This window comes from Microcoleus sp. CAWBG27 (assembly GCF_020883145.1).
Lineage (GTDB): Bacteria > Cyanobacteriota > Cyanobacteriia > Cyanobacteriales > Microcoleaceae > Microcoleus.
This window is the reverse complement of record NZ_JAHREU010000055.1, coordinates 1-54966: the sequence shown is the minus strand read 5'-3', so window position 1 is coordinate 54966 and position 54966 is coordinate 1. Positions and strand designations below refer to the sequence as shown.

At 44.1% G+C, this 54966-nt stretch carries 43 protein-coding genes and 4 pseudogenes; 26 read left to right on the top strand and 21 right to left on the bottom strand.

Translation table 11 applies throughout. From position 1 onward, the window contains the following. Nucleotides 1-286 precede the first annotated feature (286 nt). Nucleotides 287-451 carry a hypothetical protein gene (locus QZ938_RS24635; protein ID WP_293157245.1) on the top strand — a complete coding sequence of 55 codons (165 nt, stop codon included), beginning with the start codon at nt 287-289 and terminating at the stop codon, nt 449-451. Between the two features lie 258 nt (nt 452-709). Here the strand turns inward: QZ938_RS24635 and QZ938_RS24630 are convergent, their stop codons facing one another. The 3 genes and pseudogenes from QZ938_RS24630 to QZ938_RS24620 all read right to left on the bottom strand — a co-directional run bounded on the left by QZ938_RS24630 (nt 710) and on the right by QZ938_RS24620 (nt 2830). Continuing rightward, nucleotides 710-934: a hypothetical protein gene (locus QZ938_RS24630; protein ID WP_293365649.1), complete on the bottom strand. Its 225-nt coding sequence runs from the start codon at nt 932-934 to the stop codon at nt 710-712. A 97-nt stretch (nt 935-1031) separates the two neighbouring features. Beyond that, nucleotides 1032-1559 (bottom strand): annotated as a pseudogene (locus tag QZ938_RS24625) (transposase); the annotation flags it as partial. Between the two features lie 2 nt (nt 1560-1561). Continuing rightward, nucleotides 1562-2830: pseudogene (locus QZ938_RS24620) on the bottom strand (IS701 family transposase). Nucleotides 2831-3203: 373 nt separating this feature from the next. Here QZ938_RS24620 and QZ938_RS24615 point away from each other — a divergent pair. Next, a pseudogene (locus QZ938_RS24615) lies at nt 3204-3482 on the top strand (zinc ribbon domain-containing protein); the annotation flags it as partial. Between the two features lie 327 nt (nt 3483-3809). After that, on the top strand, nt 3810-5150 hold the full coding sequence (locus QZ938_RS24610) for a hypothetical protein (protein ID WP_293157242.1): 1341 nt from the start codon (nt 3810-3812) through the stop codon (nt 5148-5150). Between the two features lie 398 nt (nt 5151-5548). Here the strand turns inward: QZ938_RS24610 and QZ938_RS24605 are convergent, their stop codons facing one another. The 6 genes from QZ938_RS24605 to QZ938_RS24580 all read right to left on the bottom strand — a co-directional run bounded on the left by QZ938_RS24605 (nt 5549) and on the right by QZ938_RS24580 (nt 11267). Then, nucleotides 5549-6715, bottom strand: a complete 1167-nt coding sequence (locus tag QZ938_RS24605; RefSeq protein WP_293157239.1) for an LptF/LptG family permease — start codon at nt 6713-6715, stop codon at nt 5549-5551. 137 nt (nt 6716-6852) lie between these two features. Next, the gene (gene lptB, locus QZ938_RS24600) at nt 6853-7581 is read right to left on the bottom strand and encodes an LPS export ABC transporter ATP-binding protein (RefSeq protein ID WP_293157236.1); all 729 of its coding nucleotides are present in this window, start codon (nt 7579-7581) and stop codon (nt 6853-6855) included. A 171-nt stretch (nt 7582-7752) separates the two neighbouring features. Then, entirely contained in the window at nt 7753-8265 is a 513-nt protein-coding gene (locus tag QZ938_RS24595) for an LptA/OstA family protein (protein WP_293157233.1), read from the bottom strand. A 135-nt stretch (nt 8266-8400) separates the two neighbouring features. Beyond that, nucleotides 8401-9585, bottom strand: coding sequence for a transposase (locus QZ938_RS24590; RefSeq protein ID WP_293353876.1), 1185 nt, complete (start codon nt 9583-9585; stop codon nt 8401-8403). Nucleotides 9586-10066: 481 nt separating this feature from the next. Beyond that, nucleotides 10067-10477, bottom strand: coding sequence for a DUF309 domain-containing protein (locus QZ938_RS24585; protein WP_293157227.1), 411 nt, complete (start codon nt 10475-10477; stop codon nt 10067-10069). A 427-nt stretch (nt 10478-10904) separates the two neighbouring features. Then, nucleotides 10905-11267, bottom strand: coding sequence for a ferredoxin-thioredoxin reductase catalytic domain-containing protein (locus tag QZ938_RS24580; protein ID WP_293157224.1), 363 nt, complete (start codon nt 11265-11267; stop codon nt 10905-10907). Nucleotides 11268-11947: 680 nt separating this feature from the next. Here QZ938_RS24580 and cas6 point away from each other — a divergent pair. Continuing rightward, nucleotides 11948-13072, top strand: a complete 1125-nt coding sequence (cas6, locus tag QZ938_RS24575) for a CRISPR-associated endoribonuclease Cas6 (RefSeq protein ID WP_293157219.1) — start codon at nt 11948-11950, stop codon at nt 13070-13072. A 543-nt stretch (nt 13073-13615) separates the two neighbouring features. Beyond that, nucleotides 13616-15364: a HAMP domain-containing sensor histidine kinase gene (locus tag QZ938_RS24570; protein ID WP_293157216.1), complete on the top strand. Its 1749-nt coding sequence runs from the start codon at nt 13616-13618 to the stop codon at nt 15362-15364. A 282-nt stretch (nt 15365-15646) separates the two neighbouring features. Here QZ938_RS24570 and QZ938_RS24565 read toward each other — a convergent pair whose 3' ends face one another. From QZ938_RS24565 to QZ938_RS24555, 3 genes are all read right to left on the bottom strand, one after another. Then, entirely contained in the window at nt 15647-17086 is a 1440-nt protein-coding gene (locus QZ938_RS24565; protein WP_293353874.1) for a DUF2079 domain-containing protein, read from the bottom strand. Nucleotides 17087-17396: 310 nt separating this feature from the next. After that, a complete protein-coding gene (locus QZ938_RS24560) occupies nt 17397-18920 on the bottom strand; it encodes a DUF2079 domain-containing protein (protein WP_293353872.1) in 1524 nt (507 codons plus the stop codon). A 51-nt stretch (nt 18921-18971) separates the two neighbouring features. Further along, the gene (locus tag QZ938_RS24555) at nt 18972-20543 is read right to left on the bottom strand and encodes a DUF2079 domain-containing protein (protein WP_293353878.1); all 1572 of its coding nucleotides are present in this window, start codon (nt 20541-20543) and stop codon (nt 18972-18974) included. 285 nt (nt 20544-20828) lie between these two features. Here QZ938_RS24555 and dxr point away from each other — a divergent pair, with 285 nt between their 5' ends. The 3 genes from dxr (at nt 20829) to QZ938_RS24540 (ending at nt 24022) form a co-directional block, all read left to right on the top strand. After that, nucleotides 20829-22019 carry a 1-deoxy-D-xylulose-5-phosphate reductoisomerase gene (gene dxr / locus QZ938_RS24550; protein WP_293157207.1) on the top strand — a complete coding sequence of 397 codons (1191 nt, stop codon included), beginning with the start codon at nt 20829-20831 and terminating at the stop codon, nt 22017-22019. A gap of 478 nt (nt 22020-22497) precedes the next feature. Beyond that, the gene (locus tag QZ938_RS24545; RefSeq protein ID WP_293157204.1) at nt 22498-23589 is read left to right on the top strand and encodes an RNA-guided endonuclease TnpB family protein; all 1092 of its coding nucleotides are present in this window, start codon (nt 22498-22500) and stop codon (nt 23587-23589) included. 91 nt (nt 23590-23680) lie between these two features. Then, nucleotides 23681-24022 carry a Uma2 family endonuclease gene (locus QZ938_RS24540; protein WP_293353870.1) on the top strand — a complete coding sequence of 114 codons (342 nt, stop codon included), beginning with the start codon at nt 23681-23683 and terminating at the stop codon, nt 24020-24022. Between the two features lie 12 nt (nt 24023-24034). Here QZ938_RS24540 and QZ938_RS24535 read toward each other — a convergent pair whose 3' ends face one another. Further along, nucleotides 24035-24547, bottom strand: a complete 513-nt coding sequence (locus QZ938_RS24535) for a phosphoribosyltransferase (RefSeq protein ID WP_293331715.1) — start codon at nt 24545-24547, stop codon at nt 24035-24037. A 54-nt stretch (nt 24548-24601) separates the two neighbouring features. Between QZ938_RS24535 and QZ938_RS24530 the strand changes: the two genes are divergently transcribed. Continuing rightward, complete coding sequence (locus QZ938_RS24530) at nt 24602-25351, top strand: pentapeptide repeat-containing protein (protein ID WP_293353868.1); 750 nt, start codon at nt 24602-24604, stop codon at nt 25349-25351. Between the two features lie 288 nt (nt 25352-25639). On the opposite strand, the gene QZ938_RS24525 is transcribed toward QZ938_RS24530, so the two are convergent. Further along, nucleotides 25640-25840 (bottom strand): hypothetical protein, encoded by a 201-nt coding sequence (locus tag QZ938_RS24525; protein WP_293122028.1) that lies wholly within the window; start codon nt 25838-25840, stop codon nt 25640-25642. A gap of 755 nt (nt 25841-26595) precedes the next feature. Then, nucleotides 26596-26793, bottom strand: coding sequence for a hypothetical protein (locus QZ938_RS24520; protein WP_293153792.1), 198 nt, complete (start codon nt 26791-26793; stop codon nt 26596-26598). Between the two features lie 1442 nt (nt 26794-28235). On the opposite strand from QZ938_RS24520, the gene QZ938_RS24515 reads away from it, so the two are divergent. From QZ938_RS24515 to QZ938_RS24450, 14 genes are all read left to right on the top strand, one after another. Then, nucleotides 28236-28424, top strand: a complete 189-nt coding sequence (locus QZ938_RS24515) for a hypothetical protein (RefSeq protein WP_293353866.1) — start codon at nt 28236-28238, stop codon at nt 28422-28424. Nucleotides 28425-28957: 533 nt separating this feature from the next. Beyond that, nucleotides 28958-29203: a hypothetical protein gene (locus QZ938_RS24510; RefSeq protein WP_293353864.1), complete on the top strand. Its 246-nt coding sequence runs from the start codon at nt 28958-28960 to the stop codon at nt 29201-29203. A 704-nt stretch (nt 29204-29907) separates the two neighbouring features. Further along, nucleotides 29908-30093, top strand: coding sequence for a hypothetical protein (locus QZ938_RS24505; protein ID WP_293153783.1), 186 nt, complete (start codon nt 29908-29910; stop codon nt 30091-30093). Nucleotides 30094-30185: 92 nt separating this feature from the next. Then, on the top strand, nt 30186-31043 hold the full coding sequence (locus QZ938_RS24500; RefSeq protein WP_293153780.1) for a calcium-binding protein: 858 nt from the start codon (nt 30186-30188) through the stop codon (nt 31041-31043). Nucleotides 31044-31441: 398 nt separating this feature from the next. Further along, on the top strand, nt 31442-34348 hold the full coding sequence (locus QZ938_RS24495; RefSeq protein ID WP_293353862.1) for a tetratricopeptide repeat protein: 2907 nt from the start codon (nt 31442-31444) through the stop codon (nt 34346-34348). 24 nt (nt 34349-34372) lie between these two features. Continuing rightward, entirely contained in the window at nt 34373-38110 is a 3738-nt protein-coding gene (locus tag QZ938_RS24490; protein WP_293353860.1) for a tetratricopeptide repeat protein, read from the top strand. Further along, nucleotides 38103-40004, top strand: a complete 1902-nt coding sequence (locus tag QZ938_RS24485; protein WP_293353858.1) for a tetratricopeptide repeat protein — start codon at nt 38103-38105, stop codon at nt 40002-40004. The genes QZ938_RS24490 and QZ938_RS24485 overlap by 8 nt, the downstream gene beginning before the upstream one ends. Nucleotides 40005-40274: 270 nt before the next feature. Beyond that, nucleotides 40275-40910: a Uma2 family endonuclease gene (locus QZ938_RS24480; RefSeq protein ID WP_293353856.1), complete on the top strand. Its 636-nt coding sequence runs from the start codon at nt 40275-40277 to the stop codon at nt 40908-40910. A 206-nt stretch (nt 40911-41116) separates the two neighbouring features. Then, nucleotides 41117-41851, top strand: coding sequence for a glutathione peroxidase (locus QZ938_RS24475; RefSeq protein ID WP_293153765.1), 735 nt, complete (start codon nt 41117-41119; stop codon nt 41849-41851). Nucleotides 41852-42044: 193 nt separating this feature from the next. Next, nucleotides 42045-43016 (top strand): sodium-dependent bicarbonate transport family permease, encoded by a 972-nt coding sequence (locus tag QZ938_RS24470; RefSeq protein WP_293153762.1) that lies wholly within the window; start codon nt 42045-42047, stop codon nt 43014-43016. A gap of 4 nt (nt 43017-43020) precedes the next feature. Further along, complete coding sequence (locus QZ938_RS24465; RefSeq protein WP_293153759.1) at nt 43021-43329, top strand: P-II family nitrogen regulator; 309 nt, start codon at nt 43021-43023, stop codon at nt 43327-43329. Between the two features lie 638 nt (nt 43330-43967). After that, complete coding sequence (gap, locus tag QZ938_RS24460) at nt 43968-44999, top strand: type I glyceraldehyde-3-phosphate dehydrogenase (protein ID WP_293153809.1); 1032 nt, start codon at nt 43968-43970, stop codon at nt 44997-44999. Between the two features lie 135 nt (nt 45000-45134). Beyond that, nucleotides 45135-45509: a DUF1823 family protein gene (locus QZ938_RS24455; protein WP_293353854.1), complete on the top strand. Its 375-nt coding sequence runs from the start codon at nt 45135-45137 to the stop codon at nt 45507-45509. 486 nt (nt 45510-45995) lie between these two features. Beyond that, a complete protein-coding gene (locus QZ938_RS24450) occupies nt 45996-46691 on the top strand; it encodes a CsgG/HfaB family protein (RefSeq protein ID WP_293153753.1) in 696 nt (231 codons plus the stop codon). A 604-nt stretch (nt 46692-47295) separates the two neighbouring features. Here QZ938_RS24450 and QZ938_RS24445 read toward each other — a convergent pair. Together QZ938_RS24445 and QZ938_RS24440 are read right to left on the bottom strand one after the other, a co-directional pair. Next, the gene (locus QZ938_RS24445) at nt 47296-49746 is read right to left on the bottom strand and encodes a protein phosphatase 2C domain-containing protein (RefSeq protein ID WP_293353852.1); all 2451 of its coding nucleotides are present in this window, start codon (nt 49744-49746) and stop codon (nt 47296-47298) included. 213 nt (nt 49747-49959) lie between these two features. Continuing rightward, entirely contained in the window at nt 49960-50256 is a 297-nt protein-coding gene (locus QZ938_RS24440; protein ID WP_293153747.1) for a hypothetical protein, read from the bottom strand. Nucleotides 50257-50484: 228 nt separating this feature from the next. On the opposite strand from QZ938_RS24440, the gene QZ938_RS24435 reads away from it, so the two are divergent. Then, entirely contained in the window at nt 50485-50790 is a 306-nt protein-coding gene (locus QZ938_RS24435; protein ID WP_293153744.1) for a hypothetical protein, read from the top strand. A 167-nt stretch (nt 50791-50957) separates the two neighbouring features. Here the strand turns inward: QZ938_RS24435 and QZ938_RS24430 are convergent, their stop codons facing one another. Continuing rightward, on the bottom strand, nt 50958-51302 hold the full coding sequence (locus QZ938_RS24430) for an NAD(P)H-quinone oxidoreductase subunit M (protein WP_293153741.1): 345 nt from the start codon (nt 51300-51302) through the stop codon (nt 50958-50960). Between the two features lie 78 nt (nt 51303-51380). Here QZ938_RS24430 and QZ938_RS24425 point away from each other — a divergent pair, with 78 nt between their 5' ends. Further along, on the top strand, nt 51381-51557 hold the full coding sequence (locus QZ938_RS24425; RefSeq protein WP_293353850.1) for a hypothetical protein: 177 nt from the start codon (nt 51381-51383) through the stop codon (nt 51555-51557). 125 nt (nt 51558-51682) lie between these two features. Here QZ938_RS24425 and QZ938_RS24420 read toward each other — a convergent pair whose 3' ends face one another. Next, nucleotides 51683-53398: a pentapeptide repeat-containing protein gene (locus QZ938_RS24420; protein WP_293353848.1), complete on the bottom strand. Its 1716-nt coding sequence runs from the start codon at nt 53396-53398 to the stop codon at nt 51683-51685. Nucleotides 53399-53508: 110 nt separating this feature from the next. Here QZ938_RS24420 and QZ938_RS24415 point away from each other — a divergent pair, with 110 nt between their 5' ends. Beyond that, entirely contained in the window at nt 53509-54285 is a 777-nt protein-coding gene (locus QZ938_RS24415) for an ion transporter (protein ID WP_293353846.1), read from the top strand. A 194-nt stretch (nt 54286-54479) separates the two neighbouring features. Here the strand turns inward: QZ938_RS24415 and QZ938_RS24410 are convergent, their stop codons facing one another. Together QZ938_RS24410 and QZ938_RS24405 are read right to left on the bottom strand one after the other, a co-directional pair. Next, nucleotides 54480-54815: an ATP-binding protein gene (locus QZ938_RS24410; RefSeq protein ID WP_293353844.1), complete on the bottom strand. Its 336-nt coding sequence runs from the start codon at nt 54813-54815 to the stop codon at nt 54480-54482. 57 nt (nt 54816-54872) lie between these two features. After that, nucleotides 54873-54966: pseudogene (locus QZ938_RS24405) on the bottom strand (IS5/IS1182 family transposase); the annotation flags it as partial.

Below are 54966 nucleotides of genomic sequence, written 5' to 3'. Positions count from 1 at the left end.
TTACGAGGATGTTCAAGATAGCCTCCAAGATAAGCAACCGATTCAACAGCCCAAGCAACTGTTAAAACCTACATTCCGCTCCCTAAACTGTCACAATCGGTTTTCACTTACTTTTATCGATAAACTAATCTATAAATTAGACATCTCCAAAAACAATTAAAGCTTTTCTGTAACTAGGCTGTAGGACGTAAATGCAATCGGGAGCATCCCGGTTTTGTAAATATCCGAATAAGTGTAAAATAGTTAAAATCAATAAAAGCGTCAAAAGAAGTCGAGAAAAAGAGCAATGACCCCTGAAGAACTAGAGCGGTTGGAATCCTGTACGGCAGAAATTCCTAAAATTTGGTATAATAATACACCCCCAAGTGGACTGACCAGTCTGGAAAATATTGAAAAACATCTCAGGCAACAATGGCTTGAAACAGTGGGCCCACAAATCGGTTTTTTTTGATCAAAGAAGCAACAGGAACAGAACAAGGACGACCGCGCACAGTAAAAAGCTGTATTTGTGAACTAATAATTACTGAAAAACCTGTCGGGGCGACAAGTCACCTATAACGCTGATAGAATAAGCCTCATAGCTCTTATGCCTTGTTGATAATTAGGTAGGGCTTGCTGAATAAAAGTAGAAAGCTTACCAGATAAGGGGTTTAAGCTTTTTTTGCTTGAATGAGTGCAAGTTATAGGAGTATAGAGCAATACGGTTTACTTAAGGGTTGGGAGGCTTTAAAATATTGAAAACACGAGGATTCATTTTTATTCCAGTACCTCTGTGTTTAACTTTTTTAGATTTAAATTTTGAAACAGGTTTTTTCACAACTCTTGGGTTATTTCTCTCAACTCTTTGTGGCAAAGTCGCATCAAGAATCTCCAAGTTCAACCAAGTTAAAAAAAGGGGATTTCTTGTGCTTCTAACCGCTGAAATTTGGAACACGACGAATAACTCGTAATGTACCGGTCATTACTCACAAGTTAAGCTTAAAACACTGTTGTCAATGAGTAATCTTACTCATTTTTTACCGAGATACCAATTAAAATATGACTCCATTTGTTGCCTTATTATTGCAAAAAAATTGTTCGGGACTTCTTTGAGTTCCAGGGAAAGGAGAAATAATTAGCCTGACATGAGGTTTTCGCAGTCGCGATCGAATCCATAAATCTTGATTTTTCTTGTCAGCAAAATACTTAACTAGGTCAGAAGCTAATCCTTTTTGATAGGCAACAGAAAAATGATACATTCCCCGATAAATCATTTCTAATGAAACACGTTCAATTGGTACTCCTAATTCATCTGCAACGGCATCCCCTAAGTCTACCAAAACCGCATAAAATAGCCAGGTAGCCCAGATTTGGAGCTGGATTCCGTTGACAGAACCAGTCCATAAATAACTTAAATTTAGGAGTCTCTTTACTATACAAAAAGCATCTTCAATTCGCCATCGTCTTTGATATAAATCTGCCACTACATAGGGAGGCAATATTTCGGGTTCTCGGACACTCGTCAGATAAGAACGCCAGCCATTTTTTGAGATAATTTGTACTAACGGGACTTAAACAAATTTTAAGCCCAAACAAAGCCTAAACTGGCTTTATAAGCGGAGAATACGTCCCAATTTTGGTTCAACCATTTTACAAACCTAAAAGATATGGCTGTCCGAAATGCTTCGAGTGCCTGAGTAAAGGTGTTTAAAGGTTTGTTTGCCCATGTACGCCTTAATCCTCCTGTTAACCTATGCCAGAGAATGAAAGTGTAGGCACAAAATACCAGAATGAAATGTCTTTTCAGGCTGGTTTCATCTCGCTCCTTGATATTCATTTAATCCCAACCATCCCTTGGCTTCCCGATAGAAAACTTCAACCCAATTTCTTTCTGAATAAGTTTTTACTATCCACTCCTCTGTCGCTATTGACGAGTCAGCATTACTCATCAAATAATCTATTTCAGTGGCGGTATCGAAAGTTTCTGCATTCATGACGATAGCCATTACTTTCTTACCCGTGCATTTTGATAATTCGACGAATTGAATTGCTACCCATACTGTTCTCGGTCGTTCTAAAGACAGTTGAATTTTTGTGAAAGCCTCTACAGGTAAGGATTTAGCTAAATTATCTACTCGAATCTCTTCTGTTTCCTCTACTGTTTTTTGAATTATTACTTTGCGATTCTTGGCAAGTCCTCCGATATATTTTAATTTGCGGTTTTCTAATTCTTGTAAAAAACTGGTGTTATTACCATACCCTGAATCCATCAAGACTATTCCTGGTTTATAGCCTCTCGAAGCAGGTCTTGTCGATTAAATTTATGGCTATTTCTGGCTTTTTCTTGAAGTCTGGATCATCTTTTCCGGAGGGTAATGAGTCGGCTTTTTTATACAATTCAATATCTAATGGCAGGCTCTTTTTGCCATCATATAGATGACTGGTAACTACTACTACCCCATTGTCGGTTTTTCCGAGTTGTCCGATGTATTGTCTTCCTACACCGTCGGTAAAGTTACCACTTTTTCTGTGTCCTGAATCATCTATTATTAGGCTGAATCCTCGACTAATCTTGGTTTGATTACATTGATTCATTACGTCTAAGCGACGTTGATTGAGTTCATTGAATGACCAAGGCGCTGTTGTTAAAAAATGATGTAATTTGTGGTAGGTTACTCCCCAAGGCGTTTTCTGCCATCTGCGACAGGTTTTTTCGTTCACTTTCTCCCAATAATCCTCCTAAATAGTTCCTAAACTCTCGTTTTTGGGCAAGATGACCAAAAATATCGTCAAATCTTTGACACCATCTATCGAAGCAGGGGGGCATCGCGGCAGGGGTTGTCTCTTTCATGGGTCATTTTTTAACGTTAGATGCTTGCTCTGTAACCATTATAACCTATTTTTACCGTATTTTATGTTTAAGTCCCGTTAATACATGAACACGGGTTCTTGCCACACGGGGGTCTTTGATTTCGGCAAATATTAATGCCATTTTTTCTGTCAGTTCAGTTGCCTGAGCTATACTCAATTTTTTTGACCTTTTAATCCTGTGTTTTTCAGAGGTGAAACCTGATGCCATAAGACCGACCTGCTAAGTAAGATAGAAACTTTGTACTGATCAGTCTACTAGATAACATCAGAGATGCTCAAACGATATCTGTCATTATATAAATGTGCCAAATAATCTGTATATTTAACTACCAAATTAGATGCGCTTACCCTGAGGAAAAACCTACATCGAAGTAGATAGGTTCTATCCCAGTTCTAAGACTTGTAATAACTGTTTAAATCGCGTGGATAGCTTGAGTTTGGATATTCGTAGTTGGCAATGTCCTAAATGTGGAGAAAACCATGATAGAGATATTAATGCTGCTAAGAATATTCTCTATGAAGGTTTACGAATTTTGGCGGTAGGGCATACCGTTACTGCTTCAGGAGGGAGAGTAAGACCGAGTAAAGGCACTGCTTTTACAAGGCATCTCCCTGTGAATGAAGAATCCTAGCCGTTTACGGCGGGGAGTGTCAACATTCTTATGTCTGCTTTATTTTACTGGGCAAAACTTATTTCGGTCGGTACTCAATCGAGCTTCACCTGTTGCATACATCTGTAGCAACAGTTTCCGAGAGTTAGGACGTTCTTAATTGCACTTTTCACAAGATATATGTAATGGAACTTCCTTCATGGTTCTTGCTTCTGCTATTATGTTTTTCGCAACTTGCAATCAAAATCGCGATCGCACTTACCTGGGGATAGCAAAAATCATGAAGATTGATGTGGTAGACTTATGAAAAATAGTTTTAAGTCCCCAGGCTCGGATGGAAGCAAAACTATGTCAAATTTCAAAAAATTCCCTACATCTGTCCGCTATCTAATAGCGCGTTTCCGCCACTGGACGCAACCGTCGGTTTGGGCTCCGCTAGCCGTGCTGTGTGCGGGGGGGGTTTTTATCTGGGAAGTCTCCGTACATCCAGAAAAGTTGAGCATAGATGGCGAAGAAGAAGCAGCAAACTCAAACAATCCAGATGCGCTCCCGGGGCTATCTGCTGAAGATAGTGCCATTGCGGCTGAAATCGACAGCTTGCCAGTGCTAGTCAATCAGTTCAATCGCTCCTATTCTGAACTGAACTTGTTGAATTCATCAGCAGTCAAAGGTAAAGGTTTATTCAACGAAATTCGCAGTCGCGGCTCAGAAAAGCCTAACCGATCTTCAGAGCCAAAGTCGGCGGCAATCAACACATTTGTGTCGCTGTCAAATTTACAAAATCCTGCGATTGGGACAGTCAACAATAACTCACAAGATTCCAGCTTGCCAAGTTCAAACCCGACATCTGATTTGAGTTTGTCGGGCATAAAAACGATCGACTCTGAGCCTGCGGGCGCACCGGAAGCAACTTTACCGGAGGCATCAGGTAGCGGTAATTCCAGCAAACAAAACGACAATCCTCTGCCTTTGAGTCCGCTGCAAGCAGCCATGAAAAAATACGTCGCTGCTGACATTTCAGCAACGGCGGCGGCCGTGAAAAGTGCAAACACCCCGAAATTGCTCGATCGACCGGCTTCCCTTGGATCTGGGACAAATCCGGCAAATTTGTTGCCAACGCTCGCTACAGCTCAAGGGAAAGCAAATCCTGGGAATGTTCCTGCGACAATCTCCCCACTTCCGGCTTCTACAAATACAATTATTAGCGACTCTCAACAATTTTTAAACCCGGCAGCTACGCTTCCTGAATCATTTGCCGGGTTAAATTCCAAAGGATCAGTCATCCCCACAATTACTCCACAGGCTCCAACGGTGGCTTTGCCAAAAAATCCCTACCAAACTAATTTATCCGAGTCGGGCTTGGCACCGGAAGTTCAACCTGTGGCGCTTCCTGTCGCCACACCTTCACCAATACCGCTAATTCCGAATTTCGGGCAATCTCCTAGCACGAGTGCCGGAGCAAACAAGATAATTAATCCTCAATTCTCTCCCAATTCAGCGAATTCTCAATTTCAACAACCTCAACCAAGTCAGATTAATTTGCCAAGCCAGCCTAACTTTGGAGCAGTTCCTCAAAATACCAATCAGGGCGGGCCGCCAATTCAACCGCAACCTTTTTCTACACCTCGTTCTTTGACTCCGGGACGCTATATTGGTGGCGGCGAAATCAATACTTTTGGTAATCCTTAAATCAAGGAAGAAGGAAGAAGGAAGAAGGAAGAAGGAAGAAGTTGAATTGTAGGGTGTGTCGCCCTTAAGAATCCCTGAAGTTGACAGACAATTTCACAGCGACGCACTTGAAAAAATTTTGAGAAATTGTATAAGGTGGGTCGCTATGAGATTGTCGATATTGAGTTAGAGATTTTTCTTGGGCGAGGCACCCTACAATTGTGAATTTTCTGAATTACCAATTATCAATCATATCGTGTACGGTCGATTGACTGCAATAAGTAAGGTTCGTAGTGTGGACTTTAGTCCGCAGTATATTGCGGACTAAAGTCCACACTACGAACGGTTTTTGTGATGGTAATCGACGGGACGTGATATTACCAATTCCAAATTCTAAATTCCACTTTGATTGGTAAAACTTACCTAGAGGCGGCTCTTCCCAACAACAATCCGCCGATTCCTAAGCCAAATGCGATCGGCAACCAAGCCGATAGAATCGGTGTTAAAACAGCTTTCACGCCCATAGAACTGGTGATGAAAGAAAATACATAGTAAGTGAAAATCACCACCACGCTAATACCAAAACTTGTTCCTTTCCCCGATCGCCGCGGTTGAGTTCCCAAAGCGGCTCCCACTAAACCAAATACCAAGCACACGAAGGGAAAAGCATATTTTTCTTGAATTCGCACCCGGAGTTTGCGAATTTGCGGTGCATCGCCGCTGTTTTTAATGATTTCCAAACGCTCTAAAGCTTGAGCAATATTCATTTCCTTGAAATCCCGCACTCTCGCAGCTAAATCTAAGGGCGTGCGGGGGAGTTGCAACTGCTGGTGTTGAAACCTAACTATATTGCGGTAAGAGCCGTCTGGAGCTACTATATAAGCGGTGCCGTTGAAAAAATCCCAGGTGTTTTCTGAGGGATTCCAAGTGGCTGATTCTGAAGAAACGATTTGATTGAGGCCTGGGGCGGAGCGATCGATAATTGTTAAACCTTTCATTTGCTGGCCGTCAAACTGTTCTGCATAAAAAAAGCGGGACAGGATTTCTTCACCGCCTTTTTCGGGTTTGCGAAATTCTGTGTAGATAATATTTCGATCTTGAAATGTCGGTTTTTCTCGCTTCAGAGCTCTGTCTAAAGTTATGGTAGCTCTGTAGCTGGCTGCGGGTACGACTAATTCTTGCAAAGCAAAGGTGAAGCCGGCAACTATTAAACTCATAATGACTGCGGGCATTATCAATCGGTAAACGCTAACTCCGCAACTGCGGAGGGCGATGAGTTCGCTGTCGCTGGAGAGTCGGCTGTAGCTCATTAAGGTTGCTAGCAGCATTGACATGGGGAAAGCTAATACTACAAAGTACGGAATTTGCAGCAGAAAAATTTCCAGGGCGGCGCCGTAGGGGAGGCCTGATTCTGCTACTCTGCGGACTAATTCAAATAAGGCTCCCACGGTGACGGCGACTGATGTAAATAGTCCGACGCCAAACAGAAATGGGCCGATGAGTTCTTTGGTAATGTACCAGTCCATTACTGATATTCTCGGCAGCCAGTTGAGGGGATTGAAAGATTTGGACATTGCTATTTTCATATTTTGGCGTTTTTGCCGATCGCTCCTCAAGTTAAAATTTACTTTCTCAATTCTAAAATTCTGTCTTGTGTTTTTATACTGGGGAGGGCGGGTTCGCCTATAGCCGCCCTTACTCGGTTCGCGGTTGCTATCAAAGACTATCGCACGAAGTTGTCGCCTAAGTAATACTGCCGCACTAAAGGGTTGCTGTAGAGTTCTTCTTCAGCCCCGGAGGCTAAAATTTGACCGTCTCGCATGATGTAGGCTCGATCGGTAATTTCGAGGGTTTCTCGGACGTTGTGATCGGTGATCAGAATGCCGATTTTACGATCGCGCAGTTTGGCAATTATCGTCTGAATTTCGTCAACGGCGATCGGATCGACGCCTGCAAACGGTTCGTCTAAAAATAGAAACATCGGCCCGTCTCGCCCAGCAGCTAAGGCTCTCGCTAGCTCAGTCCGCCGTCTTTCTCCCCCGGAGATTTGAATTCCCAAACTGGATGCTATTTTTTCTAAGCGAAATTCTTGCAACAGGAAATCGACTCGCTGCTTCCATTCCCCACAAGGCACTTGAGTTTGTTCTAGGACTAACAAAATGTTGTCGCGGACGCTCATGTTGCGAAAAATGCTGGCTTCTTGAGCGAGATAGCCTATTCCCAACTCTGCTCGTTTGTGCATCGGCAATTTAGTGATGTCTAAATCGTTGAGCCAAACAGTCCCTTGATTGGGTTTTTCTAATCCGGTAGCTATGTAAAATGTTGTGGTTTTGCCTGCACCGTTGGGGCCGAGGAGTCCGACGATTTCTCCTTGGGCTACTGAAAGGTTGACGCGACTGACTACATTGCGTTTTCCGTAGGATTTGTGAATATTTTCGAGTACAATTTTCATGCTCGCCGAGGCAATTTCTACCAGCTAAATTTCGGACTGTGGGTTTGTGCGATCGCGTTTGAAGTTTACATTCTACCTTTTCAAACTTTTTAGTTTTTAAAAGACGAAATTTCGCATCTATCTCAAGTAGTATCTTTTTGCCGATGCGAAATTTTGCTGCTACCTGGCGTGTTACTTAGGAGCTGTTCGGGGACGGGCGGGCGGTTTAACAGCGGGATTTGGATTAACCGGAGCTGGTTTGGGCCCGATCGCATTTTGGGCTGCTGCATCTTGTTCTGGCGCCACCAGATAGACGGATTCTACTTGTCCTGGGTTGTCTGGGAGCGCAATAAACCGCCCTTCGTCAATCAGGTATGTGATGGTTTCGCCGCGCAGGCTGTTGCCTTGCTGCAATACGTACACGTCGCCGCTGAGTATGATCCGGCGCTCGCGGCTGAAGTATTGAGCTTGAGCTGCGGTTGCTTGTATTTGGCGGGCTGGGTAGTTGATTTGGACGTTGCCGCGGGCTGTCACGATGCCGGTTTTGGAATCGGCTTCTTGAACGTCCGATCGCACGCTGAGTGTGCGGGGCGGTGCGGCTTGCGGGTAGGTGGGAGAGGCGATCGCGCCAGCCAGAGTCAGCGGCAACAGCAGCGACAATCCTTTGAATAGGCGGGAATTGAGTAGTTTAGCGGAGGGCATCATAGCTTGCAAGCCTCAAAATTTTTGAAATTGCTGAAGGGCATTATCTGCTACATAAGATTGACATAAAGCGGACAAGAATGACATCTCGGACGCTTAAAACTTACTTCCTGCTTCTACGTAGGGAGTCGGCTCCTTCTACTCTACAGGCGTGAATTCAGGATTAGCCATCCTTACTCTATCTCGTGAGACCGATGCTAAATTAATCGCGGCATTCAAATCTCGATGACAACTGTTGTCACAAGCCTCACAAACAAATAATCGATCGGAGAGTGACATTGGCTGAACGTTACCGCACTTTGAGCAAGTTTTAGATGAGGGATACCATCGATCTACCACTTCGACAACAGTGCCGTAGATGGGAGATTTATAAGTTAGTTCTCGTCGAAATTCATAAAACCCTGAATCTAAAATTGCCGCCGCCAGTTTGTGATTTGCTGCCAGACCAGAAATATTTAAATCTTCTATGCAGACGCGAGCGTACTTTTGGCTGATTTCTGTGGTTGTTTTCTGCAAAAAATCCCGCCGTCTATTGGCAATATCGGCGTGTTTTTTAGCCAGTTTTCGAGCGAATTTTCGAGCGTTTTTCGATGCTTTGATGCCAAGTTTTCGATTCCCTAATTGCTTATTTCGATTGCGGTACTGTAGTTTCCCTAGCTTGATTTTCCCCTTTTTTAGGGAATCTGGCAGTTGGTATACCGTACCGTCACTCAAGGTAGCAAAGGTGGATACTCCTAAATCTATGCCTGTTGGTTGGGATACTTCATGATACAAAGGGGGGATTTTGTCAGCTTTTATCGTAAAACTGACGTACCATTTGTCCGCAGTACGGCTGATAGTAAATGTTTGAGAGCAACAGTTGTACCCAACAGATTCTTGCAGGCGAAACGTTCCCAATGTAGGAATCTTTATCCGATTGCCAGCCATCTGAAATACTGGTCCCTTGCTGCTGTCTACTGTAAACGAATCCCCGGATTTCTTGCGTTTGAAATTAGGAAACCCGCTTAACCCTTTAAAAAAGCGTTCGAGGGAGTTATTGAAGGCTATGAAAGCGTTTTGATAAACGCGGGATGATAAAGTGTTAGTCCATTGATATTCTGGTTGTTTTTTGATGAAGTTCGTGAAGGTTTTTTTGATTGCGGCAATCTTTCGGGTGCGGCTGATAGGGATGTCCATCACGCCCACGTACAGGGTGCGAGCTAGGTTGTAGCAAAACCTAGCGTAACCAGCGTGTCGCGCCATGAGGGTACGTTCAGCATTGTTGAGTTTTAGTTCTAGCTTCAGGGCGTACATAGCTTCTGAGCAAGTCAGGAGTGCCAACATTGATACTTATTTTACCAGTTGCAGAGAGCGATTGCGACCAGAACACCGTGTTTTTTGGACAAAATGTCTTTAATGTCAGGAAAAGTCTATGAAACTGCCGTTTAGTATCATCTGACTCCTTATTTTTCTCTATGGAGATTGGCTCCACCACACCCGATCGGTTAGATATTTTATCTTAACGGCCGTGAAAAATTCCCGTGAGGTCGATCGACCTGCCCGAGAGCGTCAACCAATTATCCTAGCAAGACAATAGCGAATTTAACGACGTGTTTGGCTGATTTACAGTTTGTAGTGAGGACTTCAGTCCTCTGGCTGCGGTTTGTAGTGAGGACTTCAGTCCTCTGGCTGCGGTTTGTAGTGAGGACTTCAGTCTTGGGTGTGACTTTTAGTCAATAAACTTGTTGCTTAAATCTTTGATTGATAGTCAACCGCAGATGCAAAGCAGATGTACACAGATGTACGCAGATAATTTGAAGAAGTGTCAACCGTGCATCTGATGTTTCAAAATGTATGGTAATTGCAAGCCTGCAACTTCTGTACCTGCGAACAACGGTACAAAATCAGCAACTTTTTCCGGGCCAGCTTGTTGCAATACGCTCAAAAGTTTAGCACTTTGTCCGAGCAAATCTTCAACAGCAATTCCCGCATAACTCGGTTGATAATAATTGAGCCGATTTATGCCTTCTCCCAGCAAGATGACTGCACCGCGCCAGTTTTGATTGCTTAAGTGATAAAGCGCGACAGAAATTTGCAATATTCCCTGATAAAACCTTTTGTCCGGCTCGCCCGCTTCCATCCACAAAGCCTCTAAGGTATCGTGACAAGCGTAAAAATCTTGGCTGTTAAATTCTTCGATACCTTGCAAAAACTCGATCGGCATTTCATCTGTCATTGATTGAAATTGGGAATTTTCGATTGGGTGCGTGTTTCAGTAGGCAGCGATCTTTTTTTCAATAGCTAAGTCTTAAAAACAGGAAAAATAACGACCTATTTTTAGCGATAAAATTGGGTCTGAAGCCTCCCCGTTTAGGGGGAAATCAAACAAAATAATTCATTGCTCCAATCCTCTTCTATCGACGGCTATGGGTAGCTGTCAACTGTCACAGGTCAACTGTCAACTGATGAAAACAGCTACCAATTTTACCAGAAAGAATTGGTTTAAAGCCCGCCCGCCCGATCGGGAGAAATTAAAAGAAGACTATTCATTACTCCAATCCTCTTTCTTTCAGGTAGAGGTAGCTCTCAACTGTCAAGCGGTCAACTGTCAACTGTCAACTGTCAACTGTCAACTGTCAACTGAAGACCGCCTACTTAACCGATTACATAGTCTCTCTGACTGCTTGAATCTGATCCATGCTAATTTCCTGATTAGTTCCAGCAAAATCGTTATCTGGCGTCAGAAATAACATACAGTGACATTCTTTCCGCTCGCGCATGGGAATGCAAGGACAGTTCCAGTAGGCGGCTTTGACTTCGGCTTCTTTGTCTTCGTAATGGCGACAAGGGCATAGGGGAGCACCTAGTTCGTCTTTGTGTTTTGCTAGTCCTTCTATGACGACAGCAGTGACTGAAGGCTCGGAACAAAAGTAAGTGCCGGTGCGCTTGGCATAGGTTTCGGAGAAATTCTTCATCGCCTCCAAAGTTTTTTCGTTGGAGAGTTTGGATTTTTCTGTTGTGTTCATAAAAAACGCTCGGTAAGTGGGAAACTCAGAGTCTTTAGACCTGAGAGGGAAACGACTCGGCGGTTTCAAACGCCTTGAATCCCCTTGCGGGGTAGAGGGGTCGGGGTAGAGGGGTATGGTTGCCCCTCTGTGGAGATATGGTTGTCTCCGAATCCCTTTCGGGTAATGTTCGCTTCGCCAATGTTATAAGAGCTTTTTAGACCTGCAACACTGTTTCAGTGACTTTAAAACTGTTTAATTGCAGGTGACAGAGCGGAAAACTAGCGTCGCATTCTCCGGTGTCGTGACCCAAATAACGTAGTCAGTTAAGACTTAGGCCCGTCAGCACAGCTTGCTCGATTTCTCTTACAAGCTCAGTCCCTTTAGGGCTGAGTTACTGACAGTTCAGGATCGGAGTTGAGGATGCTACGAGCTTTTGACAATTGTACCCCAGAATGTGATTTTAAACACTTGATATTTCTGTTTACTTACAAGGAGGAAAAACTTGACAAAAATTGAGTTTTAGGTTGTCGGTTTTTTAGTGATTTTTCAGCATCCCTCCGGGTTCGGGAAACTGGCGGTTGACCCGGTTTTTGGAGCTGCTAATAGATTTGACAGATCGCCCGCCCAGACAAAAACATCCCCCAACGGGGATAAAAAAAGATAAAATATGAGACCGCTGTCCCTGTTTCCGGCATCTCATGGCAATTTTCCCGCACCCCACCCGCACCAAAAAAGTTCCTTCCTCGGGGCTGATTTGGCCCGCTGACACCGAGTTAGTCGGATTAGTGTTTGAATTGACCCCCCGCGCAGCTAGCTATCTGTACGCGCAGTATGCTATAGGTTTGCACGCTTGGTTTTTGTATCAAATTCAGGAAACTGACCCGGAATTATCGCAACTTTTGCACGACTCGCAGTCAGAAAAAGCCTTTACTATTTCGGGATTGGAGGGTGATTTGCTCCCTGCCGGTAAGGAATTTCAGCTTTTGGGCGATCACATTTACCGCTGGTATGTCACAGGACTTTCCCAACGAGTAGTACAATGGCTGAGTCAGTGGCTGCAAAATTTGCCCCAAGAGATTGATTTGCGAAATGCTCCGCTACTCATTCGCTCTTGGGATATTGCTTTTTCTCCGACAACTTACCAGCAATTGCTAACAGCAGAACCTCCATTATCTAAAAACATAAAACTTAGTTTTGTAACTCCTACAAGCTTTCGCAGCAAAGGGCATCACTTCCCGCTACCAGTTCCAGAAAATGTTTTTCACAGCTATTTGCGCCGCTGGAATAACTTTTCGGGTATGAATTTTGACCAAGCAGAATTTATGACTTGGATTGACGAAAATGTAATTATTAGCCGCCACAAGTTGGAGTCGCAAAAGGTGGCGGCGGGGAAAAAAGGTATGGTAACGGGATTTACTGGGGCTGTAGAATTTGCGATCGGGCGATCGGCCGGATTGCGCCCTGATTTTGTACAATTATTTTATGCCTTGGGGCAATTAGCACCTTACTGCGGCACAGGACACAAAACAACTTTTGGATTGGGACAAACCCGATCGCAATGGTTGACAGAATCCCTACCCGAAGTCTCTATCCAAACCGTATTGGCGGCGCGAATCGACGAATTGACAGAGAAGTTTATAGCGCACAGAAAGCGTACAGGCGGAAGTCGGGCTGGTGAGATTGCGGAAACTTGGGCGACGATTTTAGCGCGCCGGGAATTGGGGGAATCTTTGTTGGATATTGCTGCTGATTTAGAAATGCCTTATGAAACTGTGAAAACTTATGTGAAGTTAGCAAGAAGAGCTTTGAAAGTCGAGGATTGAAGCGAAGCAGACACACAACGAAAAAGCCCAGTACGCTGAGCCTCTCATGGAAAAAAGCTCGACGACAGCCAGCCAGACGATGAAGCGGATGGATGAGAAATTTTGATTGAGTTGTCAAATTCATTCGCTGTCGCTTATATTGGTAGTTAGAGCGATCAATTTTATGTAGGAAAAAAACCGAGAACTGGTTGGCGAGGAATCCGATCTATTATCTATTGGGTGCATCTGGTTTTGGCAAATATATCGCTCCGGGGCGAAGCATGACCTCCGTCAATATGGGATTATAACTAATAACTTATATGCGGTCATGCTTCTTCAGGCTTCAAAAACCAGATGCACCCGATCTATTTACTATTAGGAGACCCGAGAAAAATTCGCGAAGTATTTGATTTATTTTAAGTCCTGGCTTTTGTTTTTTTACAAGTAATTGTGATTATAATATATCCAGTGTCCACCATGAGTTCTATGCCCGAACCTAAAAATAGATTTAAACTTGGTCTCTTATTCGATCGACATGAGAGCCATTTCTTAAAGCATTCATTTATGCGAAAGTTGCGTTTACGTCATCTGAAGCATTGGTTCAGTTGTCTCAAGGTAGGACAAAAGATTAGTGTGGGCTATGGACTGGCGCTGGGGGTGGCAATTCTGGGAACCGCTACAGGAATATCGATCGCTGACCAATATCATCAACAAGCTGTTAGACACGAACAAAATGCGATCGAAGAAACTCAATTGATCAGTGAATTGCAGATCCAGCTCGTTCAAGTTCTCCTCCACCAACAGCAGATCCTGATGCTATTGGAAAATCGAGATTTGCTAGACCAACAGTATTCCTATTTTTTAAACCATGTGGCTCTATTCAAAAAAGAATGGTCTGAGTTTAAATCTTCGGAAGGGGATACAAAAAATCATAAGGTTGACGAGTCACCTGCTGAAATAAATACCGTCAGACGTTTTCTGCAAGCCAATGAAGAGATTCCAGAGGCTTACTTGCAGCAGACAGAGGCGATATTAAAGGCAATTAATACCGCTGAATTATCACCCGCAGAAATTCAGATATTCCGCAGCCAGCTCTTGACTTTTGGCAGCAGTCCTACATCGCTGCAATTGAAGAAATTTTTACAAGATATAGAGCAATTAAAGGTAAGGGCGTATAAAGATTACAAAGAAGCAAAAACTGAGTTTGCAAATGTACAGGTGCTACGAGTGCAGGTTATTGCTGGGAGCATGATTTTGTCGGTGGCGATCGCCATTTTCCTCGCGATTTATACCAGTCGGGCGATCGCTCGTCCCCTCCAACAAGTGACCATTATTGCTCAGGAAGCAACCCAAACCGGCAATTTTGATTTACAAGCTGCTGTTACCACTCAAGATGAAATTGGTATATTAGCAACAGCCCTAAATCAACTGATTCGACGAGTCAAGCAACTGCTACAGGAACAACAAGCCGCATCCACAGAACGCCTAATTCAACATGAAAAAATGGCGACTTTGGGACAGTTGATTGCAGGAGTAACCCATGACATTAACAATCCAATTAATTCCATAGCCGGCAACCTAACCCATACTGACAGATACCTAAAAGACTTACTAGAACATTTGCACATCTATCAGCAGCATTACCCCGAACCTGCGTCAGAAATTGTCGAACACGCTGAAGCCATTGAGCTAGAATTTGTAGAAGAAGATATACCCCTAATGCTTGCATCTCTTCAGGAGAGTGCTGAACGTATCCGCGATATCAGTTATTCCATGCGGTTGTTCGCACGAGCAGATTCTTCCCAAAAGATTGCTTTCGATATCCACGAAGGCATCAACAGCACGCTATTAATTTTAAAACACCGACTCAAAGCTAATAATAATCATTCGGAAATTACTGTCACCAAAAACTACGGTAACTTGCCAAAAGTTAAATGTTTTGCTGGACAACTAAATCAAGTATTTATGAACATTATCGGTAATGGGATTGATGCCCTAGAGGATGCAATGGATCGAAGTAAAAATTCTGATTATTCTGAAGTCGTCCTGATTCCTTTAATTAAAATTCAAACTGAAATTGTCGAAGATAATTGGGTCAGAATTACGATTGCTGATAATGGTTCAGGCATCGATGAAGCGTTTAAATTACGGTTGTTTGAGTCATTCTTTACAACCAAAGATGCTGGGAAAGGCACCGGGCTAGGACTCTCAATGAGTCACCAGATTGTGACCCAAAAGCACGGGGGGAAACTCTACTGCCATTCCCAAATTGGACAGGGAACGGAGTTTGTGATTGAGTTACCTATTGGTTAATTTCAATGAATAATCAAAAGCAGAGTTATACGAATTTTTTATGAGGCTGCATAGAATCCGAATACAAATTAGGTACGTAGTTGCGCTTGAGCGCTCTTTCCTAATATTATCAAGAGCGCTGAAGCGCAACTACATACCTATGATGACAATAAAATCACCCTGCTTATTAAGGGGGACTTAGGGGGATCGGGATATGTGCAACTTCACATTAAATTGGTATTAAGCGTCAATTTGACCAGGTAAAAATATTATGTCGCTCGATATGATATGATATAAAATCATTTATTTATTAGCGTTTTGGACAAATAGATATATGTCATCCCGCTGATATTTGAGTGTAAATTGGGGATGGTTGGCGAGTTGAGTTATGAGGTTTTGCACAAAAGCTCGATCGCTCATCCAGCCAGGATACCTCAGATTCAGCAAGACATACTCAAACTCTGCGAGATTTCCAGGAGGCGTCTGAGCCTGAGTTAAGCGTACTACAGGGCGGTGCGTTAAGTGCGGAGCCATGTGAGAAGTGGTTAAAACACTACCTTTTGTGTTGACGAGAGTGATGGCTTCTCTGCTAGCCGACAAAGTGTCGAGGGAATCTACATAAATAGTCCAAAAATAGCCGTATTTCGCTAAAGCTAAGAAACCAATCAACGACCAAATTACAATCGCTCTCGGCAATTGATAATCTGGAATTGGCAATCTATCAAATATTATCTTTACTTGTTGCTGATTCCTATCTGCCAAAGTCGAAATTACCGCCACTAACAAAAACGGCAATATCGGAATAGAATATTGATGAATCAAGTCTCGCTGAGCGGGAATATCCGAAAGAATATTCATGGCTAACATCGGCGCAGCGCTAATTAAAGGTGTCAGATGCCGTGGCGAAACCCACCAAATTACAGGTAATACTAATAACGCTAAATATTCAAAAGTATCAGCAGAAAACAAACGCCCTAAAATGAGATTTGGTTTCAAGATTAAATTAACAGCTATTTCTAAAACCGAGTTTCCCAAATATTGATATCGCCCGATTCCCGCGTGTTCTCTTCCCTGATTGAAATACGGTATAACTCCCTGAGTAACTACCAGAAACCAACCTACGCCGAAAAATAGAGCTATCAGCCCGCAATTGCGTTTTTTGTCAAAACACAAGAGCCACAATCCCATCGCAGCTACAGTCAAAGATAACACCGCTTTGCAGCTCAAAACTAAGACGATGGCAGCACAAAACCACAGAGTTTTATTGAGTCGCGCGGCGAGGATTGCTGCTAGCAGTGCGGGTAAAGCAATGACTTCGGGGTGGAAGTCGAAGAGGTTGACATTGAAGACTAAGGGGTAGAAAAGGTAGATACAGGCGATCGCCCGAGCTATACTATTCTTTAATCCGGCTTGACTGGCCAAACTCCAAACTGGCCAAGCCCCAGATGCTAGGGCTACTGCTTGCACTAACAACAGCCAATGAACATCGGGATATATTTTGTAAAGCCAAGCGACGGGATACATCACCCCAGCGGCGTGATTTCCCAGGTGGTGAATTTCGAGAAATGAGGAAAACGGCGTTTCTCCTTGACTGATGAGATACGCTACTTGATCGTAAATTCCGAGCTCAAAGGCGTTGGATTCAAGCAGGGCGTGGCGTACACTGCTGCATAGGAAAAATATCAGGGCAAAAAGGGCGATTTGCCAAATTACTGGATGATATTTTAGCTTAAAATTGTTCATATTGTATAGCCTTTTTCAGAAACATGAGGTACTCATGGGCATAGGGCATAGGGCATAGGGCATAGGGCATAGGGCATAGGCCTCAGTGGGCATAGGATAGGGCATACCTTACTTTTTTGATAACCGCTGTATTCATTTCCAAATTCTCTTAAAATTCTCTGCCTTAAATATGCGGTTTGTTTATTAATGAATAATTGCAATATAGCAGTCCTTGCACGAATCGTAAAGTTTTTTACCCCACCCCAACCCTCCCCTTATTAAGGGGAGGGAGTAAGAAATTCACAAATAATTTTGGATTGCAATAAGTATACTAATTGCTTATTTTTTGAAACAAAAATACATCGTCTTGCTGATAGCTAATTTTAAATTCAGGAGATTGTTTCAGTTGATTCACAACCCTCGCAGCAGTATCCGCAGTATCGTGCCAAGGATGGCGCATATTTAATAGTACATACTCAAATTCATTTAAGTTTTGTCCGTTGGCAACTTGATGCAACAATTTAATTGTGGCACGATGAGCGAGATGAGTTGCTAGGGAATTATCTGTCAACACATTGCCTTGAGTTTGCACTCTATTAATTGCCTGCCGCGTCGCTTGCCAAGTATCGAGAGAATCTAAATAAATTGTCCCAAAATACCCATACTTTGCTAAAATCAAAAAGGTTAGTAGCGACCACAAAATCAACAATTTTGACACATTAGCAAACAGCAATTTCCCCCACCTCCAACTGCGGCGAATCCACAGGCGGCGAATCCAGATATGTTTGACAGATTGAAGCGAAATCCTTTTCGAGAGGGGCTTCCAAATTCGCGGCATCAAATTGCGGTGATTCCATAGATAATTTCCGGCATTTTTCCCAAAATTATTGCCTCTTCTCTGTCTGTCTGCTAGTGTAGAAATTACCACGGTTAATACAAAAGGAAATATCGGTACCGAATACTGGTGAATCAAATCTCGTTGAGCTTCAATATCCGAAAGAATATTCATCACTAGCATGGGAAAAGCACCAATTAATGGTGACAGGTGACGCGGGGAAAGCCACCAAATTACAGGCAAAAATAACAAAAACACATAGCCGAAAGTCCCAGCAGAAAACAAACGCCCTAAAATGAGATTTGGTTTCAAGATTAAATTAATCGCAATTTCCAAAACTGAGTTTCCTAAATATTGATATCGCCCGACACCTGCGTGTTGTTTGCCTTGATTAAAATATGGTACGATTTCTTGAGTGGCTATCAAAAACCAGGCTGCACCGAGAAATATAGCGATGAGTCCGCACTTGCGCGTTTTTTCAAAGAAAAATAGCCAAACACCCATCATTAAAACTGTCAAAGATAGCACAGCTTTGCAGCTTAAGATTAAGAGGATGGCGGCACAAAACCACAATGTTTGATTGAGTCTGGCGGCTAGGATTGCTGCTAAAATGGCGGACATTGCTATGACTTCGGGGTGGAAGTCGAACAGATTGACGTTAAATACTGCGGGATATAGCAGATACATGGCTGCAACTGCGATCGCCTTTGGTTCAGTTAATCCCGCTTGACGTGCTAAACTCCAACTAGGCCAAGCACCTAAGGCTAGGGCAAAAGCTTGCACGAATAACAGCCAGTGAACATCGGGATATATTTTGTAGAGTAAGGCTAGGGGATAGAAGATAAAGGCAGCATGATCTCCTAAAATATTGATTTCCATTAATGAGGAAAATGGTGTTTGATTTTGGGAGATTAAGTAAATTGCTTGGTCAAAAATGGCTAAGTCGTAGGCAGTGGAATGAAACAAAGCGTGGCGCGCGCTGCTGGCTACAAATAAAATTATCGTTGTTACGACAATCATTAACAATACTGGATGGGATTTTGGGGATTGTAAGGTTAGCATTTTCTTGGTTTAATCGGCGATGCGTTTAAATAGTAGAACTTGGTTTTTTTGATAAGTTAATTGAAAAGTGCGATCGTTTTTAAGTTGATTTGCTAAGGTGTTACCAATTTTTTCAGTATCTGGCCACGGATGGCGCAGGTTTAATAATATGTATTTAAATTCAGCTAGATTTGTTTGAGGTGAAATTTGTGAAAGTAATTTGACTGTGGGGCGATGGGCAAAGTGAGGAGCCAGTCTATTATCTGTTAAAATACTTTTTTGGGGTTGAACTTGGGCGACTGCTTCGCGCGTGGGTTGCCAGGTATCTAGTCTGTTTGCGTACAGAATAAAGTCTTTAGATTCTCCCAGGAATAGGAAAATTATTAATGACCAAATTACCATGGCTTTGGGTAATTGCATTCCGAGCCACAGTTGCGGAATTGGGATTTTTTTTAAGGGTAAATTAGCTGTTTTTGGTAATTGAATATCTCCTGGATTGAGCGATGTAGCTTGACTTACGTTTTTGATTGCTGCTGCTTTGGCAATAATTGCTAAGATTAAAAATGGAACAATTGGCACTGAATATTGATAAGCTAAACTGCGTTGAAATGGTAAATCCGAAAGAATATTGATAATTAATGTAGGGATGGCTGGAATTAGGGCTGTGAAATATTTGAGGTTAATTTTGCGGGAGAATGGCAGCAACAGCCAAATCACGGGTAAGGTGAGGACAAATAAGTATTTGAATGTGTCGAAGGAAAGAATTTTTCCTAATACTAGCTGTGGTTTTAATATGAGGTTGATGATGATTTCTAGGACTGATTTGCCTAAATAGCTGTAACGCCCGACTCCGGCGACTTCGCTACCGCTAAAGTAGGGGATGATTTTTTGGGAAGCTATCACAAACCATGCTACACCGAGTAAAAGCGCGATCGCCCCAAACCGTTGTTTTTTCTCGCACACAAACAGCCATAAGCCAATGGCAGCAACGGTTATAGACAAAACTGCCTTGCAACTCAACACGAGCAGAATTGCCGCACAAAACCACACCAGTTTATTTAAGCGCGCTGCTAAAATTGCTGCTAACAGTGCGGGTAAAGCGATTACTTCCGGGTGAAAATCAAATAAGTTGATGTTGAATACCACCGGATACAGCAAATAAATTAGGGCGATCGCGCGAGACTGTTCTTGATTTAAACCCGCCAAACGCGCTAAACTCAAGCTAGGCCAAGCTCCCAGCGATAAAGCAACTGCCTGTACCAAAAACAGCCAATGCACATCCGGGTAAATTTTGTACAGCAAAGCCAGCGGATAATAGATTACCGCTGCGTGATCTCCCAAAATATGAATACCCATCAAGGAAGAAAACGGCGTTTGGTTTTGACTCAGCAAGTAAATTGCTTGGTCAAAAATGCCCAAATCGAAGGCTGTGGATTGGAATAAAGCGTGTCGCAAAGTGCTACAGGCAAAGAAAATTGTAGCAGCAATGGCGATCGCCCACACCAAACTCGACGGTAAGCGCGATCGACCTTCTTCTATATTTTCCCCGATTCCAACGCCGATATCCTCATTGGAATCAGCAAAATTTTTCCCATTTTCCATGAAATCTGGCACTAACTGACTGCTCAAAATATGATTCCCTCAAATATGCTTGCCACGCCATAATTCAATACGGTTCACTTAAAACTATTTATGCGCCGGAGATCCCCCTAAATCCCCCTTAAGAAGGGGGACTTTGAGAGCATTCTTGTCCCACCCCCTACTCCCCTTTTTTAAGGGGGGTGCCAGGGTGATCTGTCTTAATTGAACCGTATTGCGCCATAGTTAACCGCTAATTTGAGTCCGGTAATCGTAATATTAGAATAATCCACAAAACCTTAAAAAATTGTGAAAGCAATAACTCTTCTCGGCTCCACAGGCTCCATCGGCACTCAGACTCTGGATATTGTAGCTCAATACCCGGAACAATTTCGGATTGTCGGGTTAACCGCCGGACGAAATGTAACGTTACTGTCACAACAAATTCGCCAGTTTAAACCGGAAATTGTCGCGATTTGCGACGAAGATAAATTAGAGGAATTGCAAAGGGCGATCGCAGATCTCGACCCTCAACCTATTTTACTTGCTGGCGAGTCAGGCGTTGTCGAAGTTGCCAAATATGGCGATGCTGAAGCCGTCGTCACCGGCATAGTTGGCTGTGCCGGTTTGCTGCCAACAATTGCCGCCATCAAAGCAGGCAAAGATATCGCCTTAGCCAATAAAGAAACATTAATCGCCGGCGGCCCCGTTGTCAACCCCCTGATCGAAAAATACGGGGTTAAAGTATTGCCGGCAGACTCAGAACATTCAGCAATTTTTCAATGCCTCCAAGGCATACCGGCGGGAGGTTTGCGCCGAATTATTCTCACAGCTTCGGGCGGTTCTTTTCGAGATTTGCCGATCGACAAATTAGCACAAGTAACAGTCGCCGATGCCTTAAAACATCCCAATTGGTCGATGGGGCAGAAAATCACCATTGATTCTGCTACTTTGATGAATAAAGGATTGGAAGTAATTGAGGCTCATTACCTGTTCGGGATGGATTATGATGACATTGATATTGTCATCCATCCCCAGAGTATCATTCACTCGTTAATTGAGCTACAAGATACATCCGTTTTGGCACAATTGGGCTGGCCGGATATGCGTTTGCCCCTACTTTACGCTTTGTCTTGGCCGGAGCGAATTCAGACAGATTGGCCGCAGCTAGATTTGGTAAAATCCGGTGATTTAACTTTCCGAGAACCCGATCACGAAAAGTATCCCTGTATGCAGTTAGCCTATGCGGCGGGACGTGCGGGCGGTTCGATGCCGGCGGTACTGAATGCGGCAAACGAACAGGCGGTAGCGCTATTTTTGGAGGAAAAGATTACATTTTTGGATATTCCGAAGTTGATTGAGAAGGTGTGCGACAAACATCAAGCGGATAACTGTGAAACTCCGGCTTTGGATGATATTCTGGCGGCGGACAAGTGGGCGCGGCAGGAAGTTTTGGCTGGAAGTGTCGAATTGGGCGATCGCATTCTTTCGGTTCGCTAATTCTTAGGTTCGTAGTGAGGACTTTAGTCCGCATAAAAACCAGAGGACTAAAGTCAACCATGGAGCATCTCAGTTTTGCATTTATAGTGCGAGCTTAAGAGCTCGCGATTTGTAGAATACGCGAGCTCTTAAGCTCGCACTAGAATCAAAAAATGCTTTTAACAAAACTGATGCTCCCGTCGCGGTGTAGAACCAGACGATTGTTTCTACATTCAGCACGAAGCTGCGATCAGAGTCGGACTTAAGTGGCAAATAGTTTGCTAAACTTATCCATAGTTAACTACCGAGAAGGAGTTTCATGTGGAAAGTAGCGGAATTTACAAAATTATCAGGACTAAGCTATTTTGCATTTAAACTGGGATTTTCGAGCCCCAGAACCACAAACCGTACATGGAATGCTCACTCGATTTAAATGCCAAACAGCCTCTCGGGTTCTACCTGATAGCTTGAAAAAAGTTTAATTTGTGTTTTGGAACTTATGTTTGCCGTCAAGCGAGCGCTCAAATTAAATAACAAGGAAGCGACTTGGATGTCAAAACACGCAGGATTCAGGCGCGTGGTATTTAACATGGGCTTGAGCTTACGGACTCAAATGTACGGTGAGGGGAAGTTTTCGGACTCAAAGATAATTAACGAACTCAAGAAAGTCCTAACCAACCACGTGAAGAAACAGCCAGAATTTGCTTGGATGAACCAGTTATCCAGTAGAGTGTACCAAAACGCTTTAATTGACTTAAAAGAGGCGTTTAGTCGGTATCGCTTGGGGAAAGCCCGTCATCCAAGATTTGCCAGTCGTCGGGACGGTCAATCATTTACGGTTGATTCGTCTAATGGAAAAGTTCTCCTAAATGCTGGTAGTACCATTAAGATCCCTACTTTGGGAACATTCCGACTGTATGAACCCTTAGAATGCGGATTCGTCACTCAAACCTTTACCATTTCAAAAGAAGGAAATATCTGGTTTGTTTCCTTCAGTGTTGATGCAGAGCGCTTGCCTATTCAACAGAGAAAAAGTTCTGTAGGAATCGATTTGGGAATTAAGTCTTTTGTCACCCTGTCAAACGCCAGAGTGTTTGATGCACCAAAACCACTGAAGCAAGTGAAAACCAAGCTTGCACAGTTGCAACGCAAAGCTCATCGGCAAGTAAAATGTTCTAAAAACCAACGTAAAACTTACGATAAAATTGGCAAGCTGCACGGACGAATAGCCTGGATTCGTAAAGACTTTCTTCACAAGTTGACGACTTACTTAACTCAGACTTTTGAGCAAATTAAGATTGAAGACTTGAATGTCAGTGGCATGATGGCAAATCATAAGTTAGCTGGTGCAATAGCGGACTTGGGATTTTACGAATTCAGGCGACAGTTAGAGTATAAGTGCCAAATGTATGGAGCCAACTTGGTACTGGTGGATCGATGGTTCCCCAGCTCCAAACTTTGCTCAAATTGCGGGCATAAAAAAGATATGCCATTAAGCGTTCGGACTTACGATTGTCCTGTTTGTGACCTGTCGGTAGACCGCGATTTAAATGCCAGTTTAAATATTTTAAATTGGGAACCCTCGGCTTGAGGGGGATAGCCTACTTACCTTGGGATGGCCGACCACCCAACAGCGTAGGAAGTGAACTCTAAATTGTAGCTAAAGATGGCTTTAGTTAGGTTTGGATAAGTTTTACGAAGCAGGTAAAGATAGAATAGATTTAACACTAGATCCGCCTCCCGATTTGGCGATCGAGATTGACAACTCCTCACAAACCAGTTTAAACAGCTATCAAGCTTTGAAAGTGCCGGAACTTTGGAGATATGACGGGCGAACCCTGAAAATCTATCTGCTTCAAGACGGAAAATATACTGAGTCCGATACTAGCCAAAATTTCCCCGACTTTCCCATTATTGATGTCATTCCCCAATTTGTCGATCGCGCTAACACCCAAAGAAGAAGCCCAACAATCAGAGCATTTCGAGCTTGGGTAAAAGAGCAACTTCAAATCAAAGACTCCTAGCGGCGGGTTTCACTAATTTTTGACTGGCGCCGCCAAATCAGTCGCACTCATCTTTTCGTACATTTCAAAAGGTTGGTGAATCCAAGGATTATCCGGCAAATAATCTACATAATAATCCGGTTTCGCCGCAGAACAAGCCTTGTACCAAAGCACAGCAGTCCGAATTTCCTGAATATCCTCGCCGTAACGACTCTTCAGCCAAACAATAGCTTGCTCTAAACTAATTCCCGAATCCACCAAATCGTCAACTAGCAGAATCTGGCTGCCCAAATTATCGCCCACCATTGTCAAATCCCGCGCAAACTCGATCGCCCGCCGGACTTTTCCCTCCGCCCCACCATAGGACGAGGCCGCTAAAATCGCCAGAGGTTTGTCGAAAATCCGCGACAGAGTATCGCCGACGCGCAGCCCTCCCCTCGCCAAACAGACAATGCGATCGAATTTCCATTGAGATTCATTAATTTTTACTGCCAAATCCTCAATTTTTCGATGGTACTCAGACCAAGAAACGTAAAGGTCACTCATGCCTAATATTATTGAAATATCAAAGATATTATTCAATATTTTGGGGAAAAAGACATGAATGCAGAGGAACTTCTCAGACGGTATGCAGCCGGAGAACGGGTTTTTCGTACAGTTGATCTGGCTGGGATCGATATGTCAAGGACAAATTTGCGCGATATAGACCTGACAGGAGCTAGTTTAACAGGTGTAAGTGCGATCGGCATAACGCTCTACAGAGCCAATCTGTATCAAGCAGATATCAGCAAAGCTGACTTCTCCCAAGCCAACCTCATGTCGGCTAATTTCGGCGAATGCGAGGCGATGGGAGCGAATTTGAGCGGAGCTATCTTGCGGAGTGCCGTGCTCAGCGGGGCAGATTTTACGGGGGCGAGTCTCAGGGGTGCAGACATCAGAGATGCGAACCTTCAACGGGCAATTTTAATTCAAGTTTATGCAGTTAACGCTAACTTGCAAGGTGCCAATTTGACAGAAGTAAAACTTTGCGGAATCAACCTGACTCAAGCAAATTTAACTGACGCCAACTTAACACAAGCCGATCTCAGCCATGCTAACCTCACTCAAGCAAATTTGAGTTGGGCTAATTTGACAGAAGCAAATCTCCAAAAAGCTAATTTGAAGGGAGCAGATTTGAGCGGAGCTAATCTGACTTGTGCAAATCTGCATCTAGCAGATTTGAGTGGAGTTTCTCTTAAGGGAGCAAATTTCAGGGGAGCAAACTTGCATCAAGCTTCTTTGCGCGGGACAAATTGGAAGGAGGCGAATCTGAGAGAGGCTATGATGCCTGACGGCACAATTTCTGAGTAAATAAGCTGGCAACACAGAATTTAAAACCGCAGGGTGCTGGTGTCGCACCCTACATTTAGCTTAATTCCAGATTTTATTGAGGGGATTTAATTAAAGCTTCAGGTTTCCTCGCCCAAAAACGGATACAGCTATCCGAGATTCGCCTAGTGAAGAGTCAAAAATTTTAGATTAAAGTTCAATCTCCAGATTCATCTGTTGATAAAATTTCTTATCTAAAATGTAAATTCTCAAATCTAAAAATGATTGACAGTGCATTGAAAGAAAAGTGACAAAATTTTGGGCAACAGTTTAATCTACAACTTTAAGCCAGCCCCGGCGAACCGCGTGGAGCAAGCGGTTGATGGCTGTTTGATCTTCTTCGGTAAGACAGTCATTTAATAGCGCTGTCTTGAGCTGTTGTCGGTGAGTGGGAGTCAGCAGACCGGAGTGATATACCTGAAACACTAGCTCTGCGATCGTAAATTGAGGTAAAAACGTTTGGGTCATCATTGGTTTTTTTTTGAAATCACTTTTGATAGTATTGACTGATTTTCCCAATATTTATGTGATTCAAATACGCCAGTAAATGTGATCGATTCTGTCTTGATTGGTGATTTGTGTCAATCGGACTTGGGGAGCGGATGTTTCCTCGATCGAGAGAGCATCTCGAAACACAAACCCCGTCCCGATTCCTCCTTTTTAGTAACTCCAAAATCTGTGTTTTTTGTTAAAAGCTGCTGACAAACAAGTTAATATTAATTTAACAAATCACTAAGTATGTCCTTACCAATAAACATAGATGCGTTGAGGGGTGAGAACACTCATTTACTCTTTTGTATATGAGCGATCTTGATGGTGAAGAATACCTACAATATACTATCTTTATTTTTAGGATGACTGCTAAGTAATTACTACTAACTAAATCGACCCATATTAAGCGTAAAACTTTTATGGTGTTGAGAAACCCACTTGGCTTGCATTTACTGGGTATCTTTGTGTAGTTTTTTTTCCGTAGATATACTTAATGAGTCCCCGCTGCTGACTACTGACTACTGTCCGCGTGCAGGGACAGCACTAAGGACTGTTAACCGTTTTGCATCAAAAATCCCGGCATCTTCAAGAAACCGGGTGCGATCGCCACGATCGCAACAAAAAATATTTTTGAGAGGTTAATGGAGAGACCTACTCAGGGAAATCTTACTTGCGGGCAAAGCTTTACACCAGACAGATCGGAACTACCGATCTAAACTTACTGTCTGACGGTACTAATCGGAAATTCTGACCCATCCGCGGCGGATGGCGTGAAGTATACGGTTGACTGCATCTCGATCGTCTTCGTTGAGAGCGCTTTCACAAAGTGCACGCAGTCCGTGACTTTCGGTACGACTCAGATTGCCCGAATGCGTGACTTGATAAAATAGTTCAGCGATCGTGCGATCGGATTTTAAAGTCAGAGTTTGCATGAAATCTCGTTGAACTCTACTATTCTAATATCCAGCATTTGAGAACAGAGTAGGGTGATGGCCGTCGGCTAAGCTCTGTGATCTTTCTGATATGTGCTTGCGATCTAAATCACTAAGTGTACGTGAGTCAAATCACCTAAAAGGAGAGACCTCGATCGCATTGGCTGTGATTGTGGCGGTAGCCTCCAGGTTGGACGAAACCTCAAAAACTCCTGATTGCAAGACTTTGAGTGCGATTGTTGGTGGTTTCGCCGGTGTGCCTCCGACATCCTAGGCTGTGGACTCCCAGACTTGTGAAACTGTTCGTTTTCAACACTCCTCACTCCCGGCCTCCAGTTGCGATCGGCGAGCCGCAGCCTGAGATACAATAAATTATCAATACTTCGACCCAATCTATAGGCAGGCAGGTAAAAGAATGCTCATCATTGGCTACTTTTCGGTTTCCTTAATCGTTTTTGTGGTTTGGTTCATTGTTTTTTGGAACGATACTTCAACATCCAAAAAAGACTTGCTCTCTTGGGTGGCCTTACTACTCGGCCCCCTGGTTTGGCCTATTGTTCTACCCTTATCCCTGTTTCAAATTAGTAGCAGAAAGTCGGTTGAACAAGAAGCTAAATCAGAGCAAAAATTATAGTAAATTGTGGAAGTAACTGACTCAAACATAGTTAGTCAGCTTGCCTGAATCATCATTCCTCGCTCCTCCCATCCAGTAAATCATCTTGTTTTATGACAAAACGTGGCATCTAGAAGGTGGAATCAGATAATAAAAATGCTGAATCCTAAAACAGTATGTTTTTACCCCTATCAAATTCTGCCTTCTGTTTTTTGATGCCTGCTGTTATTTGGTCGGATTGTGATTTAAGGCTGCCACTCAGTCAAAAGTGTGAGACCCCGATTTTGGGACAGCGACCGCAACATTTTTTCAGTCATAAATTATCTGCCACCTCCACCAAGCTCAAACTTAACAGGCAATATAACACGTTCTCTTGCTAGCCAGAGTATAACTTCAGACATATTTTAGCGTTCCGCTTACAACTTAATAATTTTTATTATTTCCGGCTTCTGCTTACCATTAATCGAATTGGCGAAAATTATTGCTGGTTTTTGATAAAAAGCTATATTTTTTACCCTATAAGCTTTTGATGCTAGATATTTGCAGATTGTAGCAGCTTTCCAACAGAAAAATGTAGAGTTCGATATCGCCACAATTCCCAAACTCTTACCACAGTTAGATACACAATTAAAGGCAGAGACTTGAATATGAAATAGCCAACAAAACTATTGCTTGTCTCAAGCAGGACTTGTTTTATGGGAGGAATAACGAGTGAGTTTATAAGGCGAGCGATGGGATTTTGATCTGGTGCTGCATTTTCGGGAACTTCCCCAAAAAAGTGCCGTCACAGTATCAAAATTTACTATTTGCACAAACCCTAGGAGTGAAAATGAACGAAATGTCTGAGAAGCGAATTTATGGAATTCTTAACGCAGTGTCGCTGCTAGTGCTGACCTACTATGCAGCTAGTTCAATCAATTATATTTTCCAAACAGACGCTCACATCTACAGCTACGACAGCCAGAGCTATGTCAATCGGTCACCAGCAGACTTAGAATCACACGGATCGGGTAAATAGTACAGCTTGTCTATGAATGCCAACGATTTTTTCGGGAAATTGCTAATTGTTAATTTATTGCGATCGATCGCGTCCGAATTAGCAATTAGCAATAAATAATTGCTGAAAACTAGAATTTATAAAATTTAATTTTTAAATATAGCTGTATTCAAAGTTACCTAAGACTTAGGCAGCACTGACACTTTTACAAAGGGCTGCTATTGATTTGTTGTGCAAGGCGGTGTTGAGGTGCTTCCCAGGACAAAAAATATCTTATGCACGGGCCATTCCCACAGATAACTTGTGGGGATCGCTGGTTTCTGCGTCTAAAACCTTGCTGCTTAAGGATTTGGAGACCAATCAAGTTTTTTTGTTTTTTGGGCGGAACTAATATTTGAACTCAACAGTCAGGTTGATTGAAGCGTACTAAGAAATGGCACTCTGTTAATTATTACGCAATCCTGACGATCGCAATTTGTGCGATCGAACATTATTTAATTAACCATCGGGCGTGCAAGTTCTATCAAAGAGCCTAGTCCCATTAAAAATGGTACATGACAGCCTATAGCGGCCGGGTCAATCTGGATGGTACAAGCAACGATGTAGTCTATGGTGGCAACGGCAACGACACTCTCTTCGGCGGTAAAGGTTTCGATCTCCTCAACGGCGCTGATTGGGATGATTTCGTCTCCGGAGATAGGGGCAATGACACCGTACTTGGCCGATCGGGTAACGATACTGGTTTGGGCGGTGACGGCAATGATATCGATCGCCAAAATATAAATAATATTAGAGTATAAAAATCTCAAATCATAACTCTGGGGGTTCACCGAAAAACGAGCGGGAAGCCCCTGGCTTTAGACATGGTCCGGAACGTGGCTGCGACTTATTTAGTCGCCTTAAAATGATTGCACAGATTTAATTGAAATGATACACTAATTACAGCGATTAAGAATAACCATCTACGTGTTGAAATAATTTAATAAGGTGAAACTCCTGAGTTGGTTCGTCTCGGCTTGACCGTAGCCTGACCAAACAAGTAACAGTGAATTATTGAGCGTACCTATCTGGCGTTGCGATGGACTCTGAAAGTATAAAAAGCTAAAAGTATACGCAAGGTTTGGACTCGTTCAAGCTGAGTGGGTAGAGGTGCCTTGTTAACGCCTTTGAAAGTCCCTTTGTGGTCTTAATCAAGAATCCCCCCGATTCATCGGTGGGGAGTATCAAGCCGATGGGCTGAATTTCCAGGGAATAACGTGCTGCTCAACAAATTTTATTTTTCGGGAACTCTGGGCGGAACTTAAAAGTCTCGTGATTCAGAGTCTACTGAAAAATCGCAACTCAGTTCAAGCTCGATTGCGGGCGATCGAACTTTCGGGCGATCGGTAGTTGCCAAGGACTGCGGTGCAATTTCTCAATCTTGAGAGCATACTCCCATTAACAAATGGTCTATGTGTATTTCTGGCTACAGTTTAAAAAATAAGTAGCCGCACCCAAGGTACGTATGGTAGACTCACAAACGTTTAAGTGCAATATTTTCGTGCTAGAGGAGGGAGTGATGGAGTCGAGAGTCCAAGGCAGAAAACAACTGATACTTGCTGCTCAACGAATACCAGATTCAACTCGCGGTTCCCGGCTCCCTGCTGACAAATTAAATTACATGACAGCTTATAGCAGCCGGGTCAATTAGGGTCTCAACCGATGTCCGGTTCGATTTATTGAATCCCTTTGGAGGGAAAAGTGTATTGTAGAAAAGTGATTCATCTTTTAGGAGGAGTGTAAATGACACAGGTAACTAATCCAACACAACCAGCAGTTTCTCTACCAGGAGCTGGCGGCTCTAGTGTTGTCGGTCTCGGAACCGCAAACAGATTAAGTGCAGGCAATCTCAACGATATCATCCTGACCTTTGGGGGCGATGATGTCATCGCCGGTAACGGTGGGGACGACATCATTTTTTCCGGTGGCGGCAATGACAGTCTCGGCGGCGGCAGCGGTAACGATGCCCTCGTTTCAGGCAGTGGCAACGATGCTGTCTCTGGTGGTGACGGCGATGATAGAATCTTTGGCGGCAAAGGGAATGACCAGCTCGACGGCGGTGCTGGCAATGACTTGGTTTCTGGAGACCAAGGCAACGATCTCGTACTCGGCGGAACTGGTAACGATACCCTGTTTGGCGGCCAAGGCAGCGATACTGTCAGCGGTGGCGATGGCAACGATACCATCTGGGGCGGTAAAGGCAACGATACTGTCGATGGTGGCGCTGGTAATGACTTCGTATCTGGCGACAGAGGCAGCGATGTCCTGACTGGCGGTGCTGGTAGCGACACGTTCTACTTCGCGAGTGCTGGCGGCGATTTCGGCGTAGACACGATCACTGACTTTACGCCTGCTGAAGATAAGATCAGATTGAAGACGACCGGCGGCGGCGTGTTCGGTGCTTTGGGCAACAGCGTCGATACCAGCGAGTTTGTTGTCGTTTCTGGTTTCAGCGCCAGCAGCCCAGGATCCACCACTAACAAGTTGATCTACGACCCCACAAACGGTGCGTTGTTCTTCAACAGTGGCAACGGAGTGCTACAGGTTGCTCAGTTGCAGACTGGCCTGACTATTACCTCGAACAATTTCGAGGTGTTCTAAAACAACTGGCGGTTGTGGGGCGACACCGGATTTTATCCGGGGCTGTTCTCACAAAAGCCGATCGTTTGAAAGGATTTCAACCTCATTCTGCCAACAGCGGGGTGAGGTTGAAATATTCAAGGGCTCAAGTAAAGCAAGAGTATTTTAAAAAAATCGATCGAGAGCGATCGACCGAATTAATATTTTATTTTGCCTTCTGACATCATGTGCGATCGATTACTATAACAAAAAACTGTTCGTAGTGCGGACTTCAGTCCGCAGCATATTGCGGACTGAAGTCCGCACTACGAACGACCCGATCGCCTAAAATATAGATAGTCTGAAAAGATCAAAGTTTTAAAATCAGAATTTATAAGTTTTCCTGAAGCGGTAAAGCAACCGCAACTGCACCGCAAGCAATGACCACTCAAGAATACATCCGGCAAGCCCAAGTTTATTTGAACCAGGGAAAGTTAAGTGAGGCGATCGATTTTTGCCATCAGGCGATCGAACTACAGCCATTTTCGCCGCTAGCTTACACCACTTTAGGCGAAATCCTCGAAGCGAGCGGAGATCCGACGGCAGCAAGAGATGCTTTTGTGCAAGCTTTGGAGATTTCGCCGACGTTTGTGCTGGCCCATGCTTACTTGGGTCAACTTTACAGCGAGTATTGCTGGCTGGATGAGGCGGCTTTTCACTACGGCAAAGCTCTGGAGTTGAAGCCAGACTGGCCGGAGTTAAATTATAACTTGGGAAATGTTTTTCACAATCAGGGTAATTTGTTGGGGGCGATCGACTGTTACCGCAAGGCGATTGCCCAAAAACCCGATTATTTACTTGCTGTATTCAATCTGGCTGTGGTTTTAAATGAAAATAATCAGCTAGAAGCGGCAATTGATAGCTACCGTCAGGCGATCGCCCTCCAGCCGGATTATGTGGAAGCTTACAGCAATTTGGGCGTGATTTTGCTGAAGGAAGATCGCCCTGCTGAGGCGATCGAGATTTACCAGCGGGCGATCGAGATTAAGCCGGAGTGGGCGACGCCGCACAATAATTTGGGCCAGGTGTTCCACGAAAAAAGTCCCGAAAAGGCGATCGCATATTACCGTCGCGCGATCGAGCTAGAGCCGGAGATGGTTTTGGCTCACTACAATCTAGGGAAAGCTTGGCAATTGCAGGGGGAACATTTGGCGGCGGTTGCTTGTTTCGATCGGGTAATCGAACTCAATCCCCAACATATTTCCGGCTATACAGACGCCGGATTTTCTTTGATGTTTTTGGGCAAAATTGCCGAAGCCATGCCTTATTTCAAGCAGGCGGTAGCTCTCAAGCCAGAATTTGTTGAGGCTTACTGTCGTTTGGGAGAAACGAGGCAAGTTGCTGCTGTAGAGGATGATGAGTTGTCAAGGGCGATCGCTGCGTGCGATCGATTTCTGAAAGCGCTAACTGGAAGTAAGAAGGAAGAAGGAAGAGGGCAGAAGGAAGAAGGAAGAGGGCAGAAGGAAGAAGGAAGAGGGCAGAAGGAAGAAGGAAGAGGGAAGTCGGAAGAAGGAAGATTAATTACCGATGCCCTATTACCAATGCCCGATGCCCAATGCCCAATGCCCAATGCCCTATTACCAATGCCCAATGCCCAATGCCCGATGCCCAATGCCCAATTCCCAATTGCTGAAATTAGCGATTATTTAGCAGAAATTTACCTGCATTTGGGGAATGCTTTAACAGAGTACGGCGGATATGAATCAGCCGCTGCTTATTATCAAAAAGCTTTGCAAATTCAGCGCAAAAATGCAGAGCTTTACTGGCGGCTGGGAAATTGCTTGGCCCAGCAGCACCGATTCGGCGCGGCAATTGTCGTTTACCGCATGGCTTTGAAAATTCAACCAGCTTTACCTCATGTTTATTTTGAGTTAGCGAAACTGCTGGAGAAACAGGGACATTGGGAACGGGCGATCGATTATTACGAACAGGTTTTAGAGTTGCAATCGCACGGGTACGGACAGCCAAAACAGTGGGACAGACAGAGTTTTATAGCGTCCGAAGACAATTTTTCAGAACGTCCGCACGGTATTTATTTATCGAGTTGGGATTGGCTGGTTAATGCTAAATTGGATGCTGGCAATTATGTGGAAATTGTTTGGAAATCTGCAACAGAAGCTAGGGCGGAAAATATTCCGACTTCTAAATTTTCTGTTAATTCGCAGTTGACAAATTCCGATTGTGCCGGTTTAACTTGCGGGCTGTGTTTGCACAGAATTTCTAAGTGGTTCGATCCGGTGCATTTGGGTTGGGGAGTTTGCCGTTTGTCTAACTCGCAACCGATACCTGTGGAAACCCCAAAAACTTTTGTGGCACAGATTCCCAACGGGCGAGTTTGGATTGTGCCGCAGCAAAATTATTGGCTGATTTGCAAAGCGATTGCTGTCATTACTCCTGACAATTATTTGCTGGCTGATGTGTCGAGAGATTATCCGGGTTTGTTACCGGGATGCGAGAAGCACGATATCAGAAAACACAGCGTTTTTAAGTTAGAATCCTTTCCACCTTTAAAGCAGATAGACGGCAGCGTGGCGGTGCTTTCTGGTTTATCAGGAAATGTCTATTTTCACTGGATGGTGGACGTTTTGCCGAGGATAGAATTGCTGCGGCGCAGCGGTAGGGATTTGGCGGAAATTGATTGGTTTTTGGTGAACAGTTGTCAGCATGAATTTCAGCGGGAAAGTCTCCGGATTCTGGGAATTCCCGAGGAAAAGGTCTTGGAGAGCGATCGCATTCCTCACCTGCAAGCAACAGAGTTAATTGTACCTTCTTTTGCGGGATTTTTGGGCTGGCCGTCCGGATGGGCGATCGATTTTTTGAGGCGGGAGTTTCTCAAGGGAATTATACCTGGTTCAAGTTATCCAAAGCGCATTTACATCAGTCGCAGCAAAGCCAGATATCGCAGAGTTTTGAACGAGGAAGATGTGGTTGAGGTTTTGGCACAATCGGGCTTTGTTTCTATTTTACCTGAGTCGATGTCTTTGGGAGAGCAAATTGCTCATTTTTACCATGCTGAGGTGATAGTTGCTGCCCACGGAAGCGGGTTGACAAATACGATTTTTAGTAAATCTGGAACTAAAGTAATTGAGTTGGTGTCGCCTCATTATATCAGTCATTATTACTGGGGAATCAGTCAATATTTGCAGTTGGAACATTACTTTTTAGCTGGTGAGGCTTTTGAATGTTATCCTATTAGACAGTTAATGTATCAAAATTCGCTGACTGAGGATATTTTAGTGAACTTGAGTTCGCTAAAAAGGATGGTTGAAATAGTTGGTTTGGGTTAGCTGGCGTCTGGAGTAAGTTTATTTATGCCCTCGATTGAGAAGATGGAAAAAGCAGCGGTTGATTTGAATCGGCAAGCAGAAGTTTATTTGGTTGAAGGAAGGTTGAATGAGGCAGTTGCTGCTTGCGAGTCAGCGCTGAAAATTGAACCGAATTTGGCGGTGGCTTGTCAGACTCTTGGGAAGGTAATGCAGGTTCAAGGTGAAGTCGAGCAGGCTAAACAGTGGTATGAAGCGGCACTGGATCGCAATCCGAATTTGCCGGAAGTTTATGCTAATCTAGGCAGTTTGTATTCTCAAGGAAAACAGTGGCAAAAGGCGATCGCCAGTTGTGAAAAAGCGATCGCCCTAGCACCGAATTTTGCCGCGGCTTATCGGCTGTTGGCGAAAATTTGGATGCAGTTGGATCGGCGAGCAGATGCGGCAGACTGTTGGTATCAAGCTTTCAAGATCGAGCCAAATTGGGCAACGGCTGAGGAATACGTCACTCTGGGAAATAGTTTAGTTGAATTGGGAAAGCTCGATCGCGCTACTGAGTGTTATTCGCAGGCAATTGAACTAGACCCGCAACTGGCAACAGCTTATCACAATTTGGGCGAAATGCTGGTCGCACAGAAACGGTGGGATGAGGCGATCGCCAATTACCAACAAGCAATTGCCATCAATCCCGATTCTTTTGAATCTTACCACAGCTTGGGTCAAACTTTGGCGGAGCGAGGAGAAGGCGATCGGGCGATCGATTGTTACCGTAAAAGCCTCGAAATCAATCCCAATTACGCTCGCTCTTATATGGGTTTGGGAAATCTTTTCGCACAAAGACGCGAATTTGATGAGGCTATTCAATGTTACCGTCAGGTGCTGGAAATCAATCATGATTCCTATTGGGCGCACAATTATTTAGGGGAATCTTTTGCTCACAAACAAATGTGGCAAGAAGCTATTAGTTGCTACCGCAAAGCCCTCGAACTCAAACCAGATATTCTGGTGTTTTATTCTAATTTAGGATTTGCCTTAATTCGGGAAAACTTATTGGAAGAAGCTGTTGCCACTTACCGCAGCCAAATAGAGATAGATCCGACTAATTCTAAGCCTTACAGCGATTTGGGAAATCTTTTACCGCGATTAGGACAAGTGGAAGAAGCGATGGTTTTCCACCAAAAAGCCGCTGAATTGAGAGGTTGGCCTGAGTGTGCGGCCAAAAATTATCAATTTACCCAAGATTGGTTTACTCACAATATTCACATTTGGAAACTGCATTTGCAGCATTTAGCGGGAATCGCGGATTTTCAAGTGGTAGAAATTGGCAGCTTGCAAGGAATGTCTGCTTGCTGGTTGTTGGATAATATTTTAACTCATCCGACAGCAAATATTACTTGTATTGACTTGTATTTCCAAGAACAATTTCATGGCAATATTCCTAAAACTGGCTCGGGCGACAAAGTAATTCCCTTACAAGGTTATTCTCAGAAAGTTTTAGTAACCTTGGATTCAGAATCTTACGATATTGCTTACATTGACGGTTGTCACAAAGCCACCAGTGCTCTGCAAGATGCGATTTTATCTTGGAGGGTGGTGAAAGTTGGGGGATTGATGATTTTTGACGATTATGAGTTTACCTATCCCGACAACCCGGAGCAAAATACTAAAATCGGCATCGATCTTTTTCTGGAAATGTTTGGGAGTCAGTTAGAAGTAGTCCACAAAGGCTATCAACTGATTGTTAAAAAAATCGGGAATCAAAGTTTGGGCGAAGAGCAAGCAGTTTTGTGTCAAGGTTGGGAAAAGTTGGGGCATATTGCAGCAGATGGCGGTTATCTGGATGAGGCGATCGCCTGCTATCAAACTGCGATCGCAATTAAGTCGGGCAATTATCTAACTTACCACAAGTTGGGTAAATGCCTGCAAGACAAGCAGTTGTGGGAAGAAGCTGCGATCGCTTACCAACAGGCGATCGCGCTAAATCCTAATTTTAGTTGGGCTTACCACTTTTTGGGAGAAACGTTGCAGGAACTCGATCGATATGGCGAAGCCGCTGCTGCTTACCGCAAAGCTATTGAGTTAAATCCCGATTTTTGCTGGAATTACAGCGGTTTAGGCGATATGTTGGTGCAGCTTTCTGAGTGGGAGGAAGCTGCGACGGCCTACCGCAAATTTATTGCACTAAATGCTGATTTTTATTGGTCTTACGAAAGGTTGGGTAAGGCTTTAATTGAACTAGAAAATTGGGAAGATGCGGCAGCAGCTTACCGCAAAGCTGTTGAATTAAATCCCGATGCTTGGCTGTACAATAGTTTGGCGGAAGTCCTGGAAAAACAAGAAAATTGGCCGGAAGCAGCGGTTGCTCTTGGGCGTGCTGTTGAGCTAGAACCCGAGCACAGTTGGCTGTACAAGAAGCTGGGCGATGCGCTGCGGGAGCAAGGGGAACTCGAAAGGGCGATCGCAATTTACGAGCAAGGCATCAATCTAGATCCCAAATCCTGTTGGTGTTACGAAGGATTGGGTTTGAGTTTAATGGCACAACAGCAGTGGGATAGGGCAATATCTAATTTTGTTCAAACCCTGCAAATCAAACCAGATTTGTTTGGAGTTTACTATCATCTAACATATGCTTTAGAACAAAAAGGAGAAGTGAATGAAGCCGACCTCCTCAAACTTGGCTATAATTTTTTGCCGTTAAGTTTTCTCAAAAAATACTGTGGATTTACAGATGATTTGGTGATAGCAGCAGAGTCAGATCCGAGGATTACTTGCACAGACATCTATCCTGCCAGTGAAATCAATTTATCTGACTCCAAAACAATCCACACCAACAGCAAATGCTGGAAAGATGAAAAATTTAATATCAAAAAATCTTTTGTTGCTACCATACCAAAAGGACGAGCTTGGGCAGATATTGCTACTACCGCCGCCATTACTTCAGACAATAAACTTGTTCCCGATATTTCAACGGGTTGTCCTGAATTAGTCATAACTTCCGACAAATTGCCTCTCCCCGAACACGTCGAGGGAAATGTAGCTTTTTTATCTGCTCGCTGGGGAGGCGCAGCTTATTTTCATTGGATGTTTGATGTGGTTACACGGTTCGAGCTTTTGCAGCGCTGCGGATTGATAGACACTATTGATAAGTTTGTTGTTAATGCTTGGGATTTGGCTTATGAAAAAGAAACTTTAAATACTTTAGGAATTCCACTAGATAAAATTTTAGAAAGTCGCTACCTGCCTCACTTTACAGCGGATAAATTAATAGTTCCTTCAATTTGTGATGGTGCTTCGGGAACCTCTAAATGGAAATGCGAATATCTAAAACGAATATTTTTAAATCAAGATAATTCCCAAAATACAAAATATTCAAAACGAATTTATATCAGTCGAAATCGAGCATCCTATCGGCGAATAGTCAATGACGAAGAGGTTGTCGCCTATCTAGAAAAAATTGGGTTTCGTACAGTTAAGTTAGAAATGATGTCGGTAGCGGAACAAGCAGCCTGTTTGGCTGCGGCTGAGGTAGTTGTCGCCCCTCACGGAGGTGGATTGACTAATTTAGTTTTTTGCAGCCCAGGAACTAAAGTAATTGAGATTTTTTCTCCGATTTATGTGCCAACTTGCTTTTGGACTATTAGTAATTTGTGTGAGTTGGAACATTACTATTTAATTGCTGAATTGTTTGATGACCAAACTCATAAATATTCGGGACATAAAGATATGCGGGTGGATGTGAACTTGCTAGAGAAGTTAATGAATATTGCAGGAGTTGTGCATGAATAGTCACGATTACCACAAGTTGGGCAATTCCCTGCAAGAAAGCGGTGAGTTTAATGATGCTGTTACTGCTTACGGCAAAGCTGTTGAGTTAAATCCAGATTTTTCGTGGTCTCATCACAGTTTGGGCGATGTTTTGTTAAAACTCGAATACTGGGAGGATGCTGTAGCGGCCTACAAAAAAGCTGTTGAGTTAAATCCAGATTTTTCGTGGTCTTATCACAATTTGGGTGATGCTTTACTGAAACTAGAACGCTGGGAGGATGCTGTCGCTGCTTACCGCTGCGAGATTGCACTCAACTCAGATTTTCCTTGGTCTTTTTACAATTTAGCCGAGGCTTTAACTAAACTCAAACAGTGGGATGATGCTATTGTCGCCTATTTAAAAGCTATTCATATTGACGGAGATTTGCCGGGAATTTACGAGAAGTTTGGATATGCTCTCGGACAAACAATGTCTGACTCAAAGTCATTATTAGAACAATTTCAATTGCAAGTTACACCGGAAAATTTGGAGTTTTATTTACAGTTAGGAAAGAAGTTAGCACAGCGCGATCGCCCAAAAAGCGCAACAATTATTTACCAAATTATTTTGACAATTATCCCAGATTGTGCTGTATCGCCAGCAGACTTGGAGCGGTTGTTGCAGGAACAGCAAAAGTGCGTTACCGAAGCCCTCGAGTGCGATCGCACTTTAGCCTCAGCCCGCGCCACAGTCGCCCAAAAACCTGATGATTGCTGGTCTTATTATAATTTAGGTGCGGTTTTGAGCCAGCAAAAATATGGGGAGGAAGCGGCGGCGGCATTTTTGCAAGCAATGGCAATAAATCCCGATCTTCCTTGGTGGTTTTATTACAATTTGTGGGAAGTTTTGATTGAGCAAAACAAGCTGGATCGAGTTGAAAACTTTTGCCGAGAAGTTGTTGATGCTCAACCGGAGGCTTTTTGGCCTTATTTGAATTTGGGAGAAGTTTTGACGAGACAAGGCAAAATTTCTGAGGCGATTAGTTGTTATCAAACTGTCAGTTACAAACAAAGTTTTGCATCTATTCTTAGTAAGAGAACAGGCAAGATGTCTGTTGCACAAAATATGGAGACAGGCAAGACGCCTGTGGCAGAAAATATGGAGACAGGCAAGATGCCTGTGCCACAAAATTGGAACTTAAAGCCAGTCAAATTTCCTAATTTTATAATTATTGGTTCTCAGCGGTGCGGCACGACTTCTCTGTACACTTATTTAGCTGAACACCCGCAAATTTTGAGTCCGATTAAAAAGGAGATGGATTTTTTCTCCTGGCACTTTCACAGAGGGATTGATTGGTATTGGGCCCATTTTCCCCCAATGCCACAGGGAGGGGAATTTATAACGGGTGAGGCAAGTCCGAGCTATTTTGATTTTCGGGAAGCGCCGGAACGTCTCTACAGCGCGTGTCCAGAGTCGAAGCTGATTGTGCTGTTGCGAAATCCGGTCGATCGCGCGATTTCTCATTTTTACCGATTAAAGGGCTTAAACTGGGAAGGGCGATCGCTCGATCGGGCAATTAGCGACGAAATCGAACGGCTGAATCAAAATCCAGAATACATCATCGGTGAGGAGCCTGGGAATTATTTAGCTCGCGGTAGGTATATAGAATTTATTAAAAATTGGCTGGCTTTCTTTCCCCAAGAACAGTTATTAATTTTGAAAAGCGAAGATTTGTATGCAGGTGCGGCGACAACTGTCAATCATGTTTTAGCCTTTTTGGAGTTGCCGGAATATCAATTATCTGAATACCAAAATGCTAATCCTGGTTCTTATCAGCGGGTAAATGAGTCAGTCCGCGAACTGTTGAGCGATTATTTTAAACCTTACAATCAGGAATTAGAAGAGTTTTTGGGTAGAAAGTTTGATTGGGAATAAGATAAAACGGTTCTCATAAAGATGAGGTATGTTGTTGGGCTTCAGCCCTCTTAGTTTGATTTGTAGTAGGGTGCGTCAGCCACTTCTGGCTCTTCACCAGAAAATTCGGCTTCTCGCTGACGCACCCTACAATATCTACTCGCACGGCATTAAAAGCAAAACACAGATGCACCCTTCTCTTCAGTTTGCGTCCGGCTGATATCCTTTAACAAGACGCGGTTTCAACCGCCGTCTGCTAAAATTAGAACAACTTGTAATGAGGTAATACTAATGCTGACAATCGAGCTAGATACATTACTTAAAGAACAAGCACTCCAACGCCAAGATTCTGAAGAGCGTTACATCACGGATACAGTGAACTGGGAAGAATACGAGACATTGCTGAATCGAATTGGAGATGCACCAGGATATCGAGTTACTTATTTAGATGGAATTTTAGAAATTATCTCACCTTCTCGCCGCCATGAAAATGGTAAAACTCGCATTGGAAATTTGCTGGAAATTTACTTTGTAGAAGCTGATATTGAATATTTCCCTTTTGGGTCTACAACTCTGCGAAAAGAGGAAAAAAGTGGCGGTACTGAACCCGATGAAGCTTACTGTATTGGCACAGATAAAGAATTTCCCGACTTGGTAATTGAAGTGATTGTTACCAGTGGCAGCATCGATAAACTAGAACTCTATAGAAGGTTGAATGTGCAAGAGGTTTGGTTCTGGCGAAATGAGAGATTTTCGATCTACCATTTGCGAGAAGAGATTCCGGTTGAGTTTGTGTCAAACTGCGGTTATGAATTAATTACCCAAAGCGAATTGCTACCGGAACTTGATATCGAGATGTTGGCAGAATGTGTCAAAAATCCTCATCCGCTAGCAGCAGCAAAGGCATGGAGAGAGAATTTGCGTTAGCGAAGCTTGCAGAAGCAGGATCGATGCTAAACAGCAAGTTTTAATAAATCTGCTCGATCGCCAAGCTGTCGCCAAGACAAGGCACTGACTCTCCCACGCCCCGGAGTTTCAAGAAAAAACCAGATCCCTCTTGACAAGTCGTACTCGTTATGAGTACGGTATAGCAAGCAAGGAAATTTAACCCAAGTACCCAAGGATTCAAAATCATGCTGACGAACCACGAAGGTCAAAGAGTACCCAAAGTCACGTTTCGCACTCGCAAGGACAACGAGTGGGTGGATGTCACCACCGATGATTTGTTTGCAGGCAAAACTGTAGCAGTCTTTTCTCTACCGGGAGCATTCACTCCGACTTGTTCGTCAACGCACCTCCCTGGCTACAACGAATTGGCGAAAGTTTTCAAAGCAAATGGCGTAGATGAAATCGTTTGTATTTCCGTCAACGACACTTTTGTGATGAACGAGTGGGCAAAAGACCAAGAATCAGACAATGTGACCTTAATTCCCGACGGTAACGGTGAGTTTACCGAAGGCATGGGAATGCTGGTAGATAAAACTGATTTAGGCTTTGGGAAGCGGTCTTGGCGTTATTCGATGCTAGTCAAAGATGGCTTGGTTGAAAAAATGTTTATTGAACCGGAGGAACCGGGCGACCCTTTCAAGGTTTCCGATGCCGAGACGATGCTGCACTACATCAACTCCGCAGCAGCTAAGCCGAAGGTAGTTTCGCTGTTTACAAAAATGGGCTGTCCCTTCTGCGCCAAGGCTAAGGTAATGCTGACTGAAAAGGGCTTGGATTATGAAGAAATCGTCTTGGGCCGGGATGTCACAACCCGATCGCTCCGGGCGGTGACTGGGGCTACAACCGTGCCGCAAGTCTTTATCGACGGCAAGTTGATCGGCGGTTCCGAAGCTCTAGAGTCTTATTTGGCAACTGCTTAGTTAGGGAAAAATACTTAGGCTGCGGGTTGGCAGCGCACACCTTACTCTGTTGTGGGTGTACGCTGTCAACCTGCAACCGTCTTTAGGAATATATATCGCCATTCCCAGAGTTCGATCGCACCATTGATCCATTCTCGTGTAACAATTATTTGTGAAGTAATATTAAAAAAATCAGAAATGGGAGTGAACGATCGTGGATTTAAGCCTCGTAGCGTCAAATATCTTAAATCCACCAGTATTAGCATTTTTCATGGGAATGCTGGCGATTTTCCTAAAATCTGACTTAGAAATTCCTGCACCCATCCCGAAACTGTTTTCGCTGTACCTGCTGTTTGCGATCGGATTTAAAGGCGGCGTCGAACTGTCCCGAAGCGGAATCAACCAGCAAGTCGCCCTGACAATCTTCGCAGCGATGCTGATGTCAGCGCTAGTACCAGTTTATACTTTCTTCATACTGAAGATCAAACTCGACTCCTACAATGCCGCAGCGATCGCAGCCACCTACGGTTCCATCAGCGCCGTCACCTTTATCACCGCAACTTCGTTCCTAAAAGAATTAGGAATCGACTTTGATGGTTACATGGTAGCAGCGCTAGCATTAATGGAATCCCCTGCAATTATCGTCGGTCTAATTCTGGTAAGTGTCTTCGGTGGAGAGGAAGGAAAACGCGAAATAGTTTGGTCAGAAGTGCTGCAAGAAGCCTTCCTCAACAGTTCAGTTTTTCTGCTAGTCGGCAGCCTCATTATGGGCATTCTGACAGGAGAACACGGTTGGGAAGTTATGAGTCCGTTTACTCAAGATTTGTTTTACGGCGTTCTGACTTTTTTCTTGCTAGACATGGGTCTGGTTGCTGCTAGCAGAATTAAAGATTTGCAAGAAACAGGAATTTTCCTGATCGCCTTTGCAATCCTAATTCCTATAGTTAATGCAGCAGTTGGTTTACTGATAGCAAAATTAATCGGAATGCCGCAGGGAGATAGCCTGTTATTTTCGGTATTGTGTGCGAGTGCTTCTTACATCGCAGTACCAGCAGCAATGCGGCTGACAGTTCCCGAAGCTAACCCCAGCCTTTACATTTCAACAGCCTTAGCAGTGACGTTTCCGTTTAACATCGTTGTAGGCATTCCCATGTATTTATACGCAATCAATATGTTTTGGATGTGAACTTATGGACGCAGTTAAAAGGATAGAAATTTTTGCGAACTCGGTGGAGCTCCCAAAGATTTTAGACGGTTTAGACAAAGCTGGCGTCCCTGGTTATTCGGTGATTCGCGGTGTCGCCGGCAAAACCACTAGGGGACGCAAATCGGACGATTTAGCAATGAGTATGCTGGATAATATTTATGTGCTGGCTTTCTGCGAACCCGATAAAATATCGGCAGTTGCAGAAAATATTAGACCGGTGCTAAATAAGTTTGGCGGGGCGTGTTTTATTTCGGATGCAGTAGAATTGCTCACTACTAAGTGCGTCGGGTAGTCAGTTGATAGTTGACAGTTGATAGTTGACAGTTGACAGTAGTCATTAGTCATTAGTCATTAGTCAGTAGTTACTGATTATTGGCAGATATAGTCTTTGTCAGAAAGATTCGCGGACGTTGTTGGGCTTTAGCCCTCTAGTTTAAGGATTTATACGAGCTGTCAGGCATACCTCATCTTTTTAGGAAAGGCTATATAACAATTACCAACAGTCAACTGCCATTAGAAACCCGGTTTATTTGATAAATCGGGTTTCTGAATATCTAGCCATTTCACATTATGAAAATCAGCCATTGCTCCTGCATAAAGCAGATTGAGCTTTTACATAAGTTTTTTTTAATTAATTTAGAGTAATTTAATCAACGATAATGTGAGAAAAATCTGTGTTGATTATAGCAATTTTACAATTTTAAAATCATCAGCCATCATTAGCCAGCGGTCATTTCAGGATTAATTGCCCTTCGCTGCCCGCACCTAATTCAGAATTCTTAAGATATAGAAAAGAATCAGTTGCCCAAATCGGTTAGCGTGGTAAATTCTAAGCCACAACAGGCGATCCTCTTCGTTGGCGTAGCCCCCGTAGGGGCGGGCTTCGCTAACGCGCGATCGACTAACGATATTTTCAATAGGAGTTTAAACATGGCTGCATTAAAAGTCGGCATCAACGGATTTGGTCGCATCGGACGGCTAGTCATGCGTGCCGGCATCAAAAACCCGAACATCGAATTTGTCGGTATTAACGACTTAGTTTCGCCAGAAAACCTAGCTTATCTTTTCAAATACGACTCTACCCACGGTATTTATGACGGCGAAGTTGAAGGGAAACCAGACGGGATTGTCGTTGACGGACATTTTATTCCCTGCACTTCGATTAGAAATCCGACTGAGTTGCCGTGGGGTAAAGCGGGTGCGGATTATGTTGTAGAATCTACCGGATTGTTTACTGATTTTGACGGCGGTTCAAAACATTTGACGGCGGGAGCAAAACGAGTAATACTTTCCGCACCGACTAAAGATCCAGAAAAAGTTCCAACTTTTCTAGTAGGCGTCAACCACCACAAATTTGACCCGACAAAAGATACTGTTGTTTCTAATGCTAGCTGCACTACTAATTGTCTAGCACCAATTGCCAAAGTTATCAACGATCATTTTGGTTTGGAAGAAGGTTTGATGACGACTGTTCACGCGATGACTTCTACTCAGCCAACTGTAGACGGGCCCAGCCAAAAAGATTGGCGGGGAGGACGCGGTGCGGCTCAAAATATTATTCCTTCTTCGACTGGTGCAGCGAAAGCTGTTAGTTTGGTGTTGCCGGAATTGAAAGGAAAATTGACTGGTATGGCTTTGCGGGTGCCGACTCCTGATGTGTCTGTGGTTGACCTTACTTTCAAAACGGGGAAGGAAACTAGCTATAAAGAAATTTGTGAAGCTATGAAGAAAGCTTCTGAGGGCGAACTGAAAGGTATTCTTGGATATACTGAGGATGCGGTGGTTTCGACAGATTTTCAGGGCGATGCCCGATCGAGCATTTTTGACGCAGGTGCGGGTATTGAACTGAATTCTAAGTTTTTTAAGGTCGTTTCCTGGTATGACAACGAGTGGGGTTATTCTAACCGCGTCATTGATTTGATGATCTCGATGGCCGAGAAGGACGGACTTTTGAGTAAGTAGTATTGTAGGGTGGTTCGGCGGGGCGATCGAATGCGAACACCAATAAATCTAGATTTTGCCGCGCCGAACCTAGGATCTGGGTAGACCACCATAGGTTAAATTTTTGTTATTGTCGATCGCACTCCAAGTCGAATTATGTCTGAATTGCCACCGCTGAACAACGAAACTATTTGGGCCATCCTCAACGAAGAAATGGACGATGCTGCTGTCAACAAATTAGTTTGGCTGTATCTGGGCTACCGCCTCGATGGGGAGACTGGTAAGTGGAACAGCGATAATGTTGCTAGCGAGTGGCGCGAAGATTATCCAGAACCGCCGGATTTTATTGATTCTAGGCCCGCGACAGTGAAATTGACGCGATCGACTCTTCCTGAAAACAAGCAGTTGCTAAAGGAAAAATTGGGATTTAAGGGCTATAAAATCGGGGAATTCGGGCCGAGACAGACTCGCAGGGCGACGATGGCTAATTGGTTGATGGGTTTTATGGAGGCTGGGGCTTCATTCAGTTGACAGTTGACAGTTGACAGTTGACAGTTAACCAGGGCTGTTTCATTCTCTTGTAGGGGCGGTGCCCCCGTGCCCGCCCTCCGAGTTGGTAGAGGGGGTAGGCACGCACCATCCACTACCCCTACAAAATCGCGATCGTCCTGAGAATGAAATAGCCCTGGACAGTTGACAGTTGACAGCACTTGACATGGAAGTCCGAGGATTGGAGTAATGAATCGTCTTCTTTTAATTTTTCCCCGATCGGGCTTGGGGCTTTAAACCAATTCTTTCTGGTAAGAAAGTATCGAATATTAGGGATTGAAACATTGATCAAAGTCTTGCTCTGTTTCTATTTTTATCTGCCGTTAATTAACAAAAATTAAAGATTTTTAGCGTCAGAATAAAGTAAAGTCCGATCGCCCACACCAACATTATCGCCAGCACACCTGACATCCGGCGGTTGGGTGCACTATTCTAGAGTCTGCACAGAATCATTGTGACGAAAAATTCATGAAAACAACTACCATATCTCGCTTAACCAGCATTTCCCTAGCTACCCTAATGCTAGTCGGCGTTTCAGTAAATGCGATCGCCACACCAGACACCATCAAACCCGCAACCCAACTAGCCCAAGCTACCGCCAAAAAGCGCCTAGTAGTCATGGATTTCGACTACGGCACCACCAACAGCTATTACAGTTCCTACAGAGGAGTCGGCGCAGCTAAAGGCATCAGCGAAATGCTAATCAACGAGCTTGTCAACAACGGCACTTACACAGTAGTCGATCGCAGCAAACTCGAACAAGTCCTCAAACAAGAAAATCGTAGCGGTTCAATGGATGCCGGTACCGCAGCCGAAATTGGCAAAAAACTAGGAGTTGACGCCGTACTTATCGGCACTATTACCAAGTTTAATATCGACAGACAATCCGGCGGCGGCAGTTTCATGGGTATCGGTGGCGGTTCCCAAAAAACTAAAGCTACCGTGCAAATAGACGTGCGGTTAATCGGAACAGCTTCCGGAGACATTCTTGCCACCGCCAAAGCAGTAGGAGAAGCAGATAAAAGCGATTCGAGTTTTTCTGTCAGAGGCATTGGTGGCAATTCCGGCAGTAGCAATGAAGATGGACTTTTGAGCGCAGCAGTTGACAAAGCCGTAGCCCAAATGGTCACTAAACTTGCAGAAGTCTCTAAGAAATTAGGCTAATAAGTTTCCAACTATTTTAGATTTTAGATTTAATTATGCCAAATCTAAAATCTAAAATCTAAAATTTTAATATCGTGTCCGTTCTATTGCCTGTTAAAAAGCAATACCGTTTACTGGTATACAGTCCTGGGGGTAAACTGCTATGAAAAATAGATACGGAGATTGCTTCGTTCCTCGCAATGACAATTTTAAGTAAACCGTATTGTGTTAAAAAGTTCTTTCCCTCGTTGAGGGCGTTTTATAGAGATTGTGAATATCAATCAAAAATTGTTACTGAAATCCGCCCGACTCATTTAATATTTATTGGTAACTGCATCAAATCTGGCCGACATAGCTGTTCTCATTCTCGATTGAGCTATAGCATTTATCAGAAAGATGAGGTATGACTTTAAAAGGAGTTTTTGATGCGACCTCGCTTACTATATAACACAAGAGGGCTGAAGCCCAACAACGTACCTCACCTATCTGAGAAGGGCTATATGACAGTCTTTTAGGGGGGAAATAAAACCAAATTATCCACTGTTTGAATCCTCTTCCTTTTAGGGAAAGGTAGGCCGCAAACGGTCAATTTTCAACTGTCAACTGAAAACCAAGCCTTAATAGTTTAATTAGTTTTGGGGTTTGAGTCAGAAACAACAACGCATTTCCCCTGTTGATTCGGGTCGGGACTCGGATTAGTTGCTACCTTAGAAATAGCATCTTGTTCTTGAATCCATCCGATATCCCCTGCTTGCAATTTGGCACTTTCTACTCCCACTGTTGGTTTAACCGTGGGAGAGGGCGAGGCAGTTGCGGATGCCGGAGATGGAGAGGAATTTGCCGAGGCCGGAGATGGTGAAGCAGTTGCGGATGCCGGAGATGGTGAAGGATTTGCGGATGCCGGAGATGGTGAAGCAGTTGCGGATGCCGGAGAGGGCGAGGCAGTTGCGGATGCCGGAGATGGACTGACTGCTGGTGTTGAAACAGTAGAAAAATCCTTATTTAAGTTGGGCTTGGGAGAGTTCGATCGCGCTATTTCAGGAATCGAACAAACTTTCAATTCCAGCCAGTTGCCTTGAGGCGTAAGCTGTTTGTTTGTTACCTGCAAAACGCTACCGGCAGGGACTGTTCCCTTAACGGGCGACTCACCGATCGCAACTTGCAAATTCAAGCGATCGCCCAATGAGCCCAATTCCTCATTCGCATAACTTTTAATCTCTACAAACGTGCCTTTTTCTAAAGATTTGCTCCCAGTAGGTACAGATTCTACTGTTTTCCCCGGCCCGTTTATAGGATTAGTTAAATGGCGTTTCCCAAAAAGCGACTCCCCGGCAGTATCGATCGCCCGACCCACCGGAGGAATGAAAAAATAAGCAAATACACCCCCCAAACCCAACAAAAATACAATTTTGACCAGCAGCGTCAATAGACTTTTGCCTTTTTCTGGCAATCGTACTAACTGCGTCTTCACTTGAGAATTCGTATCGCTAAGGCTGGGGCTTTCCGTCAAATCGGTTGGCATATCCTCGCTGTCAGCAATTAGTTCCATCGGCACTTCTAAAGGTGCGACAGACAATTCTGTCAAAGTATTGCTTTCTTCCCTCAAATGTGCTTGGCAGTGAATCAAAGCTACAGTGACATTATCGTGACCGTTTCTAGTATTAGCAATCTCGATCAGTCGATCGCGCGCCTTCGCCACAGTAATGCTACCGTCGAGAATCGGCAAAATCTCATCTTCCCAACATTGCTCAACTCGGTCTTTATCGCTCAAACCGTCGGAACACAGCAGCAAAACGCAATCCTCATCCACCGGAAAACGTTGCACCGTCGGGTGGAGAGTGTTGGAAGAAGTAATGCCCAAAGCTTGAATCAGAGCTCCGGCGGCCACTTGTTCCAAAGCATCCCGGTAGAGAGAGTAGCCCAAACGCACCTCGCGGCAAGCCACATCGTCATCGAGAGTAATTTGATAGCAGCCGGTGCGGGTAATCCAGTAGGCTCGACTGTCTCCCACGTGGGCGACATAGAGCTCGTGAATGTGCGCTAAAGCCATCACCAGGGTAGTACCCATGCGCTGGCGACCTTGGCGGTGTTCCGTGTCGTTGCGACCGGCTATTTTGTCGTTAGCAGCACAAGCTGCCCGTTCCAACTTAGAAGTCAGGCTCAGCGGATCCCAATTAGCTTGATGCAGGGGCATTTGCAGCAACTTGTCCCGCAGCACAGTAATCGCCAATTCCGAAGCGACTTCGCCGCCGTCTTGTCCGCCGATACCGTCACAGACGATCGCACAAGCTTCCGATCCCGGAATTCCCGAAAACACCGTACCATCGGGCGGATAGCAAGCATCTTCGTTGTGAGCCCGCGCTCTACCGACATCCGTGCCCGTGGCAATTTCCACAGTCCGATCGTAAAATCGGCCGCATTTTGCCAGAGCTTTATCCAATTGGCTCATCAGTTGTTCGCCGTGGCGCACTTGACCGGCGACCATTTGCTGGCAAAGCTGTCGCAAAAAATTGGCGATTGCTGGGTGAGCATCATCGATCCACTGCTGCCACAATTTGCCCAATTGCGACAAACTAGGCGGTTTGCGATCGGGCTGCAATTCCAGAAACCGAACTAATTGCCCTTCCACCCGCAGCAGTTCCGGAGTCAGCAGCGTCGCAGCCACGCCCTGAGCGATAAACGGCTGCCAAACTTTGGCAATTTGCCACAGCCAATTTAGCTGTCGCATGGCGGCGGCCCCTTTCCAGGTGTCCGCCAATTCCGGCATTAATGATTCCGTCACCTTTAAAATAGGTGAGTTTTCCAGCAGCCAGATATCTCCCGAGAGCTTGCTGATCCGGGACGATACCAGTCCGTATACTTGAGGTACGTGCAACTGATAGGCAAACAGTCTCAGATAAGGAGCGATCGAACTCGGAATCTCTTCGGGCATTTCGGGCAACTGTTCCGGTTGAGTATCGACAAGAAGTCGATCGCGCTTGACCAAATAGCGACCCCCGATCAGATCGCCCGGCTTACACGCTTTGATCCCTTCACCTACAGCCCACAAATAGTGTTTTGGCACAGAGTTTTGCATAAGGGTTCCTGACGCCTTTGGGCCCAGTGCTGATCTGAACTATTCTAGCGCTTGAACCTCGATGGGTTGATACGTGGCGATTGTTTTACACCCCCGCTTTCTCAGCACGCGGGGATTTTCAAGACTTTACAGTGCTAATTTCCTGATTTTTCAGGTTCCTAGGCTCACCAAGCTAGCACTTTTCGGTGCTCTGTTATTTCTCCCGATAATGTTTTAGGCGTGAGTTTCCCCCAGTCCAGCAGTTGGTTTTAATGTCTTGTACTGACAAAAACAGTCTACCATTTTGTGGGCGCCCGCATAAATCTGGCGATCGGCTTTCATAGCTTGACCCGGGCGCGACGGAACCGAAGTCAGGAAGCTGGAGGGATCGATGTTTTTACCATATTCCCGATCGTGCCAATTTCCTAAGCAATCGCGACTTTGAGCGGGAATAGAGACTTTAACTAACTGTAATGCTAGGATGCAGGTACGTAGAAGTCCCCTGAGCCAGCAGGTATAAATAAGTATCAATTCTCACTTTGGTCGCGCAGGGCGATCGGTGCCTAGTGCCTGAGTTTCGCCACTCTAGTTAAATTTAACCTTACCCGCATACCGATGCCAGCCCCCGACAGGAGTCGCAACCAGCACAAAAAATTAGATATTAGTTCAAGCCCCCAGATTCATACCACAGATGAATCTAAAATCTAAAATTTAAAATTTAAAATCGATCGGCCTCTGCAAGCAGTTAAGTATATAACCATGCCCGTACAAGAGCCCAGTACCATTCCCGAGAATTTGCCCGAGCCAAAGCTGCTCCCTCCCGTCGAGGTAGACGAAATGCTGACTAAGATTAAGCATTCCCACGGTTTTTATTACCAAGTGATGAATCTTGAGGTGTGGGCGCTGGTGGAAACCTTGGATGGGCTATTTCCGGGCGCTTGGGGTCAGTTTATGACCAACCGCCAAGTTGCGGTAAAACAGTTTTTGCACCGCGATCCCAATTGTGCGGTAACTCCCAATAATAGCGGGAAAGACGCAGAAACGGCGGGGAGCGAGGAAGATTGATCGAGCAAGTTCGGCAATGGATTTTGTAGCGGATGTAACGGATGTAACGGATAGGAAAAAGGACGTTCGGCCTTACTCGCAATGTGCGGGATGTAACGGATAGGAAGAAGTAAGAAGGAAGAGGGAAGATTTTCTTAATCTCCCCCTCTCCCTCTCTCCCTCTCCCCTTAGAGGTGAACTTTGGCATCAACTTGAGGAAGTCCCATGCTGTAGTTGACAGCGCGGCTGTTGAGGTTGTAGCTGATTTGGCCTTTTTGTAAGAGCGATCGCACCAAGTGTTCCAATTCCGAACCAATGCGGCGGAGGTTGTATTCAGTCAAGTCTTCGCCTTCGTAGGAGTCTACGAGTTGGTCGAATTTGGCATATACCTGTTTGACTGACTCGTCGTTCCAGTTGAGTTCGTTATCAGGGTCAATGTCGATCGTCAAAAGGTCGTTGCTGGGTACGAGTTCGTTGTCTTCGAGGATGGCGGTGTATATGCGAATATGGCGGGTTGTGGACTTGAGCTGCATGAGTTCTTATTTGTAAAGATTTTTTCCTGAACCTATTGTAATGGCTGGGAGATGCGCGGAGGACTGGGATGACGAGGATTGAACCGCGAAGACGCAAAGGGCGCGAAGGAAGAGACGGGGAAAAGGGGGAAAGGGGGGGAAGGGCGATCGACTTTCAGGTTTGTAGTAGGGCGATCGTCAGGAGATAGGGCGATCGTCAGGAGATTCGCATTTATAGTTTTGGACGAAGGGGTGGCCAGAAACCGGGTTTTTTAACCAAAATACCTAGTTTCAGCCCGCTGATTCGGTAAAAAACCCGGTTTCTTGAGTCGGAGTCGGTAAGTCCTCATTTACATCGAAGACAACGGCGAAGGACTGAAGTCCTGACTACAAACATTTATTCATTCGTGGATTGTGCCATCTGGCATAATTGCACCTGCGAGGTTTGCACAATCCATCTTTGCTCCCACCAATTTGGCATCTTTCAGGTTAGTTTTATCTAAGTTTGCACAGCTCAAATTTGCTCCGCGCAAGTCTGTAGAAGTTAAGTCTGTTCCACTTAAGTTTGCTGCATACAGGTTAACCCCAGAGAGATTAAACCCACTCAAGTTTTGCCCGCTCAGATTAACGCCTTCTAAGTTTACTCCAACCAAACTTACCCCTGTTAGGTTAACCCCATATAAGTTGGCGGCACTCAAATTTGCCCCACTTAACTTAACACCACTCAAGTTAACGCCACTGAGGTTTGCATAACTTAGATTTGTGCCAGTTAAATTTACCCCACTCAAATTTATGCCACTAAGGTTAATTCCTTGAAGGTTTACCCCAGTCAAACTTACCCCTGTTAAGTTAGCACCACTAAGGTTTGCATAACTTAGGTTGACCTTAGTTACCTTCGCTTGACTTAGGTCTGCTCCTGTCAGGTTAACATTATGCAGACTTGCCTGAGTTAAGTTAGCTCTACTGAGGTTTGCTACAGTCAAGTTTGCGTTATCTAACTTTGCTTCGCTTAAGTTAGCTTGAATTAAATTTGCCTGAATTAGTCTTGCATAATACAAGGTTGACTTGGTTAAGTTAGCCTCACTCAAGTTAACTTCAATCAAATCAGCAGTGTGCAAGTTTGTTGAGTTCAAATTTGCCTTTTGCAAGTTAGCTCCAATCAAATTTACTCCTGTTAAGTTGGCATTTGCTAGATTGGCACTGCTCAGGTTTGCTTGACTTAGACTGACATTAGAGTCGAGAGTTTTGCCACTTAGATCCACTCCCGTTAGGTTAATCCCTGTAAAGTCACGTTCTCCGTCTTCATATCGTTTCCAAAATTCCTCAGCACTGATAACGGGTTCCAGATTTTTGAGTGCAGAATCATCTATTTTTTCCTCTTCCTCAGATTCCGCAATGTCAGGATTCACAGGAATAGCAGCAGGCAATTCTACCGCTTTGCTAGATACAGATTCTGCTTGCAATTGCTTGTCTACCCGATCGCTAAATTGCCTCAAAACCTCAGCATCATCAACCTTCCCACCAGCATTCGCGCCCTTCTGGGCCGCATTCTCAACATAATACTTATCCACAAAACTCTGCAACCCAGCATTATATCCCTGTCCCACCGCCTGAAACCTCCATTCGCCATTCTTCTGATACAAACGTCCAAATTCCAAAGCCGTTTCCTGCGAAAATATCTGATTTAAATTGTACCGAACCAACTCGCTTCCAGTCTCTGAATTGTAAAGCCGGATAAAAGCATTTGTAACTAAACTAAAACTTTGATTCTTTTCCTTTCCCTCGTGAAGGGTAACAACAAACACAATTTCCTGAATCGCCGAATTGATTTTACTCAAATCCACATAAACCGTCTCATCATCTCCCTCAACTTGTCCATTCCTGCTGTCTCCAGAATGCCGCACCGAACCGTCTGGCGATGTCAGATTGTTGTAAAATACAAAATACTTTTCATCGGGAATCCGACCGTCAGCCGCTAACATGAAAACAGATGCGTCAATGTCGCAGTTTTGTGCTGTTTGGCTGACTTGCCACCCCAGGGCGATCGCAATTTTATTGAAATCAGGAGATTCCTTAGAAAGATTAAATCTTTCACCCTTCGTTAATTCGATAGTCATCTTCAATAATTACCTGATATTTGAAATTAGCGCCTTAAATATTTTAAGCTATTAGTTAAAGAGGATACAACAATGTTGTGTCCCTACCCAGCCTACAATCCAGATTATTTATGTTAAACCGGAAACAAATTGCATTTTATCTAGAAGATATTGAAACACCCACAGGGAGAACCGTTAGTTTAATTATTACCGGACTAATTCTCCTCTCTTCCGCCAGCTTTATCGCCGAAACTTATCCGATTTCCCAATCCGTTAGAATCAAATTACAAACTCTCGACACCGCCCTTTTAGTTGTTTTTGCTATCGAGTATTTACTGAGGCTTTGGTGCGCTGACTATAAAATTAAGTTTATTTTTAGTTTTTTCTCTATCGTCGATTTGCTGGTGATTTTACCATTCTTTTTGGGATTTGTCAATGTCAGTTTTATTCGGATTTTTCGCTGGTTTAGAATTCTCAGACTCATCCGCTTTTTGGAATTGAAAAATTCAGTGCTTCGCATCAGCAGCGAAGATGGAGTGATTTTTTCCAGAATTCTGTTTACTTTGCTGGCGATAATTTTTGTTTATTCTGGTTTGATTTATCAAGTTGAACATCCCGAAAATCCTGAAGGTTTTGGGACTTTTTTGGATGCTGTTTACTTCTCGGTTGTCACGATGACTACGGTGGGATTTGGCGATGTTACTCCGATTTCGGAATCAGGTCGTTTTCTGACTATTTTGATGATTTTGACTGGAATTGCTCTGATTCCTTGGCAATTGGGGGATTTGATCAAGCAGTTAGTTAAAAGTGCTAATCAGGTAGAAACTGTTTGTACGGGTTGCGGTTTGTCTGTACATGATGCTAATGCTAAATTCTGTAAAATATGCGGCACTCAGTTAGATAAATGATCGGAGGTAATTGGGAATGGGCATTGGGTATTGGGCATTGGCCAAACAGGTCATTGGGCATTGGGCAATGGGCATTGGGCATTGAGCATAGGGCATTGGTTATTAGAACCAACCAATAACTAATAACTCATAACCAATAACCAATAACCAATAACCAATAACCAATAACTAATAACTAATAACCAATAACTTCTTTAAGCTAGCGGTAACAAGATTTCAAATTCGGTACCGATGCCTAATTGCGATCGCATTCTGAAGGCGCCGCCGTGTTTGCCGGTCACGATTTGATAGCTAACGGCTAAGCTGGTTTCTTTGAGGGCACGTTTTTCGGTAGAGAATGATTCTAAGATTTTATTGTACTTGTTAGGTGACATTCCTGGGCCGTTATCTGCTATGCGAATCGAAACCCAGCGAACGTGTAGTTTATCCAAATCGCTCGCAGGTTCGGGACAGCAGACTTGAGTTGTGATTTCAATTTGAGGCTGGCGCCCGAAGTCTTTTATTGCTCCACCTTTGAACTCTTTCGCCAATTCTTGACCGACTGCTTCGTTAATTAATAGACCTCTTGCGAAAGTCTCAGGCGAGCGCTAATTTGTCTTCAAAGAAAGTTCATAATTATAAATGCCAGCAATCAAATTAAATCTCAATCCGAAGCGTCTTCTTCGATTTCGATATCTCGAC

What these genes read in the sequence shown, in the direction of transcription:
- QZ938_RS24635 (WP_293157245.1), top strand. Translation starts at nt 287, where the DNA reads ATGACCCCTGAAGAACTAGAGCGGTTGGAATCCTGTACGGCAGAAATT.
- QZ938_RS24610 (WP_293157242.1), top strand. Translation starts at nt 3,810, where the DNA reads ATGTCAAATTTCAAAAAATTCCCTACATCTGTCCGCTATCTAATAGCG.
- QZ938_RS24605 (WP_293157239.1), bottom strand. Translation starts at nt 6,715, where the DNA reads ATGAAAATAGCAATGTCCAAATCTTTCAATCCCCTCAACTGGCTGCCG.
- lptB (WP_293157236.1), bottom strand. Translation starts at nt 7,581, where the DNA reads ATGAAAATTGTACTCGAAAATATTCACAAATCCTACGGAAAACGCAAT.
- QZ938_RS24595 (WP_293157233.1), bottom strand. Translation starts at nt 8,265, where the DNA reads ATGATGCCCTCCGCTAAACTACTCAATTCCCGCCTATTCAAAGGATTG.
- QZ938_RS24590 (WP_293353876.1), bottom strand. Translation starts at nt 9,585, where the DNA reads ATGTTGGCACTCCTGACTTGCTCAGAAGCTATGTACGCCCTGAAGCTA.
- QZ938_RS24585 (WP_293157227.1), bottom strand. Translation starts at nt 10,477, where the DNA reads ATGACAGATGAAATGCCGATCGAGTTTTTGCAAGGTATCGAAGAATTT.
- QZ938_RS24580 (WP_293157224.1), bottom strand. Translation starts at nt 11,267, where the DNA reads ATGAACACAACAGAAAAATCCAAACTCTCCAACGAAAAAACTTTGGAG.
- cas6 (WP_293157219.1), top strand. Translation starts at nt 11,948, where the DNA reads ATGGCAATTTTCCCGCACCCCACCCGCACCAAAAAAGTTCCTTCCTCG.
- QZ938_RS24570 (WP_293157216.1), top strand. Translation starts at nt 13,616, where the DNA reads ATGCGAAAGTTGCGTTTACGTCATCTGAAGCATTGGTTCAGTTGTCTC.
- QZ938_RS24565 (WP_293353874.1), bottom strand. Translation starts at nt 17,086, where the DNA reads ATGAACAATTTTAAGCTAAAATATCATCCAGTAATTTGGCAAATCGCC.
- QZ938_RS24560 (WP_293353872.1), bottom strand. Translation starts at nt 18,920, where the DNA reads ATGATTGTCGTAACAACGATAATTTTATTTGTAGCCAGCAGCGCGCGC.
- QZ938_RS24555 (WP_293353878.1), bottom strand. Translation starts at nt 20,543, where the DNA reads ATGGAAAATGGGAAAAATTTTGCTGATTCCAATGAGGATATCGGCGTT.
- QZ938_RS24545 (WP_293157204.1), top strand. Translation starts at nt 22,498, where the DNA reads ATGTTTGCCGTCAAGCGAGCGCTCAAATTAAATAACAAGGAAGCGACT.
- QZ938_RS24535 (WP_293331715.1), bottom strand. Translation starts at nt 24,547, where the DNA reads ATGAGTGACCTTTACGTTTCTTGGTCTGAGTACCATCGAAAAATTGAG.
- QZ938_RS24530 (WP_293353868.1), top strand. Translation starts at nt 24,602, where the DNA reads ATGAATGCAGAGGAACTTCTCAGACGGTATGCAGCCGGAGAACGGGTT.
- QZ938_RS24525 (WP_293122028.1), bottom strand. Translation starts at nt 25,840, where the DNA reads ATGATGACCCAAACGTTTTTACCTCAATTTACGATCGCAGAGCTAGTG.
- QZ938_RS24520 (WP_293153792.1), bottom strand. Translation starts at nt 26,793, where the DNA reads ATGCAAACTCTGACTTTAAAATCCGATCGCACGATCGCTGAACTATTT.
- QZ938_RS24515 (WP_293353866.1), top strand. Translation starts at nt 28,236, where the DNA reads ATGAACGAAATGTCTGAGAAGCGAATTTATGGAATTCTTAACGCAGTG.
- QZ938_RS24510 (WP_293353864.1), top strand. Translation starts at nt 28,958, where the DNA reads ATGACAGCCTATAGCGGCCGGGTCAATCTGGATGGTACAAGCAACGAT.
- QZ938_RS24505 (WP_293153783.1), top strand. Translation starts at nt 29,908, where the DNA reads ATGGTAGACTCACAAACGTTTAAGTGCAATATTTTCGTGCTAGAGGAG.
- QZ938_RS24500 (WP_293153780.1), top strand. Translation starts at nt 30,186, where the DNA reads ATGACACAGGTAACTAATCCAACACAACCAGCAGTTTCTCTACCAGGA.
- QZ938_RS24495 (WP_293353862.1), top strand. Translation starts at nt 31,442, where the DNA reads ATGACCACTCAAGAATACATCCGGCAAGCCCAAGTTTATTTGAACCAG.
- QZ938_RS24490 (WP_293353860.1), top strand. Translation starts at nt 34,373, where the DNA reads ATGCCCTCGATTGAGAAGATGGAAAAAGCAGCGGTTGATTTGAATCGG.
- QZ938_RS24485 (WP_293353858.1), top strand. Translation starts at nt 38,103, where the DNA reads ATGAATAGTCACGATTACCACAAGTTGGGCAATTCCCTGCAAGAAAGC.
- QZ938_RS24480 (WP_293353856.1), top strand. Translation starts at nt 40,275, where the DNA reads ATGCTGACAATCGAGCTAGATACATTACTTAAAGAACAAGCACTCCAA.
- QZ938_RS24475 (WP_293153765.1), top strand. Translation starts at nt 41,117, where the DNA reads ATGCTGACGAACCACGAAGGTCAAAGAGTACCCAAAGTCACGTTTCGC.
- QZ938_RS24465 (WP_293153759.1), top strand. Translation starts at nt 43,021, where the DNA reads ATGGACGCAGTTAAAAGGATAGAAATTTTTGCGAACTCGGTGGAGCTC.
- gap (WP_293153809.1), top strand. Translation starts at nt 43,968, where the DNA reads ATGGCTGCATTAAAAGTCGGCATCAACGGATTTGGTCGCATCGGACGG.
- QZ938_RS24455 (WP_293353854.1), top strand. Translation starts at nt 45,135, where the DNA reads ATGTCTGAATTGCCACCGCTGAACAACGAAACTATTTGGGCCATCCTC.
- QZ938_RS24450 (WP_293153753.1), top strand. Translation starts at nt 45,996, where the DNA reads ATGAAAACAACTACCATATCTCGCTTAACCAGCATTTCCCTAGCTACC.
- QZ938_RS24445 (WP_293353852.1), bottom strand. Translation starts at nt 49,746, where the DNA reads ATGCAAAACTCTGTGCCAAAACACTATTTGTGGGCTGTAGGTGAAGGG.
- QZ938_RS24435 (WP_293153744.1), top strand. Translation starts at nt 50,485, where the DNA reads ATGCCCGTACAAGAGCCCAGTACCATTCCCGAGAATTTGCCCGAGCCA.
- QZ938_RS24430 (WP_293153741.1), bottom strand. Translation starts at nt 51,302, where the DNA reads ATGCAGCTCAAGTCCACAACCCGCCATATTCGCATATACACCGCCATC.
- QZ938_RS24420 (WP_293353848.1), bottom strand. Translation starts at nt 53,398, where the DNA reads ATGACTATCGAATTAACGAAGGGTGAAAGATTTAATCTTTCTAAGGAA.
- QZ938_RS24415 (WP_293353846.1), top strand. Translation starts at nt 53,509, where the DNA reads ATGTTAAACCGGAAACAAATTGCATTTTATCTAGAAGATATTGAAACA.